Annotated in this window: 41 protein-coding genes, 1 tRNA gene and 1 riboswitch (1 of these 43 cut by a window edge); of the genes, 32 read left to right on the top strand and 10 right to left on the bottom strand. The window is 70.0% G+C overall.

The features are described 5' to 3' along the window. Positions 1 to 255 precede the first annotated feature (255 nt). Entirely contained in the window at positions 256 to 888 is a 633-nt protein-coding gene (dcd, locus tag AWX74_RS21435) for a dCTP deaminase (protein WP_091279816.1), read from the bottom strand. Positions 889 to 1073: 185 nt separating this feature from the next. On the opposite strand from dcd, the gene AWX74_RS21430 reads away from it, so the two are divergent. The 3 genes from AWX74_RS21430 (at position 1074) to AWX74_RS21420 (ending at position 4497) form a co-directional block, all read left to right on the top strand. After that, the gene (locus AWX74_RS21430) at positions 1074 to 1850 is read left to right on the top strand and encodes an HAD family hydrolase (protein WP_091279813.1); all 777 of its coding nucleotides are present in this window, start codon (positions 1074 to 1076) and stop codon (positions 1848 to 1850) included. Next, entirely contained in the window at positions 1847 to 4276 is a 2430-nt protein-coding gene (locus AWX74_RS21425) for a glycoside hydrolase family 65 protein (RefSeq protein ID WP_091279810.1), read from the top strand. The genes AWX74_RS21430 and AWX74_RS21425 overlap by 4 nt, the downstream gene beginning before the upstream one ends. Positions 4277 to 4423: 147 nt before the next feature. Beyond that, positions 4424 to 4497 (top strand) — tRNA-Gly (locus AWX74_RS21420). 261 nt (positions 4498 to 4758) lie between these two features. Here AWX74_RS21420 and AWX74_RS21415 read toward each other — a convergent pair. Both AWX74_RS21415 and AWX74_RS21410 read right to left on the bottom strand, forming a co-directional pair. After that, positions 4759 to 5250 carry a flavin reductase family protein gene (locus AWX74_RS21415; protein WP_091279806.1) on the bottom strand — a complete coding sequence of 164 codons (492 nt, stop codon included), beginning with the start codon at positions 5248 to 5250 and terminating at the stop codon, positions 4759 to 4761. A gap of 258 nt (positions 5251 to 5508) precedes the next feature. Beyond that, positions 5509 to 7719: a (Fe-S)-binding protein gene (locus tag AWX74_RS21410; RefSeq protein WP_091279803.1), complete on the bottom strand. Its 2211-nt coding sequence runs from the start codon at positions 7717 to 7719 to the stop codon at positions 5509 to 5511. 900 nt (positions 7720 to 8619) lie between these two features. On the opposite strand from AWX74_RS21410, the gene AWX74_RS21400 reads away from it, so the two are divergent. The 7 genes from AWX74_RS21400 to AWX74_RS21370 all read left to right on the top strand — a co-directional run bounded on the left by AWX74_RS21400 (position 8620) and on the right by AWX74_RS21370 (position 19166). After that, on the top strand, positions 8620 to 9825 hold the full coding sequence (locus AWX74_RS21400; RefSeq protein ID WP_091279797.1) for a nuclease-related domain-containing protein: 1206 nt from the start codon (positions 8620 to 8622) through the stop codon (positions 9823 to 9825). A gap of 903 nt (positions 9826 to 10728) precedes the next feature. After that, entirely contained in the window at positions 10729 to 12561 is a 1833-nt protein-coding gene (gene dnaK / locus AWX74_RS21395) for a molecular chaperone DnaK (protein ID WP_091279793.1), read from the top strand. Next, positions 12558 to 13403, top strand: coding sequence for a nucleotide exchange factor GrpE (gene grpE / locus AWX74_RS21390; RefSeq protein WP_091279789.1), 846 nt, complete (start codon positions 12558 to 12560; stop codon positions 13401 to 13403). The genes dnaK and grpE overlap by 4 nt, the downstream gene beginning before the upstream one ends. Before the next feature lie 172 nt (positions 13404 to 13575). Beyond that, positions 13576 to 14754: a molecular chaperone DnaJ gene (dnaJ, locus tag AWX74_RS21385; RefSeq protein WP_054568975.1), complete on the top strand. Its 1179-nt coding sequence runs from the start codon at positions 13576 to 13578 to the stop codon at positions 14752 to 14754. Beyond that, complete coding sequence (locus AWX74_RS41430) at positions 14751 to 15341, top strand: heat shock protein transcriptional repressor HspR (RefSeq protein WP_091279786.1); 591 nt, start codon at positions 14751 to 14753, stop codon at positions 15339 to 15341. Before dnaJ ends, AWX74_RS41430 begins: the two co-directional genes overlap by 4 nt. Before the next feature lie 236 nt (positions 15342 to 15577). Beyond that, positions 15578 to 18190, top strand: a complete 2613-nt coding sequence (clpB, locus tag AWX74_RS21375; protein WP_091279782.1) for an ATP-dependent chaperone ClpB — start codon at positions 15578 to 15580, stop codon at positions 18188 to 18190. 55 nt (positions 18191 to 18245) lie between these two features. Beyond that, positions 18246 to 19166, top strand: coding sequence for a pseudouridine-5'-phosphate glycosidase (locus AWX74_RS21370; protein WP_091279779.1), 921 nt, complete (start codon positions 18246 to 18248; stop codon positions 19164 to 19166). Between the two features lie 119 nt (positions 19167 to 19285). Here AWX74_RS21370 and AWX74_RS21365 read toward each other — a convergent pair whose 3' ends face one another. Continuing rightward, on the bottom strand, positions 19286 to 19996 hold the full coding sequence (locus AWX74_RS21365) for a hypothetical protein (protein WP_242666343.1): 711 nt from the start codon (positions 19994 to 19996) through the stop codon (positions 19286 to 19288). Between the two features lie 500 nt (positions 19997 to 20496). On the opposite strand from AWX74_RS21365, the gene AWX74_RS21360 reads away from it, so the two are divergent. The 3 genes from AWX74_RS21360 to AWX74_RS21350 all read left to right on the top strand — a co-directional run bounded on the left by AWX74_RS21360 (position 20497) and on the right by AWX74_RS21350 (position 24907). Continuing rightward, positions 20497 to 22851 (top strand): MMPL family transporter, encoded by a 2355-nt coding sequence (locus AWX74_RS21360; RefSeq protein WP_091279770.1) that lies wholly within the window; start codon positions 20497 to 20499, stop codon positions 22849 to 22851. Positions 22852 to 23075: 224 nt separating this feature from the next. Next, entirely contained in the window at positions 23076 to 23600 is a 525-nt protein-coding gene (locus AWX74_RS21355) for a PH domain-containing protein (RefSeq protein WP_226931175.1), read from the top strand. After that, a complete protein-coding gene (locus AWX74_RS21350) occupies positions 23597 to 24907 on the top strand; it encodes a PH domain-containing protein (RefSeq protein ID WP_091279763.1) in 1311 nt (436 codons plus the stop codon). Before AWX74_RS21355 ends, AWX74_RS21350 begins: the two co-directional genes overlap by 4 nt. A 99-nt stretch (positions 24908 to 25006) precedes the next feature. Here AWX74_RS21350 and AWX74_RS21345 read toward each other — a convergent pair whose 3' ends face one another. The 5 genes from AWX74_RS21345 to AWX74_RS21325 form a co-directional block, all read right to left on the bottom strand. Continuing rightward, positions 25007 to 26098, bottom strand: coding sequence for a nucleotidyltransferase domain-containing protein (locus tag AWX74_RS21345; RefSeq protein WP_091279760.1), 1092 nt, complete (start codon positions 26096 to 26098; stop codon positions 25007 to 25009). A 513-nt stretch (positions 26099 to 26611) separates the two neighbouring features. Next, positions 26612 to 27163 (bottom strand): GNAT family N-acetyltransferase, encoded by a 552-nt coding sequence (locus tag AWX74_RS21340; protein WP_091279758.1) that lies wholly within the window; start codon positions 27161 to 27163, stop codon positions 26612 to 26614. Then, on the bottom strand, positions 27156 to 28262 hold the full coding sequence (locus AWX74_RS21335; protein WP_054568965.1) for an NAD-dependent epimerase/dehydratase family protein: 1107 nt from the start codon (positions 28260 to 28262) through the stop codon (positions 27156 to 27158). The genes AWX74_RS21340 and AWX74_RS21335 overlap by 8 nt, the downstream gene beginning before the upstream one ends. Before the next feature lie 740 nt (positions 28263 to 29002). Then, positions 29003 to 30262, bottom strand: a complete 1260-nt coding sequence (locus AWX74_RS42090) for a CAP domain-containing protein (protein WP_131799506.1) — start codon at positions 30260 to 30262, stop codon at positions 29003 to 29005. 382 nt (positions 30263 to 30644) lie between these two features. Further along, the gene (locus AWX74_RS21325) at positions 30645 to 31238 is read right to left on the bottom strand and encodes a DedA family protein (protein ID WP_226932623.1); all 594 of its coding nucleotides are present in this window, start codon (positions 31236 to 31238) and stop codon (positions 30645 to 30647) included. Positions 31239 to 31525: 287 nt separating this feature from the next. Between AWX74_RS21325 and fbaA the strand changes: the two genes are divergently transcribed. From fbaA to AWX74_RS21240, 17 genes are all read left to right on the top strand, one after another. Beyond that, complete coding sequence (gene fbaA / locus AWX74_RS21320; RefSeq protein ID WP_091279748.1) at positions 31526 to 32560, top strand: class II fructose-bisphosphate aldolase; 1035 nt, start codon at positions 31526 to 31528, stop codon at positions 32558 to 32560. 1660 nt (positions 32561 to 34220) lie between these two features. Continuing rightward, a riboswitch (cyclic di-AMP (ydaO/yuaA leader) is annotated at positions 34221 to 34446 on the top strand. 5 nt (positions 34447 to 34451) lie between these two features. Then, positions 34452 to 35138: a transglycosylase family protein gene (locus tag AWX74_RS21315; protein ID WP_091279745.1), complete on the top strand. Its 687-nt coding sequence runs from the start codon at positions 34452 to 34454 to the stop codon at positions 35136 to 35138. A gap of 1582 nt (positions 35139 to 36720) precedes the next feature. After that, positions 36721 to 37464 (top strand): transglycosylase family protein, encoded by a 744-nt coding sequence (locus AWX74_RS21310; RefSeq protein ID WP_054568959.1) that lies wholly within the window; start codon positions 36721 to 36723, stop codon positions 37462 to 37464. 135 nt (positions 37465 to 37599) lie between these two features. Continuing rightward, a complete protein-coding gene (locus tag AWX74_RS21305) occupies positions 37600 to 38028 on the top strand; it encodes a DUF3151 domain-containing protein (protein ID WP_091279741.1) in 429 nt (142 codons plus the stop codon). 88 nt (positions 38029 to 38116) lie between these two features. Further along, the gene (locus AWX74_RS21300; protein WP_054568957.1) at positions 38117 to 39400 is read left to right on the top strand and encodes an adenylosuccinate synthase; all 1284 of its coding nucleotides are present in this window, start codon (positions 38117 to 38119) and stop codon (positions 39398 to 39400) included. A gap of 145 nt (positions 39401 to 39545) precedes the next feature. Further along, entirely contained in the window at positions 39546 to 40544 is a 999-nt protein-coding gene (locus tag AWX74_RS21295) for a hypothetical protein (protein WP_091279873.1), read from the top strand. 88 nt (positions 40545 to 40632) lie between these two features. Then, positions 40633 to 41898, top strand: a complete 1266-nt coding sequence (purD, locus tag AWX74_RS21290) for a phosphoribosylamine--glycine ligase (protein ID WP_091279738.1) — start codon at positions 40633 to 40635, stop codon at positions 41896 to 41898. Positions 41899 to 41909: 11 nt separating this feature from the next. After that, positions 41910 to 42458 carry a 5-(carboxyamino)imidazole ribonucleotide mutase gene (gene purE / locus AWX74_RS21285; protein ID WP_091279732.1) on the top strand — a complete coding sequence of 183 codons (549 nt, stop codon included), beginning with the start codon at positions 41910 to 41912 and terminating at the stop codon, positions 42456 to 42458. Then, positions 42455 to 43762 (top strand): adenylosuccinate lyase, encoded by a 1308-nt coding sequence (purB, locus tag AWX74_RS21280; RefSeq protein WP_091279729.1) that lies wholly within the window; start codon positions 42455 to 42457, stop codon positions 43760 to 43762. Before purE ends, purB begins: the two co-directional genes overlap by 4 nt. A gap of 47 nt (positions 43763 to 43809) precedes the next feature. Next, positions 43810 to 44721: a phosphoribosylaminoimidazolesuccinocarboxamide synthase gene (locus AWX74_RS21275; RefSeq protein WP_091279725.1), complete on the top strand. Its 912-nt coding sequence runs from the start codon at positions 43810 to 43812 to the stop codon at positions 44719 to 44721. A 139-nt stretch (positions 44722 to 44860) separates the two neighbouring features. Next, positions 44861 to 47209 carry an MMPL family transporter gene (locus AWX74_RS21270; RefSeq protein WP_091279722.1) on the top strand — a complete coding sequence of 783 codons (2349 nt, stop codon included), beginning with the start codon at positions 44861 to 44863 and terminating at the stop codon, positions 47207 to 47209. Positions 47210 to 47576: 367 nt separating this feature from the next. Beyond that, on the top strand, positions 47577 to 48722 hold the full coding sequence (panC, locus tag AWX74_RS21265) for a pantoate--beta-alanine ligase (RefSeq protein ID WP_091279720.1): 1146 nt from the start codon (positions 47577 to 47579) through the stop codon (positions 48720 to 48722). A 3-nt stretch (positions 48723 to 48725) separates the two neighbouring features. Beyond that, entirely contained in the window at positions 48726 to 49214 is a 489-nt protein-coding gene (gene panD / locus AWX74_RS21260; protein ID WP_091279717.1) for an aspartate 1-decarboxylase, read from the top strand. A 4-nt stretch (positions 49215 to 49218) separates the two neighbouring features. Further along, a complete protein-coding gene (locus AWX74_RS21255) occupies positions 49219 to 51030 on the top strand; it encodes an L-aspartate oxidase (protein ID WP_091279714.1) in 1812 nt (603 codons plus the stop codon). A gap of 56 nt (positions 51031 to 51086) precedes the next feature. Further along, complete coding sequence (gene nadC / locus AWX74_RS21250; protein WP_091279869.1) at positions 51087 to 52004, top strand: carboxylating nicotinate-nucleotide diphosphorylase; 918 nt, start codon at positions 51087 to 51089, stop codon at positions 52002 to 52004. Further along, positions 52004 to 52765, top strand: coding sequence for a type III pantothenate kinase (locus AWX74_RS21245; RefSeq protein ID WP_091279711.1), 762 nt, complete (start codon positions 52004 to 52006; stop codon positions 52763 to 52765). Before nadC ends, AWX74_RS21245 begins: the two co-directional genes overlap by 1 nt. Positions 52766 to 52937: 172 nt before the next feature. Beyond that, a complete protein-coding gene (locus AWX74_RS21240; RefSeq protein WP_091279708.1) occupies positions 52938 to 53894 on the top strand; it encodes an SGNH/GDSL hydrolase family protein in 957 nt (318 codons plus the stop codon). A gap of 93 nt (positions 53895 to 53987) precedes the next feature. Here the strand turns inward: AWX74_RS21240 and AWX74_RS21235 are convergent, their stop codons facing one another. Continuing rightward, entirely contained in the window at positions 53988 to 54533 is a 546-nt protein-coding gene (locus AWX74_RS21235; protein ID WP_091279705.1) for a flavoprotein, read from the bottom strand. 955 nt (positions 54534 to 55488) lie between these two features. On the opposite strand from AWX74_RS21235, the gene AWX74_RS21230 reads away from it, so the two are divergent. Continuing rightward, positions 55489 to 56451 carry a ferric iron reductase gene (locus tag AWX74_RS21230; protein ID WP_226931172.1) on the top strand — a complete coding sequence of 321 codons (963 nt, stop codon included), beginning with the start codon at positions 55489 to 55491 and terminating at the stop codon, positions 56449 to 56451. A gap of 636 nt (positions 56452 to 57087) precedes the next feature. Continuing rightward, positions 57088 to 57671: the 5' portion of an ATP-dependent Clp protease ATP-binding subunit gene (locus AWX74_RS21225; RefSeq protein ID WP_091279699.1), read on the top strand. The gene runs 1921 nt beyond the window's last position; only the first 584 of its 2505 coding nucleotides appear in the window; it begins with the start codon at positions 57088 to 57090; the stop codon falls past the right edge of the window.

The following is a 57671-nucleotide window of genomic DNA, read 5'->3' as shown; positions in this document are numbered from 1 at the left end:
ACGACCGAGGGTGATCTGTGGACAAGTGGACAACCGGCTGGCGGTCTCGGTGGAGCGTGCCGACAGCTGTGCATCACCAGGATTTCCTTCAACCGGGTGCAATCAACGCCCCATTTCGGGCGTCCACGGGCGAGTGACATCGAAATCGGGCTCGTCGAAGGCAGCGCTGGGGATTGCCAGACCGTCGCCTACCAGGGCGAGCGCGACGATTTCGGCCCTCCGTACGGGTTCGACGCCGCACGACGATCCCAACGATCAGTTGTACCCGGGCGTCTCTGTGACCTCTGCAACCTCGGCGACCTCAGCCAGCTCAGGAACCGTCGTCCGAGTGAAGTCGCGGTAGGCCCTGGACGGGGTGGGCCCACGCTGGCCCTGGTAACGCGAGCCGTAGATCGCCGAGCCGTAGGCGTGCTCGGCCGGCGACGACAGCCGGAAGAGGCAGAGCTGGCCGATCTTCATCCCGGGCCAGAGCCTGATGGGCAGCGTGGCGACATTGGACAGCTCCAGCGTCACGTGCCCGGAGAAGCCGGGATCGATGAAGCCCGCGGTCGAGTGGGTCAGCAGCCCCAGGCGCCCCAGGCTCGACTTGCCTTCGAGACGCCCGGCCAGGTCGTCCGGCAAGGTCACGATCTCCAGGGTCGACCCCAGGACGAACTCCCCCGGATGCAGCACGAACGGCTCGTCGCCCTCCGGAGCGATGAGCTCGGTGAGATCCTCCTGCTCGACGGCCGGGTCGATGTGGGTGTAGCGGTGGTTCTGGAAGACCCGGAAGGCACGGTCCAGTCGCAGATCCACACTGGACGGCTGGATCAGCCGCTCGTCGTAGGGATCGAGCCGCACACGGCCGGTAGTGATCTCGGCACGGATATCCCGATCTGACAGCAGCACGTCCCGGACGCTACCGCAGAGCGCCGGATTGTTGCCGTGGGGTGGAACGCGTGCAGTTATCGGGTAAGTAGCTCCTCGACCTCGAAACCGTGCGCAGGTCGCCGCCGTCGGACGTCGCCGGCGCCTCCCTGCTTCCCTGCCGGCCTGCCGGCAGGCCGGCTGACGCTGATCCAGGATGGGGACCGATGTTGGGGCTACCGGATCACATCAGGGCGTGCCTGTTCGATCTCGACGGTGTGCTGACCCGCACCGCTGCCGTGCACGCCGCCGCCTGGAAGGAGATGTTCGACGACTTCCTGGAGAACTGGGCCAGACGCTCCGGTGATCCGTACGTTCCCTTCGACATCGGCACCGACTACCCCGACTACGTCGACGGGCGGCCGCGAGCCGACGGCGTGCAGGCGTTCCTGGACTCGCGGGGCATCCACCTGCCGCCGGGTGTGCCTGGCGACCCGCCCTCGGGCCTGACGATCAACGCCCTCGCGACCAGGAAGAACATCCTGCTTCTACAGCGGATGGAACGGGACGGCGTCGAGGTCTTCGAAGGTTCGGTGCGATACCTCCAGGCGCTCGACGAGGCCGGCGTCCCGCGCGCGGTCGTGTCGTCCAGCGCCAACTGCGCCGAAGTCGTGCGGGCGGCCGGAATCGAGCGGCTGCTGCTCGCACGGATCGACGGTCTCGTCGCGCAGGAACGTGGCCTGGCGGGGAAGCCGGCTCCGGACACCTACCTCGCCGGCGCACAGGCGCTGGGAGTCCAGCCCGAGGCGGCCGCGGTCTTCGAGGACGCCGTGGCGGGCGTGCAGGCCGGGCGGGCCGGCGCCTTCGGCTACGTGGTGGGTGTGGACCGGATCGGCCACGCCGACGCGCTGCGGCACAGCGGCGCCGACATCGTCGTCAAGGATCTCGCCGACCTGCTCGGCGGGCAGGCGTTGGGTGCCGTCCCCGCCGGGAGAACCGTGTGATCGGCAAACCGAACTACCTCATCGAGGCCTGGTCGCTGACCGAACACGGCCTCGACATCGACGCCCTCGCCCGCTCCGAGTCGCTGTTCGTGCTCTCCAACGGGCACGTGGGCCTGCGCGGAAATCTTGACGAAGGCGATCCGCACGGGCTTCCCGGCACCTATCTCAACTCCGTCCACGAACTGAGGCCACTGCCCTACGCCGAGGCGGGGTACGGATATCCCGAGTCCGGCCAGACGGTCATCAACGTCACCAACGGAAAGATCATTCGTCTGCTGGTCGACGACGAGCCGTTCGATGTGCGATACGGGGACCTCCTGACCCATACCAGAAGCATCGACTTCCGCGAAGGTGTCCTCTCCAGGGAGGCCGACTGGGTCTCCCCGGCCGGTCAGCGCATCAGGATCCGCTCCCGGCGGATGGTTTCCTTCACCCAGCGGTCCGTCGCCGCGATCTACTACGAGATCGAGCCGGTGGATGATTCCGCGCGGGTCGTCATCCAGTCCGAACTGGTCGCCAACGAGCAGCTTCCGATGCGCCGAGGCGATCCACGCGCGGCCGCGGTGCTGGAATCACCACTCGTCTCGGAACGGCACCGGGCCCGAGGTTCCATGGTGGAGCTCGTCCATTGCACCCGGCACAGCGACATCCGGGTAGCCGCGGCGATGGACCACATTTTCGACGGTCCCCGCTCGCTCGGGGTGAGCTCGGAAAGCGAGCCCGATGCCGGGCGGGTCACCGCGACAGCCGTCCTGGCCGCCGGCGAGACGCTCCGGATGGTCAAGTTCCTCGCCTACGGCTGGTCCGAGCAGCGCTCCCTGCCCGCGCTTCGCGACCAGGCCGTCGCCGCACTGGTCGCTGCGCGCCAGACCGGGTGGAGCGGGCTGGTCGACGAGCAACGGGAGTACCTCGGCGAGTTCTGGCGGTGTGCGGACGTCGAGGTCGACGGGGACGCCGAGGTTCAACAGGCCGTCCGCTTCGCACTGTTCCACGTGCTGCAGGCCGGCGCGCGAGCCGAACGGCGGGCGATCCCCGCGAAGGGGCTCACCGGCCCGGGCTACGACGGTCACGCCTTCTGGGACACCGAGAGCTACGTGCTGCCCGTACTGACCTACACGGCACCGGCGGCCGCCGCCGACGCGCTGCGCTGGCGCCACTCCATCCTCCCGATGGCCCGTGAGCGCGCGCAGCTGCTCAACCTGGACGGAGCCGCGTTTCCCTGGCGAACCATCCACGGCGAGGAATGCTCCGGCTACTGGCCCGCCGGCACCGCCGCGTACCACGTGAACGCCGACATCGCCGACGCCGTCATCAGATATGTGTGGGTGACGGAGGACACTGATTTCGAGGTGGAGGTCGGCCTCGAGATCCTGATCGAGACGGCCCGGCTGTGGCGCTCCATCGGGCATCACGACCTGTCCGGGAAATTCCGCATCGACGGTGTGACCGGACCGGACGAGTACTCCGCGCTCGCCGACAACAACGTCTACACCAACCTCATGGCCCAACGAAACCTCATCGGCGCGGCCGACGCCGTCCAGCGCCACCCCGAGCGCGCACGCGCCCTCGGTGTCGACGCGGAGACCGCCGCCAACTGGCGGGATGCCGCCGACGACATGTACATCCCCTACGACGCACATCTCGAGGTCCATCCGCAGTCAGACGGGTTCACCCATCACCAGGTGTGGGATTTCGACAGCACCAGGCCCGAGCAGTACCCCCTGCTGCTGCACTTCCCGTACTTCGACCTCTACCGCAAGCAGGTCGTGAAACAGGCCGACCTGGTGCTCGCCATGCAGCGACGCAGCGATGCCTTCACCGCCGAGCAGAAGGTACGCAACTTCGCCTACTACGAGGCGCTCACCGTCCGGGACTCGTCGCTCTCCGCCTGCTGTCAGGCGGTGATGGCCGCCGAATGCGGGCACCTGTCACTCGCCCACGACTACCTTCGCGAAGCCGCCTTCATGGATCTGAAGGACATCGAGCACAACACCGGCGACGGGCTGCACGTGGCCTCCCTCGCCGGCAGCTGGATCGCACTCGTCGAAGGCTTCGGCGGGCTGCGCGACACGGGCCGGCTGCTCTCCTTCGCGCCCAGACTGCCCGAAGGCCTCACCCGGCTCTCCTTCGGCCTGCGGGTACGGTCCCGCCATCTCAGAGTCGAGGTCGTCGCCTCATCCGCCACCTACACGGTGCTCGAAGGCGAAGGGATGACCCTCGTCCACCACGGGCAGGAAGTCCGGATCCCGCCCGGCCAGCCGTGCACGCTGGACGTCCCCCCCGCCCCGGAACTGCCACGGCCGCAGCAGCCCCCGGGCCGTGAGCCGCTGCGCTTCCTGCACCAGGTGAACGGAACCGAGGTGAGACGAGCCGAGACACGACGCGCCGAAAACGCCCGCGCGAGCGCCGGGGACCGACCCGAGTAGCACGATCGGTAAGTCTCGTTCACAGGCGCCTGACCCGCAGGCCGTCCTCGTCGCCGCAATCGACAACGGCGACCCGGCCCCGACGAAAAGTCGGCGGTGGCGGTACGGCATGTGGCGCACTCGTCCAGTAGTATGCGGTTGCACCATGCGGGCGTAGTTCAGAGGCAGAACACGAGCTTCCCAAGCTTGCAACGCGGGTTCGATTCCCGTCGCCCGCTCCACTCTGGGGGACCTGTGTCAGACGGGGTCTGACACAGGTCGTTCCTCCATGCTGGCCGGCGGGCGGAGCCCCCCCCGGGGCCCCGCGATCTTGTGGCGTTCGGGGTGGTTCTGTTGTTCACGGGCCGTTCCGGGAGCGTGTCACTGGGCAGGGTGACCGGGCGGACCTCAGGTACCGCGCTTCTACCAGCTCCTGTGCGGATTTGACGGGCAGACGCCTGCCGGGCAAGACGAGTGGTGCGGAGCGCCAGTGGCGGTGATGTTCAGGCCGGGTGGCCTGGGCGCATGCCGCGGACGTCCTGGAAGGCGAGCTGATGCAGGGGGCCGCGGGTCGTGCCCTCCGCAGGATCGATCACGAACGCGGAGTGGTCGCCGACCTCCGTCACCGACAGGACAGGGCCGGCGAACCAGGCCGGCGGGTCGGCCAGGACAGGCAGGCCGAAGGGTCCTTCCAACCAGCGGCAGTGGGCGAACTTGTCGACCTTGTCTCCGGTCTCCTCGCCAAACAGCTCCGCCAGAGCGCGATCGGTGATGTCCAGCAGGTGCACGGCGAGGTGCCGCGCGTGCCGGGCCAGGCCGAACGTGTGGTTGGTGTGGGAGACACAGACCAGATAGCGGGGCGGGTCGATGCTGCACTGCGTGTGGAAGCCGACCAGGCAGCCGCTGCGTTCGCCGTTGACGGTGGTCGTCACGACGGCCATCGGATAGCTGATGGCACTGACTGCGTCGTGGAACGCGCTCAGCTCGGGGGGCATGGGCGGAGGAGCTCCTCACCGTCGTCGCTGTGGCTACCGGTTTTTCCCGGTCGTCAACCAGCTGCCCGGCGTACGTCGTTTCATGCCCGGGTGTGGCGCGACCGGTCAACGCAGGCGCCACGCGGGTCGGCTGATCTCCTCCGCGGGAGCTTCGTCGGACCGTGACCCGCGTCGGGGGCGGCGGAAAAGCCAGGCGGGGCGTGGCCAACTGGCCACGCCCCGCCCGATCAGTTCAGATCATCTGCGGCACCCGCGGGGTTATGCGCCTTCCGCCGGAGCCGCGGCGGCGGCCGGCGTGGGCGGGGCGGCCAGGGAGCGTGCCAGCAGCTGGGAGACGTCGAGAACCTCGACGCTCTCCTTTGCCTCGCCGGCCAGCTTCTTCTCGGTCACCGCGTCGGAGAGCATGACGATGCAGAACGGGCAGGCGGTCGAAACCACGTCGGGGTCGAGGCCGAGCGCCTCCTCCATGCGGTCGACGTTGACCCGCTTGCCGATCTTCTCTTCCATCCACATCCGCGCGCCACCGGCGCCGCAGCAGAAGCCACGGTCCTTGCAGCGGTGCATCTCCTGCCCCCGGATGCCCGGGATGGCCTCCAGGATCTCCCGCGGCGGGGTGTAGACCTTGTTGTGCCGGCCGAGGAAGCACGGGTCGTGGTAGGTCACCGACGACTCGATCGGGGTGATCGGGACGAGCCTGCGCTCCTCGACGAGCTTGCCGAGCAGCTGGGTGTGGTGGACGACCTCGAAGTTGCCGCCGAGTGCCGAGTACTCCCGCGCGAGGCTGTTGAAGCAGTGCGGGCAGGTGGCGACGATCTTCTTGACGCCGGTCTCGTTCAGGAGCTCGATGTTGGCCTTCGCCATCTCCTGGTACAGGTACTCGTTGCCGAGGCGGCGGGCCGGGTCACCGGTGCACGACTCCTGGCTGCCGAGGACGGCGAACTCGACCCCGGCGGTGTGCAGCAGCTCGGCGAACGACCGGGCGACCTTCTTGGCCCGGTCCTCGATCGCACCGGCGCAACCGACCCAGTAGAGGTACTCGACCTCGTCCGGGATCTGCTCGCCCTCGTCGAGGATGCGGACCTCGAAGGGCAGGCCCTCGGTCCACTCGGTGCGCGACCGCGGCGAGACGCCCCACGGGTTGCCGTTGTTCTCGAGGTTGCGCAGCATCACGCCGGCCTCGGACGGGAACGCCGACTCGATCATGACCTGGTAACGCCGCATGTCGACGATGTGGTCGACGTGCTCGATGTCCACCGGGCACTGCTCCACGCAGGCGCCGCAGTTGGTGCACGACCACAGGACGTCGGGGTCGATGACCCCGCCCTCCTCCTCGGTCCCGACGAGCGGGCGGTCGACCTGCGGCTGGCCGGGCTCGGGCACCCGACCGAAGCCGGACTCCGGCACGTGGTGCACGTGCTTCTTGGAGGTCTCCTCGGCGGCCGCGGTGGCCTCTGCGGTGGCCTCCTCGCCCTCTTCCTTCTTGGGCGCGAGCAGGTACGGGGCCTTGGCGAACAGATGGTCCCGGAGGTCCATGATCAGAAGCTTGGGCGACAGCGGCTTGCCGGTGTTCCAGGCCGGGCACTGGCTCTGGCACCGCCCGCACTCGGTGCAGGTGGCGAAGTCGAGCATGGCCTTCCAGGAGAAGTCCTCGACCTTGCCCACACCGACGACGGGCTCGTCCTCCTCCATCAGCTTCTCGATGTCGGGGGTCGTGCCCAGCGGGCCCAGGGCAACCGGCTCGCGCTTGAGGATGACGTTGATCGGCGCAAGCCCGATGTGCAGGTGCTTGGAGTAGACCACGAGCACCAGGAAGCCCATGATGATCGCGATGTTGAGCAGCAGGAACGCCGTCTCGATGTCCTCGTTGGTGTGCACCGAGAACGCGCTGAGCGGCTCGCTGACCAGCCAGGAGGCGAACGCCCACTTGGTGTCACCCTGCGGGTGGGTGCCGGCGTTGAACTGGGCGCCACGCGTGATCAGCAGGGTCACGATGACCAGGGTGATCATGCCGAGGATGACCCAGGCCGGGCCGATGTGGGACCCGTAGAAGCGGGACTTGCGGTCCAGCCGGGCGGGGGCGTTACGCAGCCGGATGATGGTGAACGTGAGCAGGCCCGCGAGGACGGCGACCGCGAAGAAGTCCTCCAGGAACCCGATGATCGCCCAGTCGCCGAACAGCGGGATGTGGAAGTCGTGGTCGAACAGGGCCCCGTAGGCCTCGACGATCGTCAACCCGAGGATGGTGAATCCCCAGAAGGTGAAGAAGTGCGCCAGGCCGGGTACGGACCACTTCAGCAGCTTGCGCTGGCCTCCTACCTCGCTGATCTCCGTCCAGATCCTGGTCGGCAGATCATCGAGCCGGCCCTCTGCGGGCTGGCCAGACCTGATCAGTCTGGTCAGCCAGAAGACGCGGCGGCCGGCCACCGCGAGAGCGATCAGCGTGATCGCTAGACCGATCGCGATTCTCACAGGTCCTCCATCTGCTGTGCTATCCACCTCTGTCTGGGGCTGCCCGGGTGCTGCCCGACGACGCGGCGAGCCTACTCCTACCGGCCAGTAACTTGTCGATCCCGACAGCCACACCACCGACGGCCACGACTCCGGAGCCCTGCGCGACCATCGCACACTGCACCTCGGCCGCCGGCCGCGCTCCGGAAAGCAAGCCTCGCCGGGACCTCACGACCGGTGACCAGCGGAGTGACCAGGGACACGTTCAGATCACCGGCGGCGCTCCATCGCATCTCCATTCACCCACCGCACCCCGGAGAGGTCGAGCCACCAGGGCGACTCCCGACCTCGTGATACCCGCCGCCCCCGACCCTGCCACGACGTGGTCCGAGCGTCGCGGGATCGGGCACCTATTGGGCCGATCTTGCCCGAGACGCAGGAGAGCCTGCTACTTTGAGTGGCAGACAATCGCCAGAACCACAACGCTCCGCACTGTCCGTTCCCGACCCGCCACACCAAGAGCCACGACCAGGACCACTACTTCCAGGTCGGGCCAGACGACCTGACGCTGCGGCCCGCAACGACCAGCCAGCCACCGACCCACAACTCATGGATCATCGCGCGGGTTGATGTCAACTCTTGAGATGACCGCGGGTCCCGCCCCACCATGGGTCAGTGTCCTGGTCCGGACCGTGGCGGCTCGTCCGCGCGCTGGTCGGGGGCGCATGACGCTGCGCGCTGGCAGCAGCGCCGCCACCAGGGCACCCGGTGCGCTCCTGGGGGCGGGTCCCGACGACGTTGACGACCCTGCGATCCATGGTGGGCACGATGGTGACAAGCACCAGGCCGACGACAGGTCGGGCCGGGCGTCCTGGCTTTTCTCAGCACACTGAGTATCTCCGTGCGCGGGAGAACCAGGCGATGGTCAGACGTGACCGCATCGCGCGTGACGTTCCTCGGGCGGCCATCCGCGCCGCGATCGTCGGCCTCGGCCTCGGCCTGGTCATCGGCTTCGGGCTGGGCCTGCCCAGCCTCGGGGTCACCGTGTTCGTGGCCCTCCTTGTGATCTGGCCCGGTGGCATGGCCCTGGCCGCCTTCGGTGCGTCACCGGACGTCGAAACACTGCGCGAGGCGGCCGAGGCCGAGCGGAAGACCGCACACGCGATCTCCCGGCTGCGCCGGCGCGGGTACGTCATCCTTCACGACCGGGCGGTGCCGTACTCGGAGGCCACCATCGGCCACCTGCTGGTCGGCCCCGGCGGGGTGATGATCCTCGGCAGTGACACCAACAAGGGCGTCGTCCGCTACACCAAGGGCGGCGCGGTGGTGGACGGGGAATCCCTCAAGCCGGCGATCGACAAGACCGCGTGGCTGGGCGGCGAGGTGCGCAACCAGATCCGGGCCGCGCTCCCGATGCTGAAGTTCCCCACCTACCCGATCCTGGTGATGGTCGAGGCGAGCGTCCTGTGGAAGGACGGTGCTCTCGAAGGAGTAACCGTCCTGAACGTCAAGGACGTGGTCGACTACATTCGGCACAAGCCTGGGCGCCTCAACCCCGGGCAGGTACAGCAGGTGGTGGCCGCCGCCCAGCGGCTGTTCCCGCCGTACTCGTCGAACCGGCTCGCCGAGGAAATCGTCGTCGATCGGGACCAGTGGCTCACCCTGATGGACGCCCTGCGCACCATCCAGGAAAACGGCGGCGATGCTTCCGGGATGCTTGACCGCCTCGCGCAGATCGAAGCAGATCTGGGCCGGCAGGCGGATCTCGTCGAACGCCGCGGCCTGCGCAGGGCCCGCTCCGGCTCCGACGAGCCCACGGCCGGGTTCGGCACCGGCGCCACGACAGACTCGGTGGTGCCGCCGGGCAGCACCGGCTCCGGGCTCGCGCCGCTGGCTCCGAACGCCCCCGCGGTCCGCCCGGGGGCCAGGCGAGGGCGCCGCATCCTGGCGTCGGTACAGCCGGAGCGCGCCGGCGACTCCAAAGCCGCGCAGGGCCGACCGCTGCTCTCGAAGGGCGGCGCGGCGGGCCCTGCTCAGGCCGGCACCGACCAGCAGGCGTCGCCGGGTGCACTCGATGGCGGGGACAGCACGGATGGCCTCCCTGGGGAGCCGGGCGCCAGGCCGTAAATCCGGGCTCGGCCAGGCCCTCAGGTTTCCCGGCGTCACCTAACCCAGGCTGTCTGAGGCCTGCGGTGGCTCTGGACGCGGCGTAGCGGTGTGCTGCGCACCAGCCGCTCCGCGCGTCCGCACCGCCTCATGAGCGTCTGTGGTCCGTTTGTCCGCGCGGCGTCTGCGGCCGCCGCGAGCCGCGAGCCGCACTCATCGTCGACGACGGCCGCCTCGCGCCACTCCCGCATCCCGCGTGGCAGATCCGGCCCACCGATATTGACCTGGCGGTCCGTCCCCACCCGTCACGCGGCGACCGACCGGGGATCCCGCGCCGCCGCGCTGCGCCAGCACAGTTCGCCCCAGTAGGTGCAAACAGGGACACCGAGTCGCTTGACGATCAGCAAGAAGTGAGGGCTTCGGTTGTTCCAGCAGCCAAGATCCTCACTTCTTGCTCAGCGACAAAGGCAGGGGCGGCCGCCCGAAACCGGACCTCGCGGATCTGAGGATTCCGGCCCCCAACGAGCACCGGCCCCGCGGGCCGGAAACTGTCCGCGGCGCGGTCCAGACTGCGGCCGTCCATCCAGGCAACCCACAAGTGTCTTAAAGCGATGCCAAAGTCACGTATGGTCACCCTTGGGGCGTCCCGTCGCGACAGTCAGGCAGGCGGAGAAAAATTGAGTGGACAAGACTCAGGTTCGTCGGGCTATCCTAGGTTCGTTCATCCTGAGCGGACCATACTCAAGTCGAATCCGGGCGCTTGACTCCGACGCGAGGAGCGTGCGGCGAGCCCGTAGGGCCAGGCACCACGCAGTCGCACGCACCCCGTGCCTCGGCGCTGGAGCCGGGTCCGGGGCTCACACCAACAAGAGCGTCCCGCCGGTCTCCACCAGGCGGGCCTGCATGATCGAGAGGCATACAGACATGGCACGAGCGGTCGGTATCGACCTCGGCACCACGAACTCCGTCGTGAGCGTGCTCGAGGGTGGAGAGCCCACGGTGATCGCCAACGCCGAGGGCTCCCGGACGACTCCGTCTGTCGTGGCCTTCGCGAAGAACGGCGAGGTGCTCGTCGGCGAGGTCGCCAAGCGGCAGGCCGTGACGAACGTGGAACGGACCATCCGGTCGGTCAAGCGCCACATGGGCACAGACTGGAAGATGAAGGTGGACTCCAAGGAGTTCACCCCCCAGGAGATCAGCGCCCGCATCCTGCAGAAGCTCAAGCGGGACGCCGAGGCCTACCTGGGCGAGCCGGTGTCCGACGCGGTCATCACCGTCCCGGCCTACTTTGACGACGCGCAGCGCCAGACGACCACGGAGGCCGGCACCATCGCGGGTCTCAACGTCCTGCGCATCGTCAACGAGCCGACCGCCGCCGCCCTCGCCTACGGCCTGGACAAGGGCGAGAAGGAGCAGACCATCCTGGTCTTCGACCTGGGTGGCGGTACGTTCGACGTCTCCCTGCTGGAGATCGGCGACGGTGTGGTCGAGGTCAAGTCGACCTCCGGTGACACCCAGCTCGGCGGTGACGACTGGGACCAGCGGATCACCGATCACCTCATCAAGACCTTCAACGACCAGCACGGCGTCGACCTCGGCAAGGACAAGATGGCGCTGCAGCGCCTGCGCGAGGAGGCCGAGAAGGCCAAGATCAACCTCTCGCAGTCGACGCAGACCTCGATCAACCTGCCGTACATCACCGCCTCGGCCGAAGGCCCGCTGCACCTGGACGTCTCGCTGACCCGCGCGGAGTTCCAGCGGATGACGCAGGACCTCGTCGACCGCCTCAAGGGCCCGTTCCAGCAGGCGGTCAAGGACGCTCGCATCAAGATCAGCGATGTGGACCACGTGGTGCTCGTCGGCGGTTCCACCCGGATGCCCGCCGTCGTGGACCTCGTCCGTGACCTGACCGGCGGCAAGGAGCCGAACAAGGGCGTCAACGCCGACGAGGTCGTCGCCGTCGGCGCGTCCCTGCAGGCCGGTGTCCTCAAGGGCGAGGTCAAGGACGTCCTGCTGCTCGACGTCACCCCGCTGTCCCTCGGCATCGAGACCAAGGGCGGCATCATGACCAAGCTGATCGAGCGGAACACCACGATCCCGACCAAGCGCTCGGAGATCTTCACCACCGCCGAGGACAGTCAGCCCTCCGTGCAGATCCAGGTCTTCCAGGGCGAGCGTGAGATGGCCGCCTACAACAAGAAGCTGGGCATGTTCGAGCTGACCGGCCTGCCGCCGGCGCCCCGTGGCATGCCGCAGATCGAGGTCACCTTCGACATCGACGCCAACGGCATCGTGCACGTGTCCGCGAAGGACCTGGGCACGGGCAAGGAGCAGTCGATGACGATCACCGGCGGCTCGGCGCTGCCGAAGGACGACATCAACCGCATGGTGCAGGACGCGGAGCAGTACGCGGAGGAGGACCGTCAGCGCCGCGAGGAGGCCGAGACCCGTAACCGGGCCGAGTCGCTGGTGTACTCCACGGAGCGCTTCCTGGCCGAGAACGGCGACAAGATCGACGCTACCGTGAAGTCCGACGTCGAGGAGAAGCTCGGCACGCTGCGCGGGGCGGTCGCCGGGACCGACATCGCCGCCATCCGCGAGGCGGCGGACGAGCTCACCAAGGCCAGCCAGGCCATGGGCGAATCGATGTACGCCCAGGCCGCCAGTGCGCAGGCCGGCCCGGGTGCTCCGGGCGCGGGCCAGACCGACGACGACGTGGTTGACGCCGAGATCGTCGACGAGGAGGACCCGAAGTGACCCCTTCCCACGACGAGCACCGGCTGGACCACAGCCGGGCCGGCGGGGACGGCGGCCCGGAGGAGCCCATCGTCAAGGACAGGCGCCGCATCGATCCGGAGACGGGCCAGGTCCGCGCCGGGGCCGGCCAGGCCGCCGCTGGCGCCGAGCCTGCCGGCCCGGCCTCGGCCGGTGTCCCTGGCGTCGGCGTCGGTGACACCGAGCTGGTCGCTTCGCTGCACGAGCAGCTCGGCGAGCGGACGGCCGACCTGCAGCGGCTGAAGGCCGAGTTCGACAACTACCGGCGCCGGGCGACCCGGGAGCGTGAGGCGGCCGGCGACCAGGCGGTCTCCAAGCTGCTGACCGCCCTGCTCGGGGTTCTCGACGACATCGGTCGCGCGCGGGACCACGGCGATCTCGAAGGCCCGTTCAAGGCCATCGCCGAGTCCCTGGAAGCGGCGCTGGAGTCGACCGGCCTGGAGCGCTTCGGAACCCCGGGCGAGGCATTCGACCCACACCTGCACCACGCTCTGCTGCACTCCTACCGGTCGGACGTTTCCGAGACGACCTGCGTTGAGATCTTCCGCGCGGGCTATCGGCGCGGAAACACGGTGCTGCGGGCCGCGCAGGTAGCGGTCGCCGAGCCATCCGACGAGGGCGGCGCCGCCGGCGCGGACGTCGACGGGAGCGGGTATGAGGGCGGATCGGTCCAGGCCGGCGATACCGGGCCCATCGGGACACGTGCGGACGAGGGTCAGCCGGTGCCCGGCGCGTCTCCCGGGAGGGAGCACGCTTCCGTGCCGGACGACACCGGCAGCATTCCCGGGCCGGACCGCGGGGGCCCGACCGTCAGCGCCGACTGAAGAGATGGCCTACTAGAAGCATGCCGATCGACCGCTCGCGTGCCTCCCGCCCGACGCCTCGCGTCGGGCGGGTCGGCCCGCTCCGACCTGACCGGCGGCCGGGTGGCTCCGCACGCCCGGACGCTTCCGACGCCCGCGTGCCGGGCTCGATCAAGACGGAAGGAGGGGCGCCGTGAGTGTTCGCGACATGGTCGAGAAGGACTACTACGCCGCTCTCGGTGTCCCCAAGGACGCGTCCGCGGCCGACATCAAAAAGGCGTACCGCAAGCTTGCCCGCGAGCTGCACCCGGACAAGAACCCCGGGGATCTCAAGGCCGAGGCGCGGTTCAAGGAGGTCTCCGAAGCCTACGACGTCCTCTCTGACGAGACCCGGCGTCGTGAGTACGACGAGGCGCGCGCGTTGTTCGCTTCCGGGGCCTACCCGGGCGCGGGCGGCGGGCGCGGTGGCATGGGCGGGTTCGGTGCCCCGGGCGGCTACGGGCCGACCTCCGGGATCAATCTCGATGATCTCCTGAACGGCAGCGGCGGGGGTGGCCTCGGCGGGATCTTCGACAATCTCTTCCAGCGGTCAGCCCCCGGCCGGGCCCCCCGCCGTGGCGCCGACATCGCGGCCGAGGTGACCATCTCGTTCGAGAAGTCGCTGACCGGTCTCGAGGCAACGGTGCGGCTGCCGGGGGCTGCGACCTGTACGACCTGCGGTGGAACCGCCGCGAGGCCGGGAACCACGCCGCGGACCTGCCCGGTCTGCCGAGGTCTCGGTGTGATCTCCCGCTCCCAGGGCGGTTTCGCGCTCTCCGAGCCGTGTCGGGACTGCCTGGGCAAGGGCAGTCTCATCGACCACCCGTGCCCGGACTGCCACGGAACCGGCCGCCGCGAACGCGAGCAGCGGATCCGGATTCCGGCGGGAGTCAGTAACGGCCAGCGTCTGCGCGTGCGTGGACGCGGCTCCCCGGGGGAGCGCGGCGGAGCAGCAGGTGATCTTGAGGTCACCGTGCATGTCCAGAGCCACCCGGTCTTCGGGCGGGAGGGTCACAACCTGACCATCATCCTGCCGGTGACGATCACCGAGGCCGCGCTCGGCGCCTCGGTGAAGGTGCCCACCATCGACGGGACACCGTTGACCGTGAAGGTGCCGCCCGGGACGTCGAGCGGCCGGCGGCTGCGTGCCCGCGGTCGTGGTGTGCCCCGCCCCGGCGGAGAGAACGGCGACCTCATCGTGACCCTCGAGGTGACGGTTCCCCGACCGTCCGAGCTCTCCCCGAAGGCACGCACCGCGCTCCAGGAGTTCGCGCGGGCACATCCCGAGGATCCCCGTGAAGCCCTGATAGCCCAGATGGAGGGCCGGTCATGAACGCGCGCCCGAACCGTACGTCCGATCCGCCCCAGGCGGCGCGCGGGTCCAGTGACCGATCCCGATCGGGTACCGGCATGCCATCTGGCGGCCAGGCCGCCGGCAGGCCGCAGGCTCCCCCGCATCCCGGGGACGGACAGGGCACCGGTTATTACCAGCCCCCCGGTCCCACTGCCGGCCCTGCCCACGACGATGACGCGCCGGTCTATGTGATCTCCATCGCGGCGCAGCTCGCCGGCATGCATCCGCAGACGCTGCGGTCCTATGACCGGCTCGGCCTGGTGACGCCAGGGCGCACCGCAGGTCGTGGTCGGCGCTACTCCGCCCGCGATGTCGCCCTGCTCCGCGAGGTACAGCGACTCTCCCAGGAGGAGGGCGTCAACCTGGAGGGCATCCGGCAGATCCTCCATCTCGGAGCGCAGGTCGTCGCGCTGCAGGCCCAGGTTCGCCAGCTCGCCGAAGAGCTCGCCGCGGCCCGTGTCGAGGCCGACCGACGGGTCGCCGAGGCGCACGCGAGCCATCGACGTGACCTCGTTCCCATCGAACGCGGTGCGGTAGTGGTCTGGCGTCCCGGCCACCGCCGCTGACGTCCGGCCACCAGCACCACCAGCATCGCCACCGCTGCCGACACCGACGTCCGGCCACCGACACAGCAGCAGCACCACCAGCAGTTAAGAGTTGAGTGGGAATGACTCAGGTATGCTGAGTGTCATTACCGGAGAAGAGCGGAGTCGACCGACCCCGCCGACACAGGACCAATCACGCGGGTCCGGCACCACCGGAGCCGCCTGACACCGGATCGCTCCGAGACACTGGGATCGCCATGAACGCTGACCGTCTCACCGCCCGCTCGCAGGAGGCGCTGTCCTCCGCGATCAGCCGTGCCACCGGCGACGGATCCCCGCTCGTCGACCCACTGCACCTGCTGACCGCGCTGCTGGAAGCGCATGACGGTGTCGGCGCCGCACTGCTCGACGCCGTGGGCGCCGACGCGGCGGCGGTCCGCTCGCGCGCAGAAGCCGCGGTCGGCCGGCTCCCACGAGCGGCCGGGGCCAACGTCGCGCCGCCTCAGCTCTCGCGCCAGCTCGTCGCCGTGCTCAACAACGCCGAGCGGCAGGCCGCGCGGATGGGCGACGAGTACATCTCGGTCGAGCACCTCGTCGTGGCGCTGGCCGAGGAAGGCGGCGAGGCCTCGCGCATCCTCGCCGACACGGGGGCCACCGCGGATGCCCTGCGCGGCGCGTTCGACCGCGTGCGCGGCGGTGCCCGGCGCGTGACCAGCCGTGATCCCGAGGGGGCCTACCGCGCGCTGGAGAAGTACTCCATCGATCTCACCGCGCGGGCGCGGGAGGGCAAGCTCGACCCGGTGATCGGTCGAGACACCGAGATCCGCCGCGTGGTGCAGGTGCTCTCCCGGCGCACCAAGAACAATCCCGTCCTGATCGGTGAGCCAGGCGTCGGCAAGACCGCGATCGTCGAGGGGCTCGCCCTGCGGGTCGCCGCCGGCGATGTTCCCGAATCCCTGCGCGGCCGGCGGATCGTCTCCCTCGACCTGGGGTCGATGGTCGCCGGCTCGAAGCTGCGCGGCGAGTTCGAGGAGCGGCTCACCTCGGTGCTCACCGAGATCCGCGAGGCCGAAGGCCAGATCATCACCTTCATCGACGAGTTGCACACCGTCGTGGGCGCCGGCGCGGCCGAAGGCGCGATGGACGCGGGCAACATGCTCAAGCCGATGCTGGCCCGCGGCGAGCTGCGCATGATCGGCGCGACGACGCTGGACGAATACCGGTCCCGGATCGAGAAGGATCCGGCGTTGGAGCGTCGTTTCCAGCCCGTCATGGTCGGGGAGCCCTCGGTGGAGGACACCATCGGCATCCTGCGCGGGCTCAAGGAGCGCTACGAGGTCCACCACGGCGTGCGGATCACCGACTCCGCGCTGGTCGCCGCGGCCACGCTCTCCGACCGCTATGTCACGGCCCGCTTCCTGCCGGACAAGGCGATCGACCTGGTCGACGAGGCCGCCTCCCGGCTGCGGATGGAGATCGACAGCCGGCCGGTCGCGGTCGACGAGCTCGAGCGCGCGGTGCGCCGGCTCGAGATCGAGGACATGGCGCTGTCGAAGGAGAACGACGACGCCTCCCGGCAGCGGCGGGAGCGGCTGCAGCGGGAGCTCGCCGAGAAGCGCGAGGAGCTCTCCGCGCTGACCGCGCGCTGGCAGCGCGAGAAGAACTCGATCTCCGAGGTCCAGAAGATCAAGGAAGAGCTGGAGAACGCCCGCCGCGCGGCCGAGATGGCGGAGCGCGACCTCGATCTCGCCAAGGCCGGCGAGCTGCGCTACGGCACCATCCCGACGTTGGAGAAGCGGCTCGCGGCGGCGACGGACGCGCTCGCCGGCTCCGACTCCCCCGGCGGCGCGATGCTCAGCGAGGAGGTCGGTCCGGACGATGTCGCCGAGGTCGTCGCCTCCTGGACGGGCATTCCCGCCGGTCGCATGCTCGAGGGCGAGACCGCCAAGCTCCTGCGGATGGAGGAGGAGTTGCACCGCCGGGTGATCGGGCAGGACGACGCCGTGCGCATCGTGTCGGACGCGGTCCGCCGTGCACGGGCCGGCATCGCCGACCCGGACCGGCCTACCGGCTCGTTCCTGTTCCTCGGGCCGACCGGTGTCGGCAAGACCGAACTGGCGAAGGCGGTGGCTGACTTCCTGTTCGACGACGAGCGGGCGGTCGTGCGCATCGACATGAGCGAGTACGCCGAGAAGCACTCGGTGGCACGGCTGATCGGCGCTCCTCCGGGGTATGTCGGCTTCGAGTCGGGCGGTCAGCTCACCGAGGCGATCCGACGCCGCCCGTACAGCGTGATCCTTCTCGACGAGGTCGAGAAGGCCCATCCGGACGTCTTCGACGTGCTGCTCGCCGTCCTCGACGACGGGCGGCTGACCGACGGCCAGGGGCGCACGGTCGATTTCCGGAACACGATCCTGATCCTCACCTCGAACCTCGGATCGGCCTTCATCGCCGACCCGACGCTGCCTCCGCAGGTGCGCCGGGATTCGGTCATGGTGGCCGTGCGGGATGCCTTCAAGCCGGAGTTCCTCAACCGGCTCGACGACGTCCTGGTCTTCGAGCAGCTGGGGCGGGAGGACCTCACGCGGATCGTCGACATCCAGATCGACAGGCTTCGGCGGCGGCTCGCCGACCGCCGCATCGATCTCACCGTCAGCGACGCCGCGAAGGGCTGGCTCGCCGACGCTGGCTACGACCCGGTCTACGGGGCGCGGCCGCTGCGCCGGCTGGTTCAGACCTCGATCGGGGACCAGCTCGCCCGCGAGATCCTCGCCGGTGAGATCAGGGACGGCAACGAGGTCGTTGTCGACGTCGACCCGAAGCGGTCGGCGCTGACCGTGCATCCCGCAGTCGGCGCGCCAGCCATCTGATCTGACCGGGCCTCCCGCGCCAGTCCCTCCGGCCCCCTCCGCGTAGGGTCGACGGGTGGCGCGGGAGGTTGCAGGTCTGTCGGTTTCCGTCGAGGTCGAGGCCGCGCTGGCCGCCGGCTCGCCGGTGGTCGCGCTGGAGTCCACCCTGATCGCCCATGGGCTGCCGCGCCCCCGCAACCGGGCCGTAGCGGTGGAGCTGGAAGCGATGCTGCGCGACCGTGGCATCACCCCCGCCACGGTGGCCGTGATCGACGGCGTGCCCACCGTGGGGCTGGATGACGACACGCTCGGGCGTATCGCCGGCGACCCCGGAGTCGCAAAGGCATCCGTACGCGATCTGCCGGCCGCCGCGGCGCTGGGTCTCACCTGCGCCACGACGGTCGCGGCCACCTCCGTGCTGGCCGCCCGGGTGGGAATCCGGGTGTTCGCCACCGGCGGCCTCGGCGGCGTGCACCGGGGCGCGGCCGAGACCTTCGACGAGTCCGCGGACCTGCCGACGTTGGCCGCCACACCGATCACCGTCGTAGCCGCGGGCGTCAAATCCATCCTGGACGTCGACGCGACCATCGAACGCCTCGAGACGTTCGGGGTCACGTTGCTGGGCTGGCGCACCTCGGACTTTCCCGGCTTCTACCTCCCCACCACCGGCCATCGGCTCGACTGGCAGGTGGATGGCGCCGCGCAGGTGGCGGAGGCCATGGCGGTCAGAGATCGCCTCGGCCTGAGGTCCGCGATCGTCGTCGCGAACCCGGTGCCGGCAGGTCAGGCTCTCGACGAGGCCATCCACGACGACGTTCTGCGCACCGCGCTGCAGCAGGCGGACGAGCTCGGCCTGCGCGGCAAGGCCGTCACCCCGTTCCTGCTGGAGACCTTCCACACCGAGACCGCCGGTGCGAGCCTTGAGGTCAACATCGCTGTCGTGCGGAACAACGTGGCGGTGGCCGCCGAGATCGCGGCGGCCTGGGCGTCACGCTGATCGACGGTGTCCAACGGGCCGGCCCGCGCACCAGCCCTGCCAGCGCCTGCCAGCGCCTGCCAGCGCCTGCCAGCGCCTGCTGGCCCCGGCTGGAGCCTGCCGGCCGGGCTGGCACCTCCCTACTGGAGCTGGAGCCTGCCGGCGATCTGGTCCGTGATCCGCTGCAGGTGAACATCCGCCGGGTTGTTGTCGACATTCGAGTAGGTCACGATCACCTCGACCCGTCCTTCGATGAGGAAGAGGCTGTCCAGGACGAGTCCGAGCGTTTCGCCGCCAGCCTTCACACTCACGCTCATCCGCAGCAGCACGCGTGCCCCGGAGGGGGCCTGCGGCGTCTCGACCGCGACGACCTTGATCTCGCTTCCAGGCTCGGAGACAGCGTCGAACTGCTGCTGGATCGCCTGGCCGAAGCACTCGCCGAACCGCGGATTGTTGAGGAGCTCGAGATGGGCGGCAGCCGTCTCGGTGGACACGATCGACGCGGTTGAGGATATCGCCACGATGGCGTCGGCTTCGCTGGTGAACTTAGGACCGTCGGCGGTGTCCTGATAGTCGTCGAGATGATCGTCCGAAATGCCGAGGCACTGCCCGACCGAACCCAGCGAAATATCCTCCGAATTTGACCCCGCGTCGGGCGGAGAAGCCGTGAAACCAGTTGTGATTGCCCCTTCCATCAGGACGTAGTCTTCGGCGTCCAGCGGCACCTCGGCGGACGCGGGCGACGCCGGGACAGCAGGTGGCGTGCCGGTGGCGCCAGGCGGTCCCGGCGGATTGAACGCGGTGAGATCACCGCCCTGGCAGGACGCCAGCAATGCCGCGACGGCAATCACCAGACCGCCACGGGCGAGGGCCGCGGATCCACGACGCCATGGCCCCGCCGCGGAGTCCCGGCGGCCCGTAACCGTGTCCGCGCCATCGAGGGGCAAGGAATCCGCCAGTCGCCGACCGGCGCCCCACACAACCATCAGTCAGACCCCCTGACAACGGCGGCCCGAATTCTGATGGTCGAGCCGGAAGATTTCACCACGCCCCGCGACGGGCCACGGCGTCCTTCTTCCACAATGCCGCAGAAAATGCCGCCGTCGGTCGATGTGGTGGGTCGTTGTCGGGACAGCAGTCCGCCGGATCAGGAACCCGGTACCGCCCTTGACGGGGCGCAGATTGTCAGCTAATTACGACCCCTCCACCACATCCGGCCATCACCTGCACACATTCCGTCACAGTCGGCCGCCACTTCCCCCTGATCGCGCGGACAGATCATCGAACGCGACGCGCGCGAGACGCTCCGAGCTGGCAGCATCGGCGAGGAGACCGAAGGAGAGGGCACCGCATGATCCGGCCGCGTCGCGCCGCCGCGCGTTCAACGCGGCTGTTCCCCTGGCTGATCGTCGCGTGCTGGCTGCTGGCCGGCATAGCAATCAGTCCGCTCGCCTTCAAGCTCACCGAGGCACAGACCAACAATGCCTCCGCATTCCTTCCCAAGGATGCCGAGTCGACCCGTCTGCTGGAAGCGCAGAAAAAACTTCCCGGTGGGGACTCCGTACCTGCGGTGGTCGTTCTGCACCGTGACACCACGCTGACCGACCAAGATCTGGCCGCCGCCGACACCCTGCGCACGGAGTTGCGGGGGTTCGCGACGACCCAGCTACCCGCGGTCATTCCGTCAGGTGATCGGCGGGCAGCACTGATCACAGTCCCGATGCCGCAGGACAAGGACGCCGACCGCTTCACCGCAAACGTCCAGAAGATGCGGGAGATCGCCGAGCACACCGCCACGGAGAACCCCGGCCTCACCATCGCCGTCACGGGCCCGGCCGGCCTCCTTGCCGACACCTACGACGTGTTCTCGAAAATTGAGGACGCGCTGCTGCTCGTCACTGCGTCCATCGTGGCTGTGATTCTGCTCGTGGTCTATCGCAGCCCGTTCCTCTGGATCGTGCCGTTGCTTTCGGTCGGTATCGCCGACCAGATGGCCGCCGGCCTGATCTACCTGCTGGCCAAGCACGCCGATCTCACGGTCAACGGCCAGAGCTCGGGCATGCTGCGGGTACTCGTCTTCGGTGCGGGCACCGACTACGCGCTGCTGCTCATCGCGCGATATCGAGAGGAACTGACCAGACACGCCGAGCCCGCCGCCGCCATGCGGATAGCGCTGCACCGAGCCGGGCCGGCGATTCTGGCCTCCGCCGGAACTGTGATCATCGGCATGCTCTGTCTGCTGCTCGGCACGTTGAACTCGCACCGCGGGCTCGGTCCGGTCTGCGCGCTCGGGATCCTCGTCGCGGTGGTGACCATGCTGACGCTGCTCCCGGCGGCGATGGTGGTCGGCGGTCGGCGTCTGTTCTGGCCGTTCGTACCGGAGCTGGGCAAGCCCGAGCACATCGAACAGATCGAGCGAACCGGTTTCTGGGCCAGGACCGGCGCCGCGATCGCCCGGCACCCGCGCCGCATCTGGCTGGCGACGGCGGCTGTCCTGGGCGCGCTGGTCATCGGCATGAGCGTGCTTCCCGGCGTGCTACGCCAGGACCAGGCCTTCCGCAACGAGGTGGAATCCGTCAAGGGTCAGCACCTCGCCGAGCAGAGCTTCCCCCCGGGCGTCACAGCGCCCACGTTCGTCGTCGCGAACGTCGCTCACGCGGACGAGGTGGCCGCCGCGGTCCGCGCGACGCCCGGAGTGGTCGGAGCGACTGAAAGCGGTCGGACGTCCGAGCTGGTGCAGTTTCTGGTGGTGCTCGACTCACCGCCCGACAGCACCGACTCGTTCCACTCCGTGGAGGCTCTCCGCACCGCGGTCCACGCGGTACCCGGCGCCGACGCCCTGGTCGGCGGGAACACCGCGGTGAACCTCGACGTGCGCGACGCCGCGATACGCGACCGCGGCGTGATCATCCCGGTCGTCCTCCTGGTGGTCCTGCTGATCCTCGGGCTGCTGCTGCGAGCGATCGTGGCACCGGTCCTGCTCATGGCCACGGTTGTGCTGTCGTTCTTCGCCGCTCTTGGCGCGAGCGCTTTGGCCTTCCGCTACCTCTTCCATTTCCCCGGCATCGACCCGGCGCTCCCGCTGGTCGGTTTCATCTTCCTGGTGGCGCTCGGCGTCGACTACAACATCTTTCTGATGACCCGGGTGAGGGAAGAGGCGGGGCAGATCGGGCACGCTGCGGGCGTCCGCCGCGGACTGGCGGTAACCGGCGGGGTGATTACCTCGGCAGGAGTCGTTCTCGCCGCCACCTTCGCGGTACTTATGATCTTCCCTCTGGTTCAGCTCGCCGCGGTCGGCTTTCTGGTGTCTTTCGGGGTACTGCTCGACACGCTCGTCGTCCGCTCGGTGCTGGTGCCGGCGCTCGCCCTGGACGTGGGCCCCGCCGTGTGGTGGCCGAGCCACCCGGCCCTCGCCGCGGTACCCCGCGCGGCCGGTGACGTCCACCCGGCCCCCACCGACTCCGTGGCTGTGGACGACATGCTCACCGAAGTCCACCTGCTTGCGCACGACAGCCCTCGTCACGAGACCGTCCAGGGCGGTGAGCTCCAGAGCGACGACCTTCAGGGCGAGCACGTTCAAGGCGACGACCTCCAGAGCGACCATCTTCAGGGCGACCACCGTCACCACGACGCCCCGGCGCCGCCCGAGCACGGCCACCCGCGTTCCCAGGACGGGGCGCCGGCGAGGACCGGCCGAGACGACTGAGCCTGGTTTCCGTGCCGACTCGGACCGCGCCCTCGACTCGGACCTGCGGCGTCCTCGACCGTGCACCGTGAGATGGAAAAGGCTTACTGAACGCACACAAACAGACCACACGCGCAGGTTTCGTTCCGACCAATCCGTAGTCAGATTGGTCAATGCCGGCCACACGGTGACTACCACTGCGAAAATGAGCAGGAAGGCCGGGGTGCAGACCTTATGGTTGCCACATGCACACCGCTGCGCGCCCTGCCCCGGACAGCGCAGCGATGGCGGACATCTGGCGGGTTCCACCGGAATGCTGGTCTGGACTGTCACCCCAGCTCCGGCGGCTACGCCGCCTGCTGCTCGCCGCCGTCGCGCTCCCGCTCAGCGTTTTCGCCGCGCTCGCCGGTGGCGGCCTCCTGGGTTTTCCGGGCCTTCTCGTCGGGTTCGTCCCGCTTACGGCGGCCGCCCTGGCCTGGCGGTCCATCGGCCGGGCGTGGGCGGCCTGGCGCTACGCCGAACGCGACGACGACCTGCTCATCCAGCACGGCGTGCTGGTCCGCAGGCTGGTCGTGGTCCCCTACGGCCGGATGCAGCTGGTGGATGTCACCTCCGGCCCGCTTTCCCGGCGGTTCGGGGTGGCCCAGGTACGCCTGCACACCGCCGCAGCCACGACGGACGCGGTCATCCCCGGGCTGGGGCCGAGCGAGGCCGCGAGGCTACGGGACTCCCTGGCCGCGCGCGGCCGCTCCCGGGCAGCCGGGCTTTGACCACAGCAGGTTCGGACCACCCCACCGGCCAGGACACCGGCCAGGGTGATGGATATCAGCACCTCCACCCCCTGACACCGCTCCTGCGGGGCTGGCTGTTGGTCGCGGCCGTCGCGGCGAGCGTGCTGAGGAACTTCGCCGACGAACTGAGCACGCATGGCGTGCTGACCACTCTCGCGGTCCTGCTTCCCTCGGCCGCCGCCTACGGATACTGCGCCTGGCGGTTCACCCGCTTCCGGGTCGGGGCCGACAGCATCCGGCTGGAAACCGGCCTTCTCGTCAAACGTTTCCGCGACGTGCGTCTCGACCGCATCCAGTCGGTGGAGATCACCCAGTCGTTGATCGCCCGCGCGACCGGGCTCGCCGCGCTGCGGCTCGATCTCGGTGGCGCGCACGACGGAGACGAGGAGTCGGTCACCAGCCTGAGCTACCTGTCGCTGGACCGGGCGAGGACACTACGGGCCGAGCTGCTCGCCCGCGCCGCCGGAATCGCCCCCGAAGCGGGCGAGGCGCCCGAACGCCCGCTCACCATCGTCCCGCCGCGGCGGTTGGCCGCGTCCATCGCGCTTTCCCCCGGACCGTGGCTGGCCCTCGCCGCCGCCGTACTGCTTGTCACGCCGGCGCTGTTCACGGGAACCCTCGCCGGCTTCGTCGCGGTCACACCCGCGCTCGTCGGTGTCTGGCGTACGTCCTTCCGTCGTTTCGCGAGCGGCTACCTGTTCACCGTGTCGGAATCGCCGGACGGTCTGCGTATTCGAGGCGGCCTGCTCGATCGCGCTCACCACACCGTTCCGCATGGTCGGGTGCAGGCGATCCGGCTGCACAGCTCACCGCTGTGGCGCTGGCCGGACTGGGTGGAGGTCCAGGTAAACGTGGCTGGCGACGCGCGAAGCACCTTGTTGCCGGTGGCGCCCCGGGCCCAGGCCGTGATGCTGGTCGAACGCCTGCTGCCCGGTGTGAACCTGACAGACGTCCAGCTGCTGCCGCCACCGGGCCGTGCTCGGCTGCTGGCTCCGTTCCGCTGGCGCCAGCTCCGTTGCGGCCACGACGACCAGGTTTTCGTCACTCGCTCCGGACGCCTCTGGCAACGGACCGACATCATCCCGCACAACAAGGTTCAGAGCATTCAGCTGGTCGCGCGACCGCTGCCCCGCCTGCTGGGCCTCGCGGACGTCCACCTGGACTCCACCGGCGGGCCGGTGCGAATCCAGGCACGTCTACGGGACGCGCGGGAGGCGTGCCAGCTTGTCGCCGAACAGGCGGAACGCTCCCGGCTCGGGCCGGAGCAGACCACGCCCGGAGCATGAGCCTTTTCCATCATCGACTCGGACTCGCGGCGTTCGGTGACGGCTGTGAGATGGAAAAGACTCAACAGCGAACAGGGCCTCGGCAGGCCTGGTGGGATGTCACCCGAAGGTCGGGAACTCCGGCCCGAAGATGGTTCCCCACAGGCTCACAGCCTCCTCGTGCCTGCCGGCCCGCTCGGCCGCGACCGCGCGGGCCGAGAAGTCACGCGCCTGCCGAACATAAACCGCGAGGTCGTCGAGATCGTCCCGACGAAGGTAGCTGGAGAGGTCACCCCGGATGTCGGACGGATCACCGACGGCGAGGCCGATCTCGTCCATGTACCGGAAGACCTCGGCGAGGCCCTGGCGGGTGTTGAGCCCACGGCCGGCGAGCACCTGCCCGGCGAGCGCCTCGATGTGGAACGACCGCAGGTGGCTCCCGCAGACCCGGTTCCACGCCTTGAGCAACCGGACCGCTGAGATCACCCGGGGCCCGAGGTCCATCGTCCAGCTGGCATGGCGCTCCGGGCGCGTCGGCAACCAGCCGCCGACCCTGTCCGGGATCACGTAGCCGGCACGGGGATGGTCGAAGGCAGGCACCAGATGGACGTCGGGCGCGGCGTCGTACACGATGCGCAGGGCCTGCCCACGGGTGCCGATCGTCTGCACCCGGTCGCCACCGATCGCGTTCCGGACGCAGACGAGAAGATCGCGTGAATCCCAGCGGAAACGCTTCCAGGCGCTGTTCGCGGCACTGAAGACCACGAAGATATCCACCTCGTCGAGCGGGCGGATCATCGTGTCGCGCCCGGCGGAACCGATGGTGGCCACACCCACGAGCGGAAGGGCACAACGCGGCGGGAAGATCGACCGCAGGGCCCGCTCCGCCTCGGCCCGCCGTTCGTCGATCACCGCACGATCGTTCTCGCTGAGCCGCACGAGATCGTCCAGCTTGGCGAACGCGCGCGCGGTGGTGCCGACGAGCAACGGCCCCGTCATCGGCCCGGTGACCGGGTTGATCGGCGACGCGCCGGTCACAGCGGGACCGGGCGGCGGCGCGGTTGTCTGCTCACCACGCGGGAAAAGCGTGTTGGGTGCCCCGGGAGCCGAACCCGCCGGCCGGCGCCAGTGCGGAGGAATGATCAGGTGGTCGTACGTGACCTCGCTCGGTCTGGTTCCGGCCGGAACCTCCCTACGGGCATCCACGCTCATCGTGCAGACCTCCAGACGCAGGTGACGCGAAGGTGCGAGTTCCCCTTCCGAGCCACGACGGCCCCACTCGTCGCGGATGCCTCAACCGGACCGGTCTGCCGTTGGGCGACCGACTACCGGTGGCGACATCAGCTCCTATGGTGCCCCAGGACGTCACGTTCTGAACAGGGGGCTCGTGGCGTCGGCGTGTCCGACCGAGCCGGGCTGTCCACGAAACCACGAAGAAACTTTGTCGGATCGCCGACACCCCGCCCCTGAGGGGTCTTCACGAATACCACCCTTGCCAGGTGAAGGGGAAGCCCTTGACCAGCACCAATGGCACGTTCGGGGGGTGCCGGGTCCGGACTGCGCGGGCGGCGGCGTTCCGCCTCCCGTCGCCTCCAGCCCCACCACGGGCGGCCCACACGAGGGGCCACACTTCAGCACCAGCAGCCCAACATTTCCGCCAATGCTAACGTTGCGTAACAGATCATCGAGCGGACAACCGACGCACTGCGGAGCCACCCCGAGTGATCACAGGGGCGGCCGAATCCACAATCTCCGGCGTTCGGTGAGCAGTACTCCGGTCGGCACGAAAGCCGTCGACTGGGCCAGGCGCTTGCCGACCACGTCGCCGACCCCGATCCGGCTCCCGACCAGCAGGCCCCGATATTCCAGCCAGCTCGCGAGCGCCTGGACCGCCTCACCACCGAAACCATCACGCCGATACGGGTTGCTCACCCGAACGCCGACCACCGCGCGGGCACGATGCGTGTCCGCGGCCAACAGCCCCAGCGCCGCGCCGTCCTGACCGCGCAACACCCAGGTGAAGATCCCGGTGCCGGCGCTGACTCGCCGCCTCAGCTCCCTGCGCATTCCGGTCGGATCCGTGGCCGCGGAATCCGCTGCCGCGGAGGCGGAGTCGAGCGCACCGCCGAAGAGCTCGCCGGCCGCAAGCCGCACCGGCCGGCCTCGGGCGGCCAGAACCATCGCCTGGGCGAGTTCCTCGGCCACGAAACCGACGTTCCAGACCGTGAGTGGAAGTGCGCGCATCCGCGCTGTGGTGAGGGTGGGGCCCTCACCCACGACGCGCCGGCTCCGTGACGCCGAGCAAACCCCGGTCACGCAGCCAGGCGCCGGTCCGGCGCATCCCCTCGTCGAGGTCGACCCGGGGCTCCCAGCCGACGAGCTCGGCGATGCGGCGCCCGGACACAGTTCCGGTCCTGGTCAGATCCTGGATGGTCAGCGGGCCCAGATCCACCCGGACCCGCGGATCCACGTTCACGACGAGCTTGGCGCCGAGCCCGCGTAGCAGCCCGGGGCGGCGGCCTGACGCCGACCGAGACCGGCCGGGCAGCCGATCAACCGCGTCAACGACCTCGCACAGCCGTGCGGGGACCGATCTCGGCGGCCTGACCTCCGCCAGCGCCGCATAGCGGCCGAAGAAGTCGGCGCCGGTCGTCGCCTCGGGACCGGTCACATGGAGCACCCGGCCGGCAACCACATCGACGGGAGCGGCGGCCACCGCCGTCACCGCCGCGACCACATCGTCGACATGGACGGGGCTGAGCCGGCCTCCGCCGCCGTCGACGAGCACGAACCGCCCGGCGCGCATCAGCAGCACCGGCCACAGCGTCCAACGCCCGGCCCGGGGGCCGTAGGCGTCCGCGATCCGCAGCACGGTGACGGGCGCTCCGTGCGCCGCGGCGGCGTTCGCCGTCTGCTCGGCCGCGGCGATCGCGTCCGCGCGTGGCTCGCCGGTGAGACCCACCGGCGCGGACTCGTCGGCGAGCATCGGCGTGTCGCCACCCAGCGCGCTCACGCAGGACAGGTGGATCACCCGGCCCACGCCGGCTCGCTGGGCGGCGTCCAGCACCGTCGCGGTGCCGCCGAGCAGCACCTTGCGCATCTGCGCGGTGGTGACACGGCTCGGCGGTGTCACCCGGCCCGCCCGCACCGGCGTGAGCTCGCCGACCCCGCCCATGCCCACCGCGGCGGCGTGGACGAGCAGGTCCGCACCGTCGAGCGCCTTCTCCCAGTCGCCGGCGGTCGTCACATCGGCCTGCGTGATACCGGGCCCACGCCGAACGTCGAGCGCGACCACCTCGTCGCCCCGCTGGCGGAGCTCCTGCGCCACAGCGCCACCGAGGAATCCGGCCGCGCCGGTGACCACCGACCGAGCCAATCGCCCTCCCACCCGCTGCCCGATCCGCTCGGCTGGTCCGCGCTCCGCGCGTGCCGACGGCCGGAATCCGACACACCGGTCCGTTTTGGACCAGAGAATACGTGATCTACTGGTGCCGACCTCGCCGGACGAGATCCGCCCGACCTTGGGTCGGTGGCGAGAGATCGTACCCGGTACGTCCGACAGCCCGCCGCCGGACAGATGGGACGTCCACAAAGGTGGCGGGTGCGAGCGGACTTGCCGCCCCGTCCGTGCTGCCGCCGCTGCCGCCGCTGCCGCCGCCACAGCCACCGCTGCCGCTGCCGCTGCCGCTGCCGCTGCCGCTGCCAGGATCTGAGATTCGTGGTCGCCGGAGCCGGAGAGCCTGTGGCGGAGTCCTGGGACGCGGCGGATACCGGGCCACCGGCATGGGCTTGGCGGAGCCATGCCGATGGGATGCGAACCCCACCCGCACAGCCACCCATCCAGTATCCCGCACCGCCGCGCAGCACCGATAGTTCACCTCAAAAGGGGCAAAATGGCGCGAGGTCGCCTGGCCACCCGCAAGAAAGAAGAATTTTGGTCGTTGCAACGACCAAAATCGTTCACTCTTGCGACTCGCCAAACCGGGCTACCAGGCTAGCGGGCACTCGGAGACGGAGGTCCGGCAGCGTTCGTGGAGTGCGAACCTCCCCGCCCAGCTGCTCCCGAACGAGCAGAATCGCCAGCGTGTGCCGCATGTGTGGTGCTGCCCAGCGCGCTCATGCACCGGTGCCGAAGTTCTCGACCCAGTAGGTGCCGTAGTCACCACCGGTCGCGTACCCGACCCCGATCTGGGTGAGCTCGCAGTGCACGATGTTCGCCCGGTGCTCCGGGCTGGCCATCCAGTCGGCGACCACGGCTGCCGGGGCCCGCTGACCGGCCGCGATGTTCTCTGCCGCGACCGAGAAGTCGTAGCCGGCGGCCGTGATCCGGTCGAACGGTGACTTCCCGTCCAACCCGGTGTGGCTGAAGTAGTTGTGGCTCGCCATGTCGTCGCTGTGGGCCTGCGCCGAGGCGCTGAGGCGGGAGTCGATCGCCAGTGGCAGGCATCCGACCGCGGCGCGCTGATCATTGGTGAGCGCGATGACCTGCGCGATGAGCGCGGCGCTGTTGTCAGCGGCACTGCTGTCGGCGGCACTGTTGTCGGCGGCGGTGCCGGAGGCGGTAGCCACGGCGGCGGCGGGCTCGGTGGCCGCGGCGGTAGCCGTGCCGGCGGCAGGCGTGGTGCCGGTGCCGATGGCCGTTCCGGTGCCTGCGCCGGCGGCGGGCTGGGGGCCGGCCGCGGCCGCGGAAGGCTGCTGAGCCGGCGCCGGTTCCGGCCGGGATGCAGCCGTAACGCTGTCCGGACCGGACTGCGCGGAGCCGGCGGGTCCGGCGCCGGCGGCCGGGTCCGGCTCAGCGACCGTTGCCGGGCCGTTGACCGCCGGTGGGCTACCGGGCAGCTCCGGCCCACCCGCGGCGACCTGGTCGGCGACAACCGGCCGCCCACCAACCTGCCCGGACTGCCCGGACTCGACGTCGCCCGATCCGGCGGCGTCGGTGCCGGTCGCACCGGACGCGGTACGTCCAGGCTGACCGCCGTTCGGCCGGGTGCCACCGGGTTGCGCTGAACTGCCAGGTTGCGCTGAACTGCCAGGTTGCGCTGGGCTGCCGCCGGGCGTGGAGCTCCCCCTGGCGTCATCGTCCGTGATCTCATGGATCTCGCCGTCACCATGGCTGACGACCACAGGGTGCGCGGGCGCCCGCGCCGACGGCGCAGTCGCCGCCCGCCTCGCCGTCGGTGGGTCCGCCGTGCGGCGTGCGTCCGCCGGACGCGGAGCCGCCCTGGGGATCACCACGGCGGGCAGGCGATTCCTCGACGCGCCCTCGGGCGCGGTGTCCACCCCGGCCGCGACACGCGCGTGATCGGCGGAAAGCTGACCGTCACGACCCGACATCGCGGCGCTGGCCGCCTCGGCACTCGAAGCCGGTAACGCCATCGAAGCAACGCCGATGCTCGGCACACCCACACCGGAGACTGCCGCCAGACCCAGCAGGACAACGAACACGATCAAAGGCCGGCAGGAAGGCCTCCGTATCCGTCCGCTGCGGGATCGGGGTCCACCAACCGGGCGCGACCGGCCCGGCCGGCCAGAATCCGACCGGCCCGTACCCGCGCGTTCAGGAGGTTCCGCGCGCATTCCAGCCGCGGCGTGATCGGCACTTCGGTGTGATCGGCACTTCGGCGTGATCGCTCACACGACCACACGTTCGCCCGACGAAGCCCACGATCAGTAACCGTACGGACCTGATCACGACAGAACGAGCAACGGACACCCAATGCGGCAGCGCGCCTGGGACGACGCGGGGTACGGGAGCGGATCAGCCCGCACTCGTACCCGCGGGGTCCTCCACGCTCCGCGAGCGGGCCACCCGCCTGCGCATGAGCTCGCCCCCCGCCCCGGCGAGCACGGACACCACGATCACCACGACCCCGATCCAGACCGCGGCATCGCGCAGGCCGGGAACGGCCGAGGCCGCATAGCCGAGCAGGACCAGGCCGGTTCCCCAGATGACGGCCCCGGCGATCACCGCCGCGCCGAACCGGTGCCTGGGCATCGACACCGCGCCGGCCAGGACCGGGGCGAACGTCCGCGCCCAGGGCACGAACCGAGCCGCGATCAGCGTGGCCGCGCCGAAGCGCTGGTAGAAGTCCTCCGTTCGAACCAGCGCTCCCGCATGGCGGCGTTCAAGGTACGGGCGGCCGAGATGACGGCCGGTCGCATACCCGACAACGGCGCCGAGGCTCGCCGCCACCGGCACACCGAACGCGAGTACGAGGATCGAGACGTCGGCTGACGGGTCGGCTGCGACCAGACCCGCACCGAACAGCACGGTGTCGCCGGGGAGCCAGAAGCCGACCAGGACCCCACTCTCCACGAAAATCACCGCGAAGAGGATGGCGTAGAGGGTCATCCCAGAGAGGTCTTCGATGTCCACGAGGCCAGTCTGCCGCCGGAGCGCGATCAGGATGAGACATCCGACCAGCTTCCGGCGATGTCACGTGGAACCACACCCGTCCGAGCCGGGTGACGTCATACCCTTCGGCCAACACCTGCCGTCGGCACGCGTCGGGCGCAACCGCGCCCCGGGATCTCCGGGGGGTGGTGGCGGGTTCGGCGGCGCGTCCGGCGCCACGGCCCGCGGTGGCTTGGTGCCACCGGGCGGTCGGGCGCCCCTAGACCTTTCGAGGAGCTCCACCGATGCCCATCGCCAGCCCAGACGTCTACGCCGAGATGCTCAGCCAGGCGAAGTCGAACGCCTACGCCTACCCCGCCATCAACGTGACCTCGTCGCAGACCCTCAACGCAGCGCTGCGGGGCTTCGCGGAGGCCGGCAGTGACGGAATCGTCCAGGTCTCAACCGGCGGCGCCGAGTTCCTTTCAGGCACGACCATCAAGAACATGGTGCTCGGGGCCGAGGCACTCGCAGAGTACGCGCACCACGTCGCCAAAGCATACCCGGTAAACATCGCGCTGCACACGGATCACTGCCCGGCAGACAAGCTTGACACCTACATTCGCCCACTTATCGCAATCTCCCGTGAGCGAGTTTCCCAGGGGCGGGATCCGCTTTTCCAGTCCCATATGTGGGACGGCTCCGCGGTAGAGCTCGAGGAAAACCTCAAGATTGCGGACGAGCTGCTCGCCGACTGTCGGGCCGCGCGTATCGTGCTGGAGGTCGAAATCGGCGTCGTGGGCGGCGAGGAGGACGGTGTCGTCGGCGCGATCGACGAGAAGCTCTACACCACTCCCGGCGATATGTTCCGCACCGCCGAGGTGCTCGGAACCGGGGAGAAGGGTGCTTACATGCTGGCCGCGACGTTCGGCAATGTTCACGGCGTGTACAAGCCCGGCAATGTCAAGCTGCGGCCCGCGATCCTTCGCGAGGGCCAGCAGCATGTGGCCGAGAAGCTCGGCCTCGGTGCCGACGCCAAGCCGTTCAACCTCGTATTCCACGGCGGCAGCGGCTCGGACCTCTCCGAGATCCGCGAAACGCTCGACTACGGTGTCATCAAGATGAACGTCGACACCGACACCCAGTACGCATTCACCCGTCCCATCGTGGACCACGTGTTCCGGAACTACGACGGGGTTCTGAAGGTGGACGGCGAGGTCGGGGTCAAGAAGGCCTACGACCCGCGTACCTACGGGAAGGCCGCGGAGACCTCGATGGCGGCACGAGTCGCCCAGGCCTGTTCTGACCTGCGGTCCGCGGGCCGTTCGATCGGCGTCTGACCGACGTCATCCGGGCTCTGCCCGGTCCGTTGACCGACATCTGAGCCGGGCCACGCTGGTCCGGTAGGGACCTCAGTAGTCCGTTCATGCTCCCGGGGGCGCCCACGTTCCCGGGAGCACTCCGCTCGCCTGATGCCGCCCGGCGCATCGTCCGTGTGTACGCCGGCTGAGCCTTGCCCATCGTCGGCTCTGGCCTGTGGCTACAGCGCCCGACAGCGTGAGATGGAGAAGGCTCACCCATCGCGGCGGAGCCCATGCCTGGCTCCGGCTCCTTACCTCTCCTCCCCGCGGCTCCTTACCTCTTCTCCCCGCGGCTCCTGGCGCACCGCTCCGCGCGGCTCGTCGCCCGCTCCCTGTCGCCATCTCCTCCTTGTCTCCCATCTCCCTCTCCTTATCTCCTTCTCCCACTGCTCCGGCTCCCTGTCGCCGCGGGCAGTACGACGGCCCGCCCCGGCCGTCCAGCACCCCCGACACGCCCGCACCTGATCTCAACCGGCAACGCCCGGCCGCTGACAGTCATCTGTCCGGACGACCGGCCGACAGCAGAGTGTGATCTATTTCACTCACAAGTCTCCGGCGGGTGACCAAACCGCGCCCGGCCGCGATCCGGGACGTCAACCGCCCGGAAGCACCCCACAAAGATCGTGCGGCCTGGCGACGGCACATCGCCCGCCATACCGAGCCAGGACACCCTCAGGGCCACAGTGGTCCGATCCCGCGCGGAAGTAGACGCGGCCCGACGACCTGCTCAGACCACACCCTCGACACCAAGGTCACCCACGCCTGGGCAAAGCTTCGTGTGGGCTGCCATGTGGCCTCTTCGACCGATTCGGCCACCCACAGGCTCGCGCGGCAGTGAGGGATCAGTACCAAGCGGCGAATCGGTGGGCGGAACGCACGACCACGGCAGCGGGCCCGCCATCCGGAATCTCCGGCCTCGTCCAGACAGACCGGGAAACGTCCGGCTCGCGACAGGCTCTCCCGACTCGCCCCTCACCGACGTGCGGGGACGTAGTTCGCGCCGCCGTCGACAGCGGGCTGGCCGGACCGGTCGCCACGGGCCCGGCCATTCGCCACATTGCCACCGATGTGACTATCGGCTACCAGGGAGACACCGAGAGGCACCATGGGTGCCACGGTGACGAGGACGCCCGAGTCCGAACGCATCCCCACAAGATCACCCCAGGCCCCGGCGGGGCGGCGCCCCGAGCCCTCGATCCGACCCTCCGACAGGCTCGTCGGCGACGAAAGATACACTTACGTTAACTCATAGTTACGATTGCGTATCTCACATGACGCGACGCCCGAACCTCCATCAGTACAAGAATATAAATTTTCGCCCTCGTTAGTGACGGGATCAGCAGCGAGCGGTAGCCTTGGCTCCGATTCCGGCGAATAGCTCGCAGCGCAGGCAATATCGGCGATCTTTCGCGAGCGTGATCAGTCGGCCCGAACCCTCCATCACGAAACGCCCGCCAAGTTAATGAGCGCGCGTGCGCGCGCGATACCAGGGCCCGCGGCCAATCTCAAGAAGGCGCGCAGGAGTGTGCTCTTCTTCACGTCGACCATTCAATCCTTGTCGCCTCGCCCGACGTTGTGGTTATGGTCTTCGCCGTGCCCGGAGACAGGCCGGGCACCCGACGGGTGCACGCCGAATCCCTGCCCCCATCCGCCGGAAACAAAAACCCGATGGCAGGAGCGGGGGAACCAATACCCGGCCACCGAACCTGGTGGCCTTGGGGTGAAGCCGCAGGGCCGTTGACAGCAATGAGGAACCGTCTTCCTTGCTGTCGAAGGCACAGGATTTGGGAGTTCCTGACATGCGGCCGGGCTTGTTCCCTGCCCGAACCCGACAGCTCACCTCGCAGGCGTGGGGAAGGAAAACTCACGCATGTCCGACGCACGTACCAGTGGCCGACAACGCCGCAGCAGTACCCGCAGCCGGGCCCGCACACTCGTCCCCGTACCCGTCCTTGTCGCGGCGGTCGGAGGCACAATCGCCATCAGCCAACCGGCGAACGCCGCAACGACCTGGGAAGGTCTGCGGCAATGCGAGTCCGGCGGCAACTACACGACGAACACCGGTAACGGCTACTATGGCGCTTACCAGTTCTCCGCCGGGACCTGGCGCAGCCTTGGGTACTCTGGCCTACCACACACCGCTCCACCCGCCCTGCAGGACGAGGCGGCGCTGAAGCTCGCGCTCCGCTCCGGATTCGGCCAGTGGCCGGTGTGCGGGAGCGGAATGGGCGGCGACCAGCTCTCGCCCGGCGCATCGTCGTCGGGATCCGGCAGCCAGGCCTCCCGCACGGCCGAGCGCACCAGTCTGGTCGCGCAGCCCGTCGCCACCACGGGTGTGCCCCCTCTGACGCGCAACTACTTCGCGTCGGTACACAACCAGGTCACTGACGAAATCAGGACCTGGCAGGAAAAGATGAACTCCCTCGGCTACTCCCTCGCCGTCGACGGCTGCTACGGGCCGAAGTCCGCAGCCGCGGCCAGGGACTTCCAGACCGTGCGCGGCCTCGTCGTCGATGGCGTCCTCGGCCCGCAGACCTGGGCGGCCACCTTCGGCTGACGCCTGCCCGCCCCGGCGGAGCACTCGGTCGCCTGCATGCCCGCCCGCTCATCCGCGGGCCCAGCGCGCGGCACCGACAGCCAGCACCCCGTGAAGGCAACCTGCCTTCCGTAGCCGAACCCTCCCGGCTGCACGGGGAAAGCCCCCGCCCGGACTGGATCGACGAGCCTTCCCATCTCATGGTGCACGACCAGAGATACCGCAGGTCGGAGCCGACGATGGAAATGGCTCAACGCTGACAAGGACCCCGCCGCAAACCGGAAGTCGCTCGAGGACGTGCATGCCGTCCTCGTCAGACAACGGTCGGCCCACCGACCGCGTTCCCGCTCCCTGAGAGCGGGCCTTCACGGCCGTCCGACCGGATCCTCGTCCCTCCCTCGCCCCAGCCCCGAAAGCGCGGACGCGCGCCGGGGAGGCTCACCGCACCCGCCCGCTCCGTCCCGGTCGGGCGCGGTGATGCCAGGAGCCCCAGGAACACCCGACCGTGGCTGCACCGTCCCAGCGCGGTTGTCCACACCTGATCCACATCTGAGTTGTCCACGTCTGAGTTGTCGAGCACCTCGCCCGACGGGACGTTCCTCCCGATCCGTCAAGCCCGGGAGGCGTCTCATCCAGTCGGCCGTGACGTGCGACGGCCCGCCCGCCCGGCGCTGACCCAGCCGTGGCGCGCGGGACGCAACGCGGAGCGCCCCAACGGTCCGCGTGTCGCAGGACCCGGACAGCCCCACCGCCGGAGCGGTACCGGCCTCGGGGCAGGTGTCCGGGCGTCGCGGCCCTCCCGCCGACCATCTCGATCACCCGCGGGATGAGTTCGGCGCGCATTCCCTCCACGGTCGCGCCGAACGACCTCCCTCGACGACGCCACCTCACCGCACCGGTCATGGCCAGATCGGTACCCGCCACACACCGGCGATCCCGGTAGGCGGGCGTGGCGTCGGCGCTCTCCAGCTTCCGGTGGCCGGCGCTGTCGCCGGCCCCACACCGCCCCCACCGCCCGCCGCCGACCCGCCCTGGCGCCGCCCCGTGTCCCCGGGCGCCCAGGCCTGGGCCGCCGAGCGGGCATCGCCCGTCATGGACCTTCCTCGGGTCATGGACCGTCCCGGCCTGAAGCCGGCTGGGGCGCCAGCCGCATGACGGACCCCCGGTGCGTCCGAGATGTCGAGGGGACGGTAATGTGGCGCGGTTGGGGTGTGATGACCATCTCCTCCACCCATCCGTCAATTGGCCCGTTCGGGTGACTCCGATATGGTCATTTCCGATCCCGCCCTGGCCAGCGGGATTTGCGTCATGTAGGTAGATCTCGCTACAGTTCCGCCCACTCGCCTCCCCCCGGGGCGAGGTCGTGTGGACGGACGCCGAATCCTGCCCCCGTCCACTCGGCCGGTACTGGAGCGGACGACACAGGGCAGGAGTGGGGGACCCACCATCCGGGCGCATTCGTTGCGTCCTAGGGGTTAAGCCGGCGTACCGATACAGCCGGGACACACCGGTCCGCGAGGACGGCCGGGTCCTGGTACGCCGACCGGGCAGCTTCCAGCCCGAACCCGACAGCTCACCCCGCAGGCGACGGGAAGGACACCTGATGCGGTCGCATGATCGTGATCCCGTCCGTTCGACCGGTCGTGGTGGCAGGCACCGCGCGGCGCAGCCGCCGTCCACCGCCACCCGTGTCCTGCGGACCACCGGGGCCGTCACGGCCCTGGTCGGAACGGGGCTCGCCGTCACCGCGGCCCCTGCCGGCGCCGCGACGGCGGATGATTTCGCCCGGCTGCGCCAGTGCGAGTCCGGCGGCAACTACGCCATCAACACGGGCAACGGCTTCTACGGCGCCTACCAGTTCGACCAGCGCACCTGGACAGGCCTCGGCTACCCCGGTCGACCCGACCAGGCTCCGCCGGCGATGCAGGACGATGCCGCCTACAAGCTGTACGACTCGCGTGGCTGGTCACCGTGGCCGGCCTGCAGCAACAAGCTCGGCCTGACGCGCAACGGCCCGGCCCCGGAATCCTCGGGCACCATCGGCGATGCCGTCGAGCAGGCCCTCACACCGGCCGAGCCGCCCATGACCCTCGAACGCGCACGAAGCCAGGTCGGCACCAACTTCGGCGGTGAAGCGCTGAACGTCGGCATGGGCGACGAGGTACGCGCCGATGCGTTCGTGTGGCAGGCCGAGATGCGCGAGCGCAAGTTCGTGCTGACGGTCGACGGCAAGTTCGGCCAGGAGTCCCAGGGCGTCGCCGCGCTCTACTCGTACCTGACGCGGATCAGCGACGGGCAGCCCGGCGTGGTCGGGCAGAACCTGTGGAGCGCCACCGTCACCAGCTGACCTGGCTCCGGGCGCCTCATGCCAGTCTGGCAGGTCGTCGCATGCCTGGTTGGCCTGTGGGCCGCGGCGGGCCCAGCAGTCAGCCGGTGGGCCCGACCGGTGCCGGGCGTGACGCCGGTCGGGCAGGATGTGCCCATGACGACACCGCCCGCGAACCAGAACCTGCTGTCGGGTCCGCCGCCGACGCTGCTTCCATCCGACGCCGCTGTGGTGGAGGCGCTGAGCTCGGGTGCCGGCGCGGAGTCCGTCGCGGCCCGTTTCCCCGCTGCCTGCCTCGGCTGGGCGATCCTCGCGGAGGAGGCGCTCGGCGCGGGTCAGCCGGTGGCGGCCTACGCCTACGCGCGGACCGGCTATCACCGGGGCCTCGATCAGCTCCGGCGGTCCGGATGGAAGGGCCACGGGCCCATTCCGTGGTCTCATGAGCCGAACCGCGGCTTCCTGCGGGCGCTGGCCGCACTGTCGCGGGCTGCGGCGGAGATCGGCGAGGACGCGGAGGCGACCAGGTGCCGCGAGTTTCTCGCTGACAGTGATCCGGTCGCACTCCGTGAACTCGACCTCGCATAGTAGTCATGAGATGGCATAACGCAGCGAGCTTTTCCCTGTCGGGGCCGATCGGGTCCCGACAGGCCCATATCCCTAGTAACCTCGCCCGGTGCCTGCTCTAGTCCTCATCGGCGCCCAGTGGGGCGACGAAGGAAAAGGAAAGGCGACCGACCTCCTGGGCGGCGCCGTCGACTACGTCGTTCGGTACCAGGGAGGTAACAACGCCGGCCACACGGTGGTGATCGGTGCGGAGAGCTACGCTCTGCACCTGATCCCCTCCGGAGTTCTGCGAGCCGACTGCGTCCCGGTCATCGGGAACGGTGTCGTCATCGACCCGGGCGTGCTGCTGTCCGAGATGGACGGGCTGCAGGCTCGGGGGGTCGACGTCTCCCGGCTGCTGATCAGCGCGGACGCACATCTGATCATGCCGCACCACCGGGCGCTCGACCGCGTCACCGAGCGATACCTCGGCAAGGCGCGGATCGGTACGACCGGCCGCGGCATCGGCCCCGCCTACGGGGACAAGGTCGCCCGCACCGGTATCCGTGTCCAGGACCTGCTCGACCCGGGCATCTTCCGGCAGAAGCTGGAGCTGGCGCTGCGGGAGAAGAACCAGGTCCTGACGAAGGTCTACAACCGGCGCCGGATCGATGTCGACGAGGTGGTCGAGGAGTACGCGGCCTACGCGCGGCGGCTGACGCCGCACATCGCCGACACCGGTCTCCTGCTGGACACGGCGCTGCGCGACGGCAAGGTCGTGCTTCTCGAGGGCTCGCAGGGCACGCTGCTCGACGTCGACCACGGCACGTATCCGTTTGTGACCTCCTCCAACCCGACGGCCGGCTACGCGGCGACCGGAGCGGGGATCGGTCCGACCAGGATCAGCCGGGTCGTCGGGATCATCAAGGCGTACACCACCCGGGTGGGTTCGGGGCCCTTCCCCACCGAGCTCGACGACAAGGTCGGTGAGGAGCTCCGCCGGATCGGTGGCGAGTTCGGCGTGACGACCGGCCGGGCGCGGCGCACCGGCTGGTTCGACGCGGTGATCGCCCGCTACGCCGTACGGGTCAACGGGCTCACCGATCTGTTCCTGACAAAGCTCGACGTGCTTTCGGGCTTCGACACCGTGCCGGTCTGCGTCGGCTACGAGATCAACGGCAGGCGGACCGACGAGATGCCGATGACGCAGACGGACTTCCACCACGCGAAGCCGATCTACGAAGAGCTCCCCGGCTGGCATGAGGACATCTCCGGTGTGACGGACTTCGCCGATCTCCCGGACGCCGCCCGGGCGTACGTGGCGACGATCGAGGAGATGTCCGGAGCCCCGGTGTCGGCTGTGGGCGTCGGTCCCGGCCGGGCACAGACCCTGGTGATCAACGAACTGCTCTGATCACGCTGTCGCGCCGCACTGGCGCACGACGCCCCGATTCGGCGCGGTGATCCCCCACGCGCCGACAACGGCCCCGGGTTGCGCTACACAGAGTTACGGCTCAGGCTGACGTCGTCACAGTTGGCGACGACCGGGGGTGATGACGATGGCGGCGCTACCGCCGCACCCCTCCTGGGACGACGACCGCGCCGACGCGCGCGACAGCGGGCCGACCCAGCCGGTGCCGACGCCCGCGTCGGCGTCGGCGTCGGCGTCGGCGTCGACCGAGCTCGACACGACGAGGGCGACCGCGCCGCGTCAGCCCAGCCCGGCCCGCTGGTCGCCGACGGTCCGGCCGGATCATCCGCTCGGACGCGGAATCGACCCGGCGACCTGGCCGGTCGGCTTCTCCCCGACCGGGGAGGCGCTCCCGGAGACCCTGACCGATGTCCTTCTGCGCGGAAGCCACGCGATCCGCAGCTCGAAACGCGCCGAGGCGCTGCGTCTGGAACGGGCGGCGGCGATCGCCGAACACGTCCAGGCGCAGATCACAGAGTTCCTCTCCTTCTGTGCGGCGGAGAATCTGACGCCCCCGGTGACGGTGCGCGCGAACGGGCGTCGGGCGGACCGCGGCTGGGACGCCGGCGTCAGCGGCGGCGCCGGCTCGGGCCAGCCGGGATCGATCCGGATCCCCGAGGCCGGGGCCGGCTTCGACGAGGACCACGGCGATCGCCGCGTTCGCGGCGGGCGTCGTGGTCGTCACGATGAGGACGATCACGGTGAGGACGCCGTGGAGGCCGAGGATGGTCCGGCCGCGGACCGGCGGGGTGAACGGGGCGCGCGGGGCGCGGGTGCCCCGCGCGATCACCGGCGGCCGCTGCTGCGTCGCGAGCGGCTGCACGCCTGGCCGCTGCTCTACTGGCGGTGTGAGAGCTTCCCTGCTCCCGGCCGGTCGCTACACCTGTTCGTAGAGCCCGGCGGACGCACCTTCGAGGGCCGGGACGACCCGGCACCGCTGACCGTGCTCGGCCGCGAGCCCCACGTGTGGCCCGTCGACGCTCCGGCCATCGTCCAGACCATGGCCGAGGTCGATGCCCGGCGCTGCGCGCTGCACCTCGTGCACGGCATGGCCCACATGCTCTGGCAGGCCGGGGTCGGCCTCTGAGACCACGGGAAAAAGACTCAACGATCAAGGTGCGCGCTAACCTGGACCCCGTGACTTCCGCGGCTGCGTCCTTCGCCCCCTCCAAGCGATGAAGGTTCTTGTTGTCGGGTCCGGTGGGCGTGAGCATGCTCTTTGCCGCGCGCTCTCCCGGGATCCGGCGGTCGGCGCGCTCGTGTGCGCCCCTGGAAACGCTGGTACGGCGGAGCTTGCCGAGCCACGCCCGCTTCGGGTCGAGGATCCGGACGCGGTCGCCGGCCTGGCCGAGGCCGTCCAGGCCGACCTGACCATCGTCGGCCCGGAGGTCCCGCTGGTGGCGGGTGCGGGCGACGAGCTTCGGGCCCGCGGGCTGCCGGTGTTCGGGCCGTCCGCCGCCGCGGCACGGCTGGAGGGCAGCAAGGCCTTCGCGAAGGAGATCATGCGCGCGGCCGGCGTGCCGACGGCCGACTCACGAGATCACACCGAGATCTCCTCGGCGCTGGCCGACCTCGACACGTTCGGCCCGCCCTACGTGGTGAAGTACGACGGCCTGGCGGCCGGCAAGGGCGTCACGGTCACCACTGACCGGGACGTGGCGGTCGAGGCCGTGCGTGCCAGCCTGCGTGACACCGACGACCGGGTGGTTCTGGAGGAGTACCTCGACGGGCCCGAGGTCTCGCTGTTCGCGGTCGTGACCGAGTCCGGCGCGGTCGTGCCGCTTTCGCCCGCTCAGGACCACAAGCGGGTGGGCGACGGTGACACCGGCCCCAACACCGGCGGCATGGGCGCGTACACCCCGCTGCCCTGGGCGCCCGCGGGCCTGGTCGACGAGGTGGTCCGTACCGTGATCCGACCCACGGTGGACGAGATGGCACGGCGTGGCACACCGTTCACAGGCCTGCTCTACGCCGGGCTGGCGCTGACGTCCCGTGGCCTTCGTGTGGTCGAGTTCAACGTTCGTTTCGGTGACCCCGAGGTTCAGGCGATCCTGGCCCTGCTGAACTCGCCGCTGACCGCGGTGCTGTCCGGCCGCGTGCGCCCGACGTGGCGTTCCGGGGCAGCGATCACCGTCGTCGTCGCGGCGCCCGGCTACCCCACCGCGCCGCGGCTAGGTGGCCCGATCCGTGGTCTCGCCGCCGCGGGTGCGCTGACCGGTGTCGATGTGCTGCACGCCGGGACCCGCCGCGACGAGAGCGGGCAGGTCATCGCATCGGGTGGCAGGGTGCTCTCGGTCACGGCCATCGGCTCCAACCTCGAGTCCGCGCGAGGATCGGCGTACGAAGCGGTCAGCCGCATCTCGCTCGACGGGGCGCACTACCGCACTGACATCGGGGACCCGTCCCGGATGCCCCACGCGGGAACCAGCAGAAACCGGTAGGAAGCAGAGGAGTGAGCGTGTCTCAGGGCAAGTCGTCGCAGAGCAACGGATCGAGTAGCAGCTCGGCTGGGCCGCGGGTGGCGATCGTCTACGGCTCTCCGTCGGACACCCAGACCATGAGCAAGGCCGGTGCAACGCTGGAGCGTTTCGGCGTCACCTACGAGGAGGTCTCGCTCTCCGCGCACCGTGCGCCGCGCACCCTGGCCGAGTGGGTCGGGCAGCTGCGCGAGCGGGGGATCTCCATCGTGATCGCGGGCGCCGGGCTCGCCGCGGCGCTGCCCGGTGCGGTCGCCTCGATGACGACACTGCCCGTGATCGGCGTCCCGATCTCCGGCGGCGCGCTGGACGGGATGGACTCGATGCTGGCCATCGCGCAGATGCCGCCCGGAGTGCCGGTGGCGACGGTGGGGCTCAACAACTCGACGAACGCGGCGATCCTGGCGATCCAGATCCTCGCGCTCGGCGACCCTGACCTGGGGCTGAAGCTGGCGACGTTCAAGGACGAGTTCGAGCAGGCGGCGGCCGACTCCCTCGCCGACGTCGCGGCGGCGCGCGCATGATCGGTCGTTACACGCTGCCCGACATGGGCCGGGTGTGGTCCGAGGCCAACAAGTACGAGCTGTGGTGCAAGGTCGAGGTCCTCGTCATGGAGGCCCACGCCGCCGCCGGGCGCATCCCCGCCGACTCGGTGGACCCGGTGCGCGCCGCGCCCGCGCCGACACCCGAGGCCGTCGCGGAGGTCGAGGCGGTCACCCAGCACGACGTGATCGCCTTTCTCACCGCCTGGGCGGACAACACCGAGCCACGTTCCGCCGCGGCCTACGTGCATTTCGGGATGACCTCGTCGGACCTGCTCGACACCGCGCTCGCCTGCCAGCTCGTCGAGGCCACCGACCTGCTGTTGGCGCGAGCCGACCGGCTCGTCGCCTCCCTGCGCGACCTTGGTCTGGCGCACCGGGAGACGCTGCGGGTCGGGCGTACCCACGGCATCCACGGCGAGCCCACGGTGTTCGGCCACCGGGTCGCCGATCTGGCGTTCGGCATGGCGCGGTGCCGTGACCGGCTGCGCGCGGCGCGGGCGGACGTCGGCGTCGCGAAGATCTCCGGCGCGGTCGGCACCTACTCCAACATCGACACCGATGTGGAGAGCTACGTCGCGGACAAGCTGGGGCTGACCCCGGCGCCGGTCGCGACGCAGGTCGTCCTGCGGGACGGGATCGCGTCCTGGGTGGCCGCGCTCGCCGCCCTCGCGACGGTGTGCGAGGCGGTCGCGCTGGAGGTGCGGCACGGCCAGCGCACGGAGGTCCGTGAGCTGTCGGAGCCGTTCGGGTCGGGCCAGAAGGGCTCGTCCGCGATGCCGCACAAGAAGAACCCGATCATGTCCGAGCGCATCGCGGGGCTCGCCCGGATCGTGCGGGCCCAGTACGTGCCCGTGCTGGAGGGTGTCCCGCTGTGGCATGAGCGGGACATCTCACACTCGTCGACCGAGCGCATCGCCCTGCCGGACGCGGCCTGCGGCGTGGACTACCTGCTGCACCTGACCACCCGGCTCGTCGACGGCCTCGTCGTCGACCGGGCGCGGATGCGGGCGAACCTCGACGCCACCGGCGGCCTCGTCTACACCTCGGCGGTGCTGCTGGAACTCGTCGAGACAGGGCTGTCCCGCGAGGACTCCTACGCCATCACGCAGGCCGCCGCGATGGAGACCTGGCAGACGGGTGTGCCCTTCCGCGAGACGCTGCGCAAGCACGCGGCGGACCGCGGGCTTCCCCTCGACGAGGCCCGCCTCGACCAGGTCAGCCGGCCGGAACGCTACGTCGAACGACTCGGCCCCGTCTTCGACCGGCTCGCCGCGCTGGTCTGAGCACCAGCACGGACTCCCGGCCCGCGGCCGGACGGTACGGTCAGACCATGCCGCTGACACATGAGGAGTTCGCCGGGCTCACGCACCTGGGCTCAGGAAAGGTGCGTGAGCTGTTCGCCGTCGGAGACGACGCGGTGCTGCTCGTCGCGAGCGATCGCATCTCGGCTTTCGACGTCGTGCTGCCCACCGAGATCCCCGACAAGGGGGCCGTCCTCACCGGGCTTTCGCTGTGGTGGTTCGACCAGCTGAGTGACCTGGTGCCGAGTCATGTGATCAGCTCGAGCGTGGACGAGTACCCCGCAGAGCTCGCGCCCTACAAGGAGCAGCTCCGCGGCCGTTCGATGCTGTGCCGGCGGCTGGACATGGTCATGATCGAATGCGTCGCCCGCGGCTACCTGACCGGCAGCGGGCTGAAGGACTACCGCCGCACCGGCGCGGTCAGCGGTCATCCGCTCCCGCCCGGGCTGGAGGACGGCAGCAAGCTGCCCACGACGATCTACACTCCGTCGACGAAGGCGCCCATCGGCGAGCACGACGAGAACATCAGCCGAGACGACGCCGCCGGCCGGGTCGGCAAGGAGCTGGCCGCCGAGCTGGAGCATCTCACCCTCCAGATCTTCGGCCGGGCCAGTGACCTCGCCGCCGAGCGCGGGATCCTGCTCGCCGACACCAAGTTCGAGTTCGGCCACGACGCCGACGGCGTGCTGCGGCTCGCCGACGAGGTGCTCACCCCCGACTCGTCCCGGTTCTGGCCCGCCGACGCCTGGACGCCTGGCGGGGCGCAGCCGTCCTACGACAAGCAGTTCATCCGCAACTACCTGGTCGACACCGGGTGGGACCGCAACCCGCCGGCGCCGGAGCTCCCGGCCGACATCGTCGAGTCGACCCGGGCGCGCTACGTCGAGGCGTACGAGCGCCTGACGGGAATCTCCTTCCAGGACTATCTCTCCACCGCCTGAGCTGGCACAGCGCTGACTGGGAGGGCTGTCGGGGCGTCGACCGGGGGACAGCCCCACCCTGCGCCCGCCAGCGCTCCGTACGTCGGATTCGGTAGTCCGCCGCAGTGACCGGAAGCTCGCTCAGCGAGATCGTTCTCGCATGCGCACGAGACCTCCGATCACATCGACGTCGCACCATTCGACCCGTTCCACGCATGCCACCCACCTGGCCGCCCGGGCGGCCAGGTGGAGCGTGCGGCACCGGCGGCTGGCCATCGGGGGATGGTTCCTCGGCGTTGTCCTTCTGACGGTGCTGGGCTCCCTGGTCGGCACCCACACGCTGACCGACAGCGACTACGGCGTCGGCGAGGACGCGCGCGCCCAGCGCACCCTCGCGGACCACGGCTTCACGACCCCCGCCAGCGAGAACGTGCTGATCCAACGGCCGGACGCGGCGAGCAGCCCTCAGGCGCTCCTCGCCGACCAGCAGCTCCGTGCCGCGATCGGTGACGTCGCCGAGCGGGTCCTCGCCACCGGCGAGGTGACGAACCTGCGGGCGCCGGTCACGCTGCCGCAGGTCGAGACCGAGGCCGACCTCGGCCTCGTCTCCCCCGATCGGCGCTCGGTTCTGGTGACGTTCGAGATCGTCGGCGACGCCGAGACCGCCACCGACCGAATCGAGCCGGTGCTCGCCGCGGTTGACGCGGCTGCCCGGGCGCATCCAGGGCTGCGTGTCGAGGAGGTCGGCGAAGCCAGTGCCGAAAAGGCACTCGGAGACACCGTCGGCAAGGACTTCAAGCGGGCCGAGCTGCTCGCGATTCCGTTGACTCTGGGCATTCTGCTCGCGGTCTTCGGTGCCGTGGTCGCCGCGCTGATCCCGGTCGTGCTCGCGCTGACCGCCTTCGTCGCGGCACTGGGCGTGGTCGCGTTCAGCAGCAGGCTGCTGCCGACAGACGAGACCGCGACGTCGGTCATGCTGCTCATCGGCCTGGCCGTGGGTGTCGACTACGCGCTGTTCTACATCCGGCGCGAGCGGGCCGAGCGGGCCGCCGGGCACAGCCCGCGGCAGGCGCTGGAGATCGCCGCGGACACATCGGGGCACGCGGTCCTGGTCTCCGGGCTGACCGTCGCCGTGTCCATGGCGGGCCTCCTGATCACAGGTCTGGACGTCTTCAGCGGGGTCGCCGGCGGCACGGTGATCGTGGTCCTGATCGCGGTCCTCGGCTCGCTGACCGTCCTGCCCGCGGTGCTGTCCTGGCTGGGTGACCGGGTCGAGCTGCTGCGGCTGCCGGGGCGCCGCCGGGTCACCGGCCGCACCCCGGCGCACGCCGCCGCCAACACCAGCGCCAACACCGGGACCGGGACCGCGCGACTCGGGATCATGGGGCGCCTGCTGCGCCATCCCGGCCCGGTCGCCGTCGTCACCGGTGGGCTGCTGGTTCTGCTCGCCCTGCCGGCGTTCGGGCTGCGGACCAGCGAGCCCGGCATCGACGACCTCCCCGACGACCTGCCGATCATCCAGTCCTACGACCGGGTCGAGGCGGCCTTCCCCGGCGAGCAGAGTGCCGCGGTGGTGGTCGTCTCCGCCGACGACGTGCGCTCGGCCGAGGTGGCCGCGGCCGTCACCGGGCTCAGGCGCGAGGCCGTCGCCACCGGGGTGATGTACGAGCCGATCACGACCGAGATCAGTGGCGACGGCCGGGTGGCGAAGATCGCCATCCCGATCGCCGGAAGCGGTACCGACGACGAGTCCCAGCGAGCGTTGGCCACGCTGCGTGACACGGTGATCCCGACGACCGTCGGCGCCGTCCACGGGACATCCGCCGACGTCACCGGCCGAACCGCGGGTTCGGTCGACTTCAACCGGCAGCTCAACGGGCGGACCCCGCTGGTGATCGGCTTCGTCCTCGTCCTGGCGTTTCTGCTGCTGCTGGCGGCCTTCCGCAGCGCGCTCGTCGCCGCGGCGGCCGTGGCTCTGAACCTGCTCTCGGTCGCCTCGGCATACGGCCTGCTCGTGGTCGTGTTCCAGCACCACTGGGCGGACGGCCTGCTCGGCTACACCTCCACCGGCACCATCACGAACTGGCTGCCCCTGATGCTGTTCGTGATCCTGTTCGGACTGTCGATGGACTACCAGGTCTTCGTGCTCAGCCGGGTCCGGGAGGCATACAGCGCCGGGCTTCCGATGCGCGAGGCGGTGCTGGCGGGCGTCCGGAGCAGCGCCGGTGTGGTCACCAGCGCCGCCGTGATCATGGTCGCCGTGTTCAGCGTGTTCGCGACGCTTTCACAGGTGAGCATGAAGCAGCTCGGGGTCGGTCTGGGCGCCGCGATCCTGCTCGACGCGACGGTGATCCGAGTGATCCTCATGCCTGCCGTCCTCACGCTGATCGGCGAACGTGCCTGGCGCCGCCCGGCGGTCACCGCGGCCGGGGTGTCCGTGCCGAGGCCGTCGACGAGCCCGGACGCCACCCTCGTCACTCCTGCGCGGGGCACCGTGACCGGCGAGTAGGCCCTTCAGGCCAGGCAGGCCCATCCGGCCGGGCGGCGCAGCGGGGCCGGCCGGCGGGCAGGACGGACACAGCGGACGAGCTTCAGGGACTTTCGAGTCCGCAAGATCTGAGGGTTTTCGTCGTTCCCACGACCAGGATCCTCAGATCTTGTCTGGCAGCAGCGCGAAGGCCGCACCCGCCCGCTCGCCGATCACGGACATCGAGCCGCCGCCCGAGATCTCCCCGGGCGGCGGGGAGTCCGTTACTGCCCCCTAATCGGGCGATACGGAAAGACAGCCAGGTCACAGAGGGGTTCAGGGGACGTTGCGGGCGAGCTACAGTGTCCGCGACGTCCGGTACCCCACCCGAGGACTGGAACGAATCCGAATGCCTGTACTCATGCCTGCTCAGATGCCCATCACCCCGCGCCCGGCACCAGCCGGCACCGCGAGCCCGGCACCGGCCGCATCACGTGGCACCGCCCGGCCCATCGTCGTCCGCACCCGCGCCGAGCTCGCTGCGGCACTGGCCCGGCCGGTCGTCCGCAGGGAGCAGACCGCCGCGGCATCCGCGGACCAGACACCCCCCGACCACACCCCCACGGACCCGGCCCCGGCGGGCCAGGCCCCCGCAGCCTCCACTCCCCAGTCGGGGAAGGCGCGGGAGGCGGCACCCGCCCGAGGTGTCCGCGGTGTCGTCATGACCATGGGTGCGCTGCACCGCGGTCACGCCGCCCTGATCAGGGAGGCCCGGCGGCGTACCGACCAGGTCGTGGTCACGATCTTCGTCAATCCGTTGCAGTTCGGGTCCGGCGAGGACCTCGACCGCTATCCCCGCACCTTCGCCGCCGACCTGGACGTCTGCGCCAGCGAGGGGGCCGACATCGTCTACGCGCCGAGCGTGGTGCACGACCCGGCTCCGCTGGTCACCCTGAGTGCCGGGCCGCTGGGCGACGTCCTGGAGGGAGCGTCCCGGCCGGGCCACTTCGACGGAATGCTTACCCTGGTGGGGACCATGTTCCACCTTGTCCGGCCGGATGTGGCGTTCTTCGGCCGCAAGGACGCCCAGCAACTGGTCTGCATCCGCCGCATGGTCGACGACCTGGCGTTCCCGCTGGAGATCGTCGGCGTGCCGACGGTGCGTGACACCGACGGGCTCGCTCTTTCGAGCCGCAACGCCTACCTCGACGCCGCCCAGCGGCGCAGCGCGCTGGCTCTCTCCCGAGCACTGGCCGCCGGCGCCGCCCGGGCCACCGAAGGCGCCGACGCCGTGCTCACCGCGGCCCGGGCGGAGCTCGCCTGCGAGCCCGGTGTGGACGTCGACTACCTGACCCTTGCCAGCCGGTCCGACCTCGGGCCGGTCTCCACCGGACCTGCACTGCTGCTGGTCGCGGCCCGGGTCGGGACCACCCGGCTGATCGACAACATCGACCTCGTGCTGGCCGACCCGGCCGCACGATCCGCGCGGCAGTCCGCCGGCCGGCAGCCGGCCGCGGCCTACGCACCCGACGGCAACGGTTACCAGGGGGTCTGACCGGTGTTTCGAACCATGCTCACCTCCAAGATCCACCGGGCGACGGTGACGCAGGCCGACCTGCACTACGTCGGCTCCGTCACGATCGACGCCGACCTGATGGAAGCCGCCGACCTGCTTCCCGGCGAGCAGGTGACGATCGTCGACATCAACAACGGCGCACGCCTGGAGACCTACGCGATCACCGGCCCGGCGGGCAGCGGTGTCATCGGGATCAACGGCGCGGCGGCCCGCCTGGTGCATCCCGGCGATCTCGTCATCATCATCTCGTACGGGATCATGGACGACGCCGAGGCGCGGCGATACACCCCCAAGGTCCTCTTCCTCGACGCGCAGAACCGCATCATCGGCCGCGGCGGCGACCCGGCGGAGGCACTCCCCGGCGACCCGTCCAGCCTGCGCGGCGATGTCCTGGCCGCCGGCGACGTTCTGGCCGCCGGTGGCGTCCTGGGCTCCGGTGACATCGTGGGCGCCGGGCAGGGGAGGGCGTAGCCCGGTGCCAGTTCTCCCACACCGACTCGGCGCACCGCGTCCGGGCTGGAGCCGGGACGCGGACGTCGTGGTCATCGGATCCGGTATCGCGGGTCTCACCACGGTGCTGCGCACCCGGGCAGCCAGCCCGGACCGCCGGGTCCTCCTCGTCACCAAGGCCCTGCTGGACGCCGGTTCGACCCGCTGGGCACAGGGCGGGATCGCCGCGGCCCTGAGTGCCGAGGACTCCCCTGCCGAGCACCTGCGCGACACCCTCGTCGCCGGCGTCGGCCTGTGCGACCCGGCGGCGGTCGAGGTCCTGGTCACCGAAGGCCCGGCCCGGGTACGCGAGCTCGCGGCCCTCGGTGCCCGGTTCGACCGGGACGCCGGCGGCGACTTCTCGCTCACCCGCGAAGGCGGGCACCTGCGCGACCGGATCGCACATGCCGGCGGCGACGCCACCGGGCTGGAGGTCGAGCGGGCACTGATCGCCGCGGTGCGCGCCGACCCGGCCGTCGAGGTGCTGGAGAACGCCCTCGTCCTGGACCTGCTGATGGATCAGGCGGGCCGGGCGGTCGGTGCGACGCTGCACGTCCTCGGGGCGGGCAGCCAGGATGGCGTCGGCGCCGTGACAGCCCGGGCGATCGTGCTGGCCACCGGCGGAATGGGGCAGATCTTCGCGTCGACGACCAACCCGGCGGTCTCGACCGGTGACGGCGTCGCGCTCGCCCTGCGGGCCGGCGCGGTCGTGACCGACCTGGAGTTCGTCCAGTTCCATCCGACCGCGCTCTGGCTGCCCTCCCCCGAGGCCGGTCAGCAGCCGCTGGTCAGCGAGGCGCTGCGCGGCGAGGGCGCGCTGCTGGTGGACGCCGCCGGCCGGCGGGTGATGCGCGACGTCCATCCGCTGGCCGACCTCGCGCCCCGAGACGTCGTCGCCAAGCAGATGTCGCGGGTGATGGCGGAGCAGGGGGTGGATCACCTCTACCTGGACGCCCGTCACCTGGGGGCCCAGACCCTGCTGCGCCGTTTCCCCACGATCACCGCGCGCTGCCGGGAGGCCGGGGTCGACCCGGTGACCGCACCGATCCCGGTCGCACCGACGGCGCATTTCGCCAGCGGCGGGGTCCGCACCGACCTGTGGGGGCGGACCAGCGTTCCCGGGCTGTACGCCTGCGGGGAGGTCGCCTGCACCGGGGTGCACGGCGCCAACCGGCTGGCGTCGAACAGCCTGCTGGAGGGCCTGGTCTTCGCCGCGCGCATCGCCCAGCACATCTCGGAACAGGACACATCGAGCTGGGACGGATCCCCGGATCCGTCCGCTTCACCGCTCGACGGTGCCGCCGCGGTGATCGGGGTCCCGGCGGGCGCTCGTGGCCGCGGTCTGACGGACCCGACCGAACGCGGCGACCTGACCCGGGCCATGACGGATGGCGCGGGCGTGTTGCGCAGCGCCGAGAGCCTGCGGGCGACCGGAAAGATGCTGGCCGGCCTTGGCGATCTTCGGGTCAGCGGGGCCACGGTCACCGCCGGCCCGGCGGCCTGGGAGATGACCAACCTGCGGATGGTGGCGACCGCGCTGGTCGCCGCGGCCCAGATGCGCACCGAGACCCGGGGCTGCCACTGGCGGGAGGATTTCGCCGACCGCGATGACGAGCACTGGAGCGGACACGTGCTGACCAGGCTGGACCCGGAAGGGGAGCTGATCTTGACGTACGAGGCACCGCCGCGGCCAGCCGAAGCCGGCTCGGCCACGTCTGTCTCACCGTGGGCCCGGCAGAGCCGACCGACATCGGACTCCGCCGCTGCTGCCGCTTCGTCCCGGCTCCGGTCGGCATGAGCCCCACCCACGTCGCGCCGGCGGAGCCGTCGACGACGACCAGGAACACAGCCGAGATGACGACCGAGACGACAGCCGCTCAGATCTCGGTGCCTGTCCTGACTGCTCTGAGATCCACCGGGCTGGCCGAGTCTGTGGTCTTCGACGTGATCCGTCGAGCGCTGAACGAGGACCTTCCAGGGCCCGACGGCGAGGACGCCACCTCGGCCGCGACCGTGAATGCGGCGCTGACGAGCCATGGCTCGGTGGTGTCCCGCGCCGACGGCGTGGTCGCGGGGGTGCCGGTCGCCGCCGCGGTGTTCGAGTTCCTTCTCGGTCCCGCCGTCACAGTGACACCGGTGATCGCCGACGGTGACCGGGTGGCCCCGGGCACGGCGGTGCTGCGGGTCAGTGGGCCGGTGCGTGGTCTTCTCACCGCCGAGCGAACAGCGCTGAACCTGCTCTGCCATCTCTCCGGCGTGGCCACGGCGACCCGGCGATGGGTGGACGCGGTCGCCGGCACGGGCGCGGTCGTGCGGGACACCCGCAAGACGCTCCCGGGCCTGCGGGCGTTGGAGAAGTACGCGGTGCGCTGCGGCGGCGGCAGCAACCACCGGATGTCGCTGACCGACGCCGCGCTGGTCAAGGACAACCATGTGATCGCGGCCGGCGGGGTGGCGGCGGCCTTCGCGGCCGTGCGCGCCCGCTTCCCGCACCTGGCCGTCGAGGTGGAGTGCGACACCGTGGAGCAGGTGGCCGAGGCGGTGGGCGCCGGGGCCGACCTGATCCTCTGCGACAACATGTCACTGGACGATCTTCGTGCGTCGGTGGCCATCGCCCGGCCGGCGGGCGTCCTGCTGGAGGCGAGTGGCGGGCTGACCCTGGACGTCGCCGCCGCGGTCGCCGCGACCGGCGTCAACTACCTGGCCGTCGGAGGTCTCACCCACTCGGCGCCCGCTCTCGACCTTGGCTTCGACCTTGCGGTGGCCGGCTGATGCTGCTGACGATCGACGTTGGTAACACCAACACCGTCCTGGGCGTGTTCGACGGCGCCCAGCTCGCCAACTCCTGGCGGATCCGCACCGATCCCCATGCCACCGCGGACGAGATGGGGCTCCTCTATACCGGCCTGCTCGGCAGCCACAAGATCGACGGTGTCTCCGTGTGCTCGACGGTCCCGGCGGCGCTGCGCGAGATCCGCCGGATGGTGAGCCGCACCTACCGGGGCATCCCGACCGTGGTGGTCGAGCCGGGCACCCGCACCGGGGTACCGATCCTCATCGACAACCCGAAGGAGGCGGGGGCCGACCGGATCATGAACACACTGGCCGCGCACCACCTCTACGGCGGACCGGCGATCGTGGTCGACTTCGGGACGTCCACCAACCTCGACGTCGTTTCGGAACGCGGCGAGTTCCTGGGTGGCGCGCTCGCGCCCGGCATCGAGATCGCCCTGGACTCACTCGCCTCGCGGGCCGCCCAGCTCCGCAAGGTCGAGCTCACGACGCCCCGTTCGGTGATCGGTAAGAGCACGGTCGAGGCACTCCAGTCGGGCATGATCTACGGGGCGGCCGGGCAGGTCGACGCGCTGGTCCGGCGCATCCGCGCCGAGCTGGGCGCCCCGGCGACCGCGATCGCCACCGGTGGGCTCGCCTCGCTGGTGCTCAAGGAGAGCGAAACTCTCGACAACCATGAGCCGCATCTGACCCTGATCGGCCTTAGGCTTGTCTTCGAGAAGAATGCGGAGACACGCTGACGCCGCGCCGTCTCACCGCGCGGTCCGGTGACCGGAGATCCGAGTGGTTCACGCTTTCACCGCGATGCGCTTATGCATCGCCGGCGGCAGTGGCGGTCGGTTCTCCGGCGTGTCGGGCGCGCAGCGGGTCGGAATTCCTCCGCCGGTCACGGGCGCGGGTTAGCCTCTCTCCATGCGGCGCAGAACGTGGGCGGTCTCACGAATCCCTGGTCCACGCAGGCAACGTGCGTCCGGGTCGTCCCGATCTCTCCCGACCGGCCCGTTCGTCCGGCGTTCGCCGTTCACCTGGGCCGCATTCCTCGCGTCAAGCACACTGATTTTCCTCACGGCGGCGCCGGCTGCGACGGCCGGCGCGCAGCCCACCGCGACGGGCGCGCTCACGATCGCCGCGCTCGGCGATTCCTATTCCTCCGGCGAGGGTTCGCCGCCGTTCCTGGCCGACGCGGGCAGCTGCCGCCGTAGCACCGGCGCGTGGCCGCGGCTGCTCGCCACCCTCGATCCGCCGATCACCACCGTGCTGCATGCCGCCTGCGGTGGTGCGACGACGAAGGAACTCACCACGTCCCGACGGGGCAACCCCTCGCAGCTCGACCAGTTGCGGGCGCTGCCGAAGGCCCCGGACGTGGTGACGATCACGATCGGCGGCAATGACGCCGGATTCGGCCGGGTCATCATGAGCTGTGTGCTCTGGAAGTGCTTCTGGGACGGTAACGACCGGCGGCGGCGGGACTACCTGCAGGACGAGCTTCCGGGAATTCTCGTCACCACCTACAAGGAAGTGAAGGCGGCGGCGCCGAACTCGCGGATCGTCGTCGTCGGATATCCCGACATCTTCCCTCGATCCCAGCGGAACAACACCTGCCGTTGGCTCGACAGCAGCGAGCGCAGGCAGCTCGTCAGCCTGAACAACACCCTCAATCGGACGATTCGTCGGGCCGCCAAGGATGCCGGCGTCGAGTTCGTCGCCACCAGCAGATCCCTGCGCGACCACGAGATGTGCACCAAGGACTCGTGGGTCAACCGGGTGGGCCTTCTCAGCGCGGACCGAGACCTGAGCGCTCACCCCACCCAGGCGGGCCAGGAAGCGATGGCCCGGACGATCCACGACGCCCTGGTCGACAAACGCTGACCGATCAGTCGGCCGATCGGACCGCGGCTTGATCGGACCGCCGCCGACTGTCCAGCCATTGGCCGAACAGCAGCTGGCAGACCAGCGGCGACGTCAACGCACCAGGTGCGGGTGTCGTTCGAGCTCCTGCAGCGCCCGCTGGCTGTCCGCGCCATCCCAGCCGCCCGAGACCCGGTCAGCGTCCTGCGGCGTCCAGCGGTCCAGCAGCCGCACACCGGCGGAACGCAGCGTCTGGCAGGACGTCGCATAGGCGGGGTGGGCCGCCTGCGCGGCGGTGAGGCACGGCGCGACGACGGCCGGCAGGCCGAGCCCCAGAGCCTCGGTCAGCAGACCCAGGACGAGCGTGTCCGCGATTCCCGCCGCCCACTTGTTGATCGTGTTGAAGGTCGCCGGGACGACGGCGAAGGCGGTCGGTGGTGGAAGCACGTCCGGCTGCCCCGGGAGCTTGTAGTCGGTCCGGACGGGATGCCCGCTGACCGCGGCCAGCGCCGGCAGGTCGAGCCATACCGCGGCACGCGACGTCGTCACGACGCACACGTCCCAGCCGCCCTGCTGGGCCTGCGCCACGAAGTCGGCGGCGGCGAGCGCGGGCGGTGCCGCGCAGACGACGTGGTAGAGCACACGCTGCGGTGACGTCATGGATCCAAGTCTGGACTGTCAGCGACCAGGACGGGGGCCGAAATCCGCGGCCGATCCACCCCTCAGTTGTTGATCTCGCTCAGCGCGATCCCGAGGCGTACTCACGGGGTGCACGCGGCTCCTCTGCCCCTTGGGCCGCGACCTCGGACCGCGCCGCCACCACGTCTGGTGTTGCTACCGGACAAGATCATGGGATTTTGGTCGTCGGAACGACCAAAATCCCATGATCTTCCCACCCGCAAACTCCTCCGACTTCTCACGGTCGTCAGGAGACAGCGGGTAGTGTCCGCATCCCGCCAAATCCCCAACTTGGGGCCACGCGGGCGCGGACCGCACCACCAGCGCCACTGAACCCAGGATCTCCACCGGAAAGTCCGAAGATCCGAGGATCCTGGTCACCCTTGAGCGGGTCGACGATCGATCTTGGCTGGCGCCAGCCTGCCACACGCTCCGAGAGCGACCGGAATCCCCCACTTCTCCGCCGCATCGGATACCTCGGATACCGGAGTGGGCCGGACCGTGACGCCGGCGCGACAGCGGGTCCCGCCGACGCCAGCCAGAACTCGACAAACTGGATCGCGACGGCTCCTTCACGGGAAGAAGTTTCGCTCCCGCGAGTGTCACGTATCGGCTGCACTGCACCACGAGCCGTCTCAAGATAAGGTTAGCCTCACTTCTTGATCTCAGGATGTGGAGTCGAGTCCGGGACCCTCGGTTCCCGGACTCGCCGTCCGCATCGATCACCTGCTGCCGACTGTCGGGCAACCGACTCCGCCAGGGGGTCAGGGCCACAAGCCGGACTCCTGGGCAGGTTGTGACCATTTCCAATAAATGGGCCCACGACCGGCGAATCCACAGGTCAGCGGGCTGCCGGCAGCCAGGGCACCTGGAGCGGCCACGACAGGTGGGCGACGCCGAGTTGACTGTCGAGTTGAAGTTAGGCTTACCTAACACCATGTCTCACGCGCCGCCCCGTCACCCGCAGCACCTGCCCACGGGTACCTCCGACCTGCCGGTCGACCTGGCGGTCCGTGCCACCAGCCTGACCGGCCTCGAAACCACCCTGCGCACGGTGCGGGCGGCGCTGGACCACCGCCGGGCGATCGCCGGTCCGCCACCGTCGCCGAACGGCTGGATCCGGGCCGACCAGCTGCTCGATCCCGCGACGCTCGACGAGGCCCTCGCCGTCGTCCGCGATCACAACCAGGCCACGGCGGAGGTCGCCGTCAGCTACTTCACCGCGTGGTACGCCGCCACCATCGTCGGCCCGGCCATCGCGATGTTCGTCCTGGCCCGGCGGGTGCCGGACCTTGCCCCCGCCGGGATCTCGGTGCACTGCCACGAGGGCGGATGGTTCGACAGCACGGCGTTCCACCGCCCGCGGCTTGCACTGCTGCGCTCCGATCCGGCGCTTGCCGATCACCTCGACCTGCTCGACGCGAAGGTGAGCGTCGACCTCGGCGGCACCGACCCGATCGAGGTGACGATGGTCGCGGCGGACGTCGACGCCCTGCGGGCGCAGCTCGTCGGCCAGATCATCGGCCACCTGGAACCGATGATCAACAGCCTCCGGTCGCGCGCGCGGCTCGGGCACGCGGCCCTGTGGGGAGCGGTGGCGTCCCAGTGCGGGCGGGCGTTTCTGCTCACCGAACGGGTGAGTGGTGATCCACATATCGGGCGCCTGGAGGCGGACGCCTTCTTCGCCGACGCGGCGCCGACCCTGCGGGCCCGGCCGACGTGGCAGCAGTTCGTCCATCACGGCCGGACCTACACGGGTATGCGCCGCGGATCATGCTGCCTGGCGCATCGGCTGACCGAGGAGTTCTGCACCGCCTGCCCGTTCGTGGCCACGGACGAGCGTGAGCACCGGCTGCGGGAGTGGATCGACGCCCAGGGACCCGGCGGTCTGGCCGTCTGAGACGCCCGCCGCAGGGCAGGGGAACAGTGAGCAGCAGCAAACCCAGTTATGAGGTGACGGCGATGAGCTGAGGCCAGCCGTGACAGGACGTCGATGAGGGCCCCAAGCCCCCCGCCTGCCTACGGGGCGTGCACGACCGGCATGGGCCGCGTCGGCGATGTCACAGAAGGTGCCACGAGAATCAACGCCGGAAGGGAACCTGGCGACCACATTCGGCCAAATGTGATCCGTATCACACCCTCGACCCAGGCGTATACGTTACCGTCGGTAGTGCCGGCTTGGGCCGGTGACGGTTGGTCGCGGTCCGAACCGCTCCCACCGCCCGCACGGAGCATCGCGGCTCCGAGCGCGAATCTGATCATCATCGCCCGCCCCGTCGAGCCCCACACCGAGGTTGTCGGGGTCGACATGTCGTTCCGCTCTTGGCGGAACCACGTGACGGAATCATGCCTGGTCGGCCACGGTTGCCTTGAACGTCTCCGCTGGTAGGCCGGCGATCCGGCCGCAGCGCCGTCCCCGACGAAGAGGGCGGTTCCGGCGGGTAGGTTTCTGTTCGATGCGTGAGGACATGCCTCGGCGGAGCTAGCATGCGGATACCGGCTGTCGTGTGGTCGGTCGCAGCTCGAAGGAGCGCACATGTTCGAGAGGTTCACCGACCGGGCACGTCGGGTCGTCGTCCTGGCTCAGGAAGAAGCCAGGATGCTCAACCACAACTACATCGGGACCGAGCACATCCTGCTCGGCCTGATCCACGAGGGCGAGGGCGTCGCTGCTAAGGCCCTCGAGTCGCTCGGGATCTCGCTCGAGGGTGTGCGGTCGCAGGTCGAAGAGATCATCGGTCAGGGTCAGCAGGCGCCGAGCGGGCACATCCCGTTCACGCCCCGGGCCAAGAAGGTCCTTGAGCTGTCCCTGCGCGAGGCTCTGCAACTCGGCCACAACTACATCGGCACCGAGCACATCCTGCTCGGCCTCATCCGTGAGGGCGAGGGTGTCGCCGCCCAGGTGCTGGTCAAGCTCGGCGCGGACCTCAACCGGGTCCGCCAGCAGGTCATCCAGCTCCTGTCCGGCTACCAGGGCAAGGGCGACCCGGCCACCGCCGGGGCCCCGGCCGAGGGCACGCCGTCGACCTCGCTGGTCCTCGACCAGTTCGGCCGCAACCTCACCGCGGCCGCTCGTGAGTCCAAGCTCGACCCGGTCATCGGGCGCGAGAAGGAGATCGA

It is taken from the genome of Parafrankia irregularis (assembly GCF_001536285.1).
GTDB classification, from domain to species: Bacteria; Actinomycetota; Actinomycetes; order Frankiales; family Frankiaceae; genus Parafrankia; species Parafrankia irregularis.
Note: the sequence above shows the minus strand (reverse complement) of the source record. Positions and strands in the feature narration are given on the sequence as shown.

Coding starts and splice junctions, on each gene's coding strand:
- AWX74_RS21430 (WP_091279813.1), top strand. CDS start 1,074: ATGTTGGGGCTACCGGATCACATCAGGGCGTGCCTGTTCGATCTCGAC.
- AWX74_RS21345 (WP_091279760.1), bottom strand. CDS start 26,098: ATGAGCGTGGATGCCCGTAGGGAGGTTCCGGCCGGAACCAGACCGAGC.
- AWX74_RS21245 (WP_091279711.1), top strand. CDS start 52,004: ATGCTGCTGACGATCGACGTTGGTAACACCAACACCGTCCTGGGCGTG.
- AWX74_RS21325 (WP_226932623.1), bottom strand. CDS start 31,238: ATGACCCTCTACGCCATCCTCTTCGCGGTGATTTTCGTGGAGAGTGGG.
- AWX74_RS21310 (WP_054568959.1), top strand. CDS start 36,721: ATGCGGTCGCATGATCGTGATCCCGTCCGTTCGACCGGTCGTGGTGGC.
- AWX74_RS41430 (WP_091279786.1), top strand. CDS start 14,751: ATGAACGCGCGCCCGAACCGTACGTCCGATCCGCCCCAGGCGGCGCGC.
- AWX74_RS21305 (WP_091279741.1), top strand. CDS start 37,600: ATGACGACACCGCCCGCGAACCAGAACCTGCTGTCGGGTCCGCCGCCG.
- AWX74_RS21355 (WP_226931175.1), top strand. CDS start 23,076: ATGCACACCGCTGCGCGCCCTGCCCCGGACAGCGCAGCGATGGCGGAC.
- fbaA (WP_091279748.1), top strand. CDS start 31,526: ATGCCCATCGCCAGCCCAGACGTCTACGCCGAGATGCTCAGCCAGGCG.
- AWX74_RS21270 (WP_091279722.1), top strand. CDS start 44,861: ATGCGCACGAGACCTCCGATCACATCGACGTCGCACCATTCGACCCGT.
- dnaK (WP_091279793.1), top strand. CDS start 10,729: ATGGCACGAGCGGTCGGTATCGACCTCGGCACCACGAACTCCGTCGTG.
- AWX74_RS21275 (WP_091279725.1), top strand. CDS start 43,810: ATGCCGCTGACACATGAGGAGTTCGCCGGGCTCACGCACCTGGGCTCA.
- nadC (WP_091279869.1), top strand. CDS start 51,087: ATGACGACCGAGACGACAGCCGCTCAGATCTCGGTGCCTGTCCTGACT.
- clpB (WP_091279782.1), top strand. CDS start 15,578: ATGAACGCTGACCGTCTCACCGCCCGCTCGCAGGAGGCGCTGTCCTCC.
- purD (WP_091279738.1), top strand. CDS start 40,633: ATGAAGGTTCTTGTTGTCGGGTCCGGTGGGCGTGAGCATGCTCTTTGC.
- AWX74_RS21295 (WP_091279873.1), top strand. CDS start 39,546: ATGGCGGCGCTACCGCCGCACCCCTCCTGGGACGACGACCGCGCCGAC.
- AWX74_RS21415 (WP_091279806.1), bottom strand. CDS start 5,250: ATGCCCCCCGAGCTGAGCGCGTTCCACGACGCAGTCAGTGCCATCAGC.
- AWX74_RS21235 (WP_091279705.1), bottom strand. CDS start 54,533: ATGACGTCACCGCAGCGTGTGCTCTACCACGTCGTCTGCGCGGCACCG.
- AWX74_RS42090 (WP_131799506.1), bottom strand. CDS start 30,262: ATGGCGTTACCGGCTTCGAGTGCCGAGGCGGCCAGCGCCGCGATGTCG.
- panC (WP_091279720.1), top strand. CDS start 47,577: ATGCCTGTACTCATGCCTGCTCAGATGCCCATCACCCCGCGCCCGGCA.
- AWX74_RS21240 (WP_091279708.1), top strand. CDS start 52,938: ATGCGGCGCAGAACGTGGGCGGTCTCACGAATCCCTGGTCCACGCAGG.
- AWX74_RS21230 (WP_226931172.1), top strand. CDS start 55,489: ATGTCTCACGCGCCGCCCCGTCACCCGCAGCACCTGCCCACGGGTACC.
- purB (WP_091279729.1), top strand. CDS start 42,455: ATGATCGGTCGTTACACGCTGCCCGACATGGGCCGGGTGTGGTCCGAG.
- AWX74_RS21360 (WP_091279770.1), top strand. CDS start 20,497: ATGATCCGGCCGCGTCGCGCCGCCGCGCGTTCAACGCGGCTGTTCCCC.
- AWX74_RS21315 (WP_091279745.1), top strand. CDS start 34,452: ATGTCCGACGCACGTACCAGTGGCCGACAACGCCGCAGCAGTACCCGC.
- AWX74_RS21400 (WP_091279797.1), top strand. CDS start 8,620: ATGGTCAGACGTGACCGCATCGCGCGTGACGTTCCTCGGGCGGCCATC.